The following is a 40,885-nucleotide window of genomic DNA, read 5'->3' on the forward strand; positions in this document are numbered from 1 at the left end:
CATTCACTTCAACATTATTAGGTAATTTTAATTATGTCTAAAAACTTAGTTCTCATCTTAAACTGCGGTAGTTCATCGCTAAAATTTGCAATTTTAGATCCAGTAACAGGTGACGAGAAATTATCTGGCTTAGCGGAAAATTTCCACTTAGCAGATGCTCGTATCAAATGGAAATTAAATGGTGAAAAAGGTGCAGCAGATTTAGGTGCAGGTGCAGCACATAGCGAAGCGTTAAATTATATTGTTTCAAATATTTTAAGTGCAGAATTAAAAGATAGTATTGGTGCTATTGGTCACCGTATCGTTCACGGTGGTGAAAAATATACTTCTTCTATTGTTATCACGCCAGAAGTTATTGAAGGAATCAAAGAAGCGGCAGCATTTGCACCACTTCACAACCCTGCTCACTTAATTGGTATTGAAGAAGCATTTAAAGCATTCCCAGAATTAAAAGAGAAAAACGTAGCCGTATTTGATACAGCATTCCACCAAACAATGCCAGAACAAGCATACTTATATGCTCTACCTTACTCTCTTTATAAAGAACACGGTGTTCGCCGTTACGGTTTCCACGGGACAAGCCACTACTATGTAAGTCGTGAAGCAGCAAAAGTATTAGGCATTCCAGCTGAAAAGGCAAATATCATTACTTGTCACTTAGGTAATGGTGCTTCTGTTGCTGCAATCCGTAATGGTGAATGTATTGATACTTCAATGGGCTTTACACCACTCGAAGGTTTAGTAATGGGTACACGTTCAGGTGATTTAGACCCTGCTATCATCTTCTTTATGCACAATACTTTAGGAATGTCAGTAAAAGAAATCGAAGAAACTTTAGTGAAAAAATCTGGTTTATTAGGTTTAACAGAAGTTACTAGTGACTGTCGTTTTGCTGAAGATAATTATAATGACAAACCAGAAGCTAAACGTGCAATGGACGGTTTCTGCTATCGTTTAGCGAAATATATCGGTTCTTATATGGCAATTTTAGGTGATGACCGCTTAGATGCTATCGTATTCACTGGTGGAATTGGTGAAAATGCAGGTCCTGTGCGTGAATTAACTCTAAATTACTTGAAATTATTCGGTATTAAAGTAGATAGCGAGAAAAATACTGCAGCTCGTTTTGGTAAATCAGGTGAAATTACTACAACAGATTCTGCATTCCGTGCATTTGTTATTCCAACAAATGAAGAACTTGTTATTGCACAAGATACTGCGCGTTTAGCGTTATAATAACTAACCTGCCGTAAGGCAGGTTTTTATTTTCAGCTCAAGCGGTTGGATTTGATTAAAAATTTGCAAATTATTGATGAAAATTCCCCGCTTGTATCAACAAACTCAAACTAAAGTTAGGAAAAAATTATGTCAAGAACAATTATTTTAATCCCAACGACAACAGGGGTTGGCCTAACAAGCGTCAGCCTTGGTCTTGTTCACGCCCTTGAACAAAAAGGTGCTAAAGTCGGTTTTTTAAAACCAATTGCTCAACCAATTAGCGGTGAAGATACTTTAGATCGCTCTACAACCATTATTCGTGCGGCACAATCAACAGAAACTGGTGAGCCGTTTATGTTAAGTGCAGCAGAAACATTGATTGGTCAAAATCAATCTGATGTTTTACTCGAGAAAATTGTTGAACGTCATCAACAATTAAGCAAAAACTGTGAGATTGTTGTAGTTGAAGGGCTAATCCCAACACGCAAAAATTCCTATGCAAATAGTATCAACTATGATATTGCTCAGGCACTTGATGCGGAAATCGTATTAGTTGCTGCACCTGGTGCAGATAAACCTTCAGAGTTAAAAGAGCGTATTGAAGCGGCAGCATCTGAATTTGGTGGACGTCATAACCCTAACCTATTAGGTGTTATCATCAATAAGTTCAATGCTCCTGTTGATGAGTCTGGTCGTACTCGCCCTGATTTAACAGAAATCTTTGATTCATTCCAACACAGCGTAAATACTGAAAATGAAGTTGAAAAATTATTTAGTCAAAGCCCAATTAAATTATTAGCTTGTATTGCTTGGAACTCAGATTTAATTGCAACTCGTGCAATTGATTTAGCAAAACACTTGAATGCAGCAATTATCAATGAAGGTGAAATTCACTCTCGCCGTATTCGTAGCGTAACTTTCTGTGCAAGAAGCCTTCCACATATGGTTGATCACTTTAAAGCAGGTAGTTTATTAGTGACTTCTGCCGATCGTCCTGATGTATTAGTGGCAGCATCTCTCGCTGCGATGAACGGTGTTGAGTTAGGGGCAATTCTTTTAACGGGTGGTTATAAAATTGATTCACAAATTGCCAAACTTTGCCAACGAGCATTTGAAACTGGTTTACCTATTTTCCGTAGTGAAGGTAATACGTGGCAAACATCATTAAGCCTACAAAGTTTCAGCTTAGAAGTACCTGTTGATGATAAAGAGCGTATTGCGGCAATTAAAGAATATGTTTCATCACAAATTGATGGTGAGTTTGTAGATCGCATTTCAACAGCCTCTGTTCGAGCTCGTCGCCTCTCCCCTGCGGCTTTCCGTTATCAATTAACGGAGTTTGCTCGTGCAGCGAAAAAACGTATTGTATTACCAGAAGGCGATGAACCTCGTACAGTTAAAGCTGCCGCATTATGTGCTGAAAGAGGTATTGCAGAATGTATCTTATTAGCAAACCCTGATGAAGTACAACGTGTTGCAGAAGCTCAAGGTGTTCAATTAGGTAAAGGTATTACGATTATTGATCCTGTTACTGTTCGTGAAAACTACGTTGCTCGTTTAGTTGAACTACGCAAAAATAAAGGTATGACGGAAGTGGTTGCTCGTGAGCAATTAGAAGATAACGTTGTTCTTGGTACAATGATGCTAGAAGCTGACGAAGTTGATGGCTTAGTTTCTGGTGCAGTGCATACCACTGCGAATACAATTCGCCCACCTATGCAAATTATCAAGACTGCACCAGGTAGCTCAATTGTATCTTCTGTATTCTTTATGTTATTGCCAGATCAAGTACTTGTTTATGGTGACTGTGCAGTAAATCCAGATCCAAGTGCGGAACAATTAGCTGAAATTGCAATTCAATCTGCAGATTCTGCAAAATCATTTGGTATTGATCCTCGTGTTGCAATGATTTCTTATTCAACAGGAACATCAGGTTCAGGAGCGGATGTTGAGAAAGTGGCTGAAGCGACTCGTTTGGCAAAAGAAAAACGCCCAGATCTCATTATTGATGGTCCACTACAATACGATGCTGCGATTATGGAAGATGTTGCTCGTTCTAAAGCACCAAACTCCCCTGTTGCAGGTAAAGCCACGGTATTCGTATTCCCTGATTTAAATACAGGTAATACAACCTATAAAGCCGTTCAACGTTCTGCTGATTTAGTCTCGATTGGTCCAATGCTACAAGGTATGCGTAAACCTGTAAATGACCTTTCTCGTGGTGCGTTAGTAGATGATATTGTGTACACTATTGCATTAACAGCAATTCAAGCAACACAATAGAATAATATAAAAATTGTAGGGGCAAATAATTGCCCTATACCAAATCTACATCAATTTATTTAGGGGCTAATGTATTAGCCCCTACGTTTTTAAATCCTGAAAAACACTCATTTAGCTTTGTAGGGTTGAACCCTACCCCACTAATAATTTCTTTAAGTTTCTAAAAAATATAAAAGGATAAACAATGCTAACCAATTTAGAACTAGAACAAATTTTGGATACAAAACTCAATAGCAAAATGATTTCAGATTACGCCCCAAATGGCTTGCAGGTTGAGGGACGTAAAGAGATCAAAAAAATCATTACTGGGGTAACTGCCAGTTTGCCGTTAATCGAACAAGCGATAGCTAAAAAAGCCGATGCGATTTTAGTTCATCACGGCTATTTTTGGAAAAGTGAAAACCCTTGTATTCGTGGAATGAAAGGTAAACGTATCAAACAGTTATTAGTAAATGACATCAATCTTTTTGGCTACCATTTACCTTTAGATATTCATTCGGAATTGGGTAATAATGCTCAACTTGCTCAAAAAATTGGTGTGCAAAATTTACAAGGACTAGAAGATAAAGCTAATTCCATTCCTGTCTATGGCGAATTACCACAAGCTATTTCTGCAGAAGAACTAAAAATAAGACTTGAAAAAGCGTTACAACGCAACTTAGTTTTGTGTAATGAATTTGTTGATGAATTTCCACAAAAGCTAATTAAAACCGTTGGAATATGTACTGGAGGTGGTCAAGGTTATATTGATTTAGCGGCAGCAAAAGGCATTGATGCTTTTATTAGCGGTGAGATTTCTGAACAAACAACACATTCTGCTCGTGAACAAGGTATTTATTATTTCGCTTGTGGACATCATGCAACAGAGCGAGATGGTGTTAAAGCACTAGGCGAGTGGCTCACAAAAGAATATGGCTTAGATGTAGAATTTATTGATATTGATAATCCTGCTTAATGATTTTATATCCTCCCCTGTCTAAAATCAGGGATTCCTATTGCATCTTAATCTAAAATTAGATCGAGATCACTTCGGTGGGACTGCTGACAATAAGGACAGTACCCCGCCGATTTTAGGTCACCACAAGCGGACATTTTCTTGCTCAATTTTACAACCTTGAGGATCGAAAACTATCTTTTACGCATTTTTTCTTAAATTGGGGAAAATCTGTATGAAGCTGAAAAATAGCGAACGCCTTATATCCGTACTCTAAAAGACAGGGTTTTACGGCGGTAAGTGATAATTTTATCTAATTTACTGATATAATGTCATTTTTTATAAACTTTACTTAGGAAATAAAATGAAACAAAATCAGATTACCTTAGCAATGTTATTTGCTCTACCAGCACTGGCATCAGCTCAGCAAACTTCAAATGAATTACCTGCTGTTAATGTTTATTCTGCTTATGCAGCTCCAGTTAATCAGGATAAAACCGCCTCATCTGTTACTGTTTTAACTGAAAAAGATTTTGCACAGCGTAATGCAACCTATGTTAGCGATGTGTTGAAAACTGTGCAAAGTATGGCGATCAGTGCATCTGGTGGGCGTGGCACATTGACCAATTTTTACTTGCGTGGTGCAGATGCTAACCATACCGCAGTGGTTATTGATGGGGTGAAAATGAACCCAGTCACTGGTTACGGTTTTGATTTTGGCGGATTAAGCCTAAGCAATATCGAACGTATCGAAGTGTTACGCGGTGAACAATCTGCTCTTTGGGGTAGTGATGCAATGGGTGGTGTGGTTTATATCACAACTAAAAGCGGACTTTATAAAGATAAGCCATTTAATGTTGATTTTGATTTAGGCACAGGCTCGAAAGGCACTTATGATGCTTCTGCGACAGTATCGGGTTATCACAACGGTTTTTACTATGCTTTGAATGGCAATAGCCACCGTACTCGCGGTATTTCAGCTTATAGCTCAAACAAGTTCCGCTATACCGCTGAAAACGGCACGCAAATCGTATCGGGTGGAGCGATAGAAAAAGACAAATTCCATCGTGATAATGCCTCATTACGCTTTGGTTATGATGGCAAAGATCGTGGTATTGAATTCTTAGCTTCTCACGCAACACAAACCGCTCGTTATGACGGTAGCTTAGCAGGCGAAACTACTTTTGATGATCGTACCCGCACTCGTGAAACCTTATTCAAACTAAGTGGCTATATCGGTAGCGATCAAGAATTATTCAAACACAAAGCGAGCGTCAGCAATGTGAAAACCGATAGTGACACATTTAGCTCTTGGGCGAGTGCCTATGATGCGAATAAAACAAATGCAAACTATCAGCTCGATATTAATTTTGACCGTGATGGTGCAATCACGCAAGCATTTAGCCTTTTAACTGAATACCAAAAATCCAAATATCGTTCAACATCATATAGTAACGAGAAAACATTAAGTGAAACTAGTTTTGCTGGAGAATATCGCTTATTAAATGAAGATGATCACGCTCTTGCAATCAGTGGACGTTTTATTGAAAATTCACAATATAAAAACGCATTCACTGGGCGTATTTCAGGTGCATACCGTTTATCACCTAATTTCAAAACGCACGCAAGTTTCGGGACAGCAATCCAAAATCCAACAATGACCGAATACTACGGTTATAACGGATCTTATGTCGCAAATCCTGCTCTCAAACCTGAAAAAAGTTTAGGCGGTGATTTAGGTTTACTCATCGAATCTAACGATAAAAAACATAGCCTTGATGTGACTTACTTTGCACGTAATGTTAATAATTTAATCAGCAGCAAAGTATTATCATCTGATCCAGTAACCTATGTAACTGTTTCACAAGCGATTAACCTTGATGGTTTAAGTAAACTTAAAGGGGTAGAAATTGCTTATAGTGGCAAGCTAACGGATACACTGACTACTTTTGCCAACTACACTTACACTCGTGGTAAAGATAGCAAAGGTGTTGAATTAGTTCGCCGTCCTAAACATCTTGCTAACGTAGGCGTGGCATATCAAATTACCGAACAACTTGGTGCTAATGCAAACCTTTCTTATGTTGGCAAACGTATCGACAATCACTTCAATGAAGTGACCTATGCTTCATCTCGTGTGAAAATGCCTTCTTACACTCTTGCAAACCTTGGTGTGAATTATCAAGTTAGCCAAAACGTAAATATCTATGCCAACCTAAATAATGTTTTCAATAAAAAATATGAAAATATTATCGGCTACGGTCAAATGGGACGTAACGTTTACGTTGGTTTAAAAGGTAGTTTCTAATCATTACTGGGGCTAATATGATTAGCCCCTACATTTTATGAAAAAAACACTGACATTTTTCAGCACACTTTTCTTACCGTTTACAACGGCTTTGGCACAAGAACAGTTCGTTTCGCTTACCCTTTGTAGCGACCGCCTACTCATTGAATTAGCTCGCCCAGAACAAATTTCTGCGATGTCGCCTTATTCAAAAAATCCGCTGATGATGTTGGATAAAATCAATCAAGACAAACCGATACTTGAACCACAGCTTACACAATTATTACCCTATTTAGATAAAACTATTCTGATCAATGAACATTTTTATCCGCAACTTGTCGCCGATTTAAAAAAATTAGGGGTAAAGATTATTCCCTTAAATGATACCCCACAGACACCCGAACAGCTGTTTGAGTTGATATTACAATTCGGGCAATTAACAGAAAATCAATCTACCGCAGAACAATTAGTGCAAAGGCTTAAACAGCAAAATTTTTCGCTAAACCAACCGCTTAGCGATACATTAGTGTTATCCGATACAGGGGTAATAGATAGCACCCAACCGCATTATCAGACGCTATTGACGCTACTTGGCTTAACTCCGCTCAAGCTACAATTAACACCACAAAATTTTTCACTGGAAAAAATATTATTAAGCCAGCCAAATGTGTTGATCTCGCTCACAGATAAACAGGGTTATAATGAGCAAGCCGAGCTACTCAATCACCCTATATTGCAAAAAATCTTCCATAACCGACCGCTTGTCAGCATTCCATTAAAATATACCTACTGTTTCGATCACGGTATTTGGCAAGGGGCAGAAAAAGTTTATCAGCAGTGGCAGGGTAAGTAGAGAAATGACGACGAAAAAAGTGGACTGTCGACAATTTATCGACGGTTTAAATTAAAATCCTCCGATAGAAAACGCCATTTCTTTTGCAAAATTGTTTGAAGATATTTCAAAAGAAATCAAAATAGAGAAAAATGAGTAACATAAACAAATTAAACGCCACACTATTTTTACTTTTAATCGCTATTATCTTGTCAGCAAGTTATTATCAACTAGCGGATTTTTCTGCGTTATTCAATGCGGAAGGCGTTATTACTGATATGCGTTCCCTTGTTCTAACGGATATTCGCTTACCACGCCTAAGTTTAGCGATTTTGACAGGGGCAAGTCTTGCCCTTGCAGGTAATGCAATGCAAGGGATTTTTCAGAACCCACTTGCCAGCCCTGGTTTACTCGGAAGTGCAAATGGTGCGACAACTGCCAGTGTGTTTATGCTCTATTACTTCTCCGCCCCTTTTAGCCTATTACTGTTAGGCGGTATTGCTGGAGCATTACTCAGCTTTTTACTGGTTTATTTTATAGCCAAAAATCACGGTACCACAATGATGATTTTAAGCGGTTTAGCCATCAATATGTTGTTAAGCTCTGCCATTGCATTACTGCTGTCTAACGCTCAAAGCCCTTGGGCATTAGCCGAACTCTATCGCTGGCTACAAGGTTCGTTAGTGTGGGCAAAATTCGATACGCTGCTTATTTCTTTACCTTTTATCTTATTCGGGATTTTCTGCCTTTACCACCAACGTCGTTATGTTGATTTACTCACCTTTGGAGAAGAAACCGCAAGTACGATGGGCATAAACCCTAAACGAAGCTTTTTCATTACAACATTCGGTGTTGCTTTATTAGTGGGAGCAACCATTCCCCAAACTGGTACTATCGGCTTTATCGGCTTAATTGCCCCACATTTTGCACGCATTTTATTGAAAAAACGCCCTTCTCAACTCTATGTAACCAGTGCTTTAATTGGGGCATTATTGCTTGTGATTGCCGATCTCTGTATTCAATATATCCCGTTCTTTTCCCATATTTACATTGGTACACTCACAGCAATTATTGGTGCACCAGTGCTAATTTGGATTTTACTGACTCAACAGCGGAGAATATATGATTAAAGTTGAAAATCTCACACTCCCCTATGCACTACATAATGTGAATTGCCACATACCACAAGGCAAACTAATTGGCATAATGGGGGCAAATGGTGCAGGTAAATCTACGCTGTTGAAAAGTATCGCTGGGATCTTACCGCTTACAAGCGGTGAGATTTGGCTGAATAATTGCAAATTATCCGCAATGACCGCTCAAGAAAAAAGCCGATACATCGCCTATCTCGCCCAAAGCACTGCTATTCACTGGGATCTTTGCGTATATGATGTGATTGCACTTGGTTTGCCTTCTCCCTTAAAAACAGCGGAAGAACAGAAAAAAGTGCGGTCAATTTCGGCACAATTTTCACTGATTAACTTACTTGATAAGCCTTTCCAACAGCTTTCAGGTGGAGAGAAAACGCGTGTGCAATTAGCCCGTTGTTGCATTAAAAACAGCCCTTTACTACTTGCAGATGAGCCTATCGCTGCACTCGACCCCTACTACCAACTCGATATAATGGAACAGCTTAAAGCACTCACACCACAACACACTTGCGTGATTGTCATTCATCATCTCTCGCTGGCTTATCGTTTTTGTGATGAGATCATATTACTCAACGAGGGTAACATTATTGCTCAAGGCGAAACCCAAGCGGTATTAACCAGTGAAAATATTGCTAGGGCATTTAATATCAAAGCGGAAATTGATCGGAAAAGAAAAGAGATTAGTGGCTTAGTAAAACAATAAGTTGCTCCTAAACAAACTCTGTTGTCTCTATACTTGAGAATCAAGAAAAAGATAAGCGGTAAGATTTCAGCGTTGTTTTACAAAGAGTACTTACAAAAAGTTATGGAAATCCGACCGCTTATTATTCTATTTTATAATCTCAATTTATTATAACTTAAAACCATCAAAATCTTCTGCATTGATATTTGCATCAATTTGCCCAACAAGATAAGAGCTGACCTCAACTTCTTGCGGTGCGACTTGTACATTATCAGACACAAGCCAAGCGTTGATCCAAGGAATTGGATTGCTTTTCGTTGGAAATGGCGTACCTAAGCCGATCGCATTCATTCGAATATTGGCGATATATTCAACATATTGGCAAAGAATTGTTTCATTTAACCCCATCATTGAGCCATCTTTAAAGAGATATTTAGCCCACTCTTTTTCTTGTTGCACTACGTCCATAAAAAGTTGGAAAGATTGTTCACGACACTCTTGTGCTATCTGCATAAAATCATCGTCATCTTTGCCATACGCCATTAAATTTAGTATGTGCTGTGTGCCTGTTAAATGTAAGGCTTCATCTCGTGCAATAAACTTGATTATTTTTGCATTACCCTCCATCAATTTTCGTTCTGCAAATGCAAATGAACAAGCAAAAGAAACATAAAAACGTATCGCTTCTAAAGCATTGATAGACTGCATACAAAGATATAATTTTCGTTTCAGCTCATATAGCGTAACTTGCCTTGTTTGACCATCTATATTGAATTCGCTTTCGCCAAAAATTTGGTAGAGCTGAGCGTCTAAAACAAGTTCATCATAGTAGGTTGAAATATCCCTTGCTCTTTTTTGGATCTCTTCATTTTCAACAATATCATCAAAAATGATAGATGGGTCATTAACAATATTTCGGATAATGTGAGTATAAGATCGGGAGTGGATAGTTTCACTAAAAGACCAAGTTTCAATCCACGTTTCGAGTTCTGGAATGGAGCAAATTGGTAATAAAACTGCATTAGGCCCCCGCCCTTGAATTGAGTCTAGCAATGTTTGATATTTTAAATTACTGATAAAAATATGTTTTTCGTGATCTGGTAAACTTTGATAGTCGATGCGATCTTGGGAAACATCAATCTCTTCAGGTCGCCAGAAAAATGAGAGCTGTTTTTCAATCAATTTTTCAAAAATTTCATATTTTTGCTGATCATAACGTGCAACATTAACGTTTTGTCCAAAAAACATTGGTTCTTCAAGTTGGTTATTTTTATGCTGAGAAAAAGTGGTATATGCCATAGTGTGATCCTTATTGATATTGTTTTATTGATTGCCTATGCAAAAAATTGGGCAAACCTATCCGCTTGTATCTAAATACGACAAGCTCCGCTTTCACAATGTGTGATGTCATCTTGTGTATCATCTGCACCATCTCGGGTATTTTGATAATAAAGCGTCTTCAAGCCATATTTATAGGCAATCAATAGATCGTTAAGTAAGCTCTTCATTGGCACTTTTCCATCAGGAAAACGAGTAGGATCATAATTAGTATTTGTTGAAATAGCTTGATCGACAAACTTTTGCATTATGCCGACCAGTTGCAAATAACCGTTGTTATTTGGAATGTCCCACAATAGCTCATATTGGTTAGATAACTTTTCGTATTCAGGAACAACTTGGCGTAAGATGCCATCTTTTGATGCTTTGATACTGACATATCCTCGTGGCGGTTCAATACCATTAGTTGCATTAGAAATCTGCGATGACGTTTCTGATGGCATTAAAGCAGTCAATGTTGAATTTCGTAAACCATACTGCAGAATATCAGCTCTTAACTGTTCCCAATCATAATGTAGCGGTTCTGTGGTTAGGGTATCGATATCTGATTTATAAGTATCAATTGGCAAACCCCCTTGTGAATAAGTGGTTTGCTTAAAATATTCACAAGCCCCTTGCTCTTTTGCTAACTGATTTGAGGCTTTTAATAGATAGTATTGAATAGCTTCAAATGTACGATGGGTGAGATTATTTGCACTGCCATCGGAATATTTCACACCATTTTTAGCTAAATAGTAGGCAAAGTTAATCACTCCAATACCTAACGATCGTCTTTTAATTGAGCTTATTTCAGCTTCTTTTAACGGGTAATCTTGATAATCCAATAAGGCATCTAAGGCTCGTACGGCTAAATCGGCAAGTTCTTCTAGTTCATCTAAGTGCTTTAAAGTACCCAAATTAAATGCAGATAAGGTACAAAGTGCAATTTCTCCTTCATCAGCATTGTCATCATTAAGTGGTTTAGTTGGTAAAGCAATTTCTAAACATAAATTAGATTGCTTGATAGGTGCAAGGCTGGCTATAAAAGGGGAATGGGTATTACAGTGATCAACATTTTGGATATAAATTCGCCCTGTTGATGCACGTTCTTGCATCAATAAGGAAAATAGCTCTGTTGCTTTTACGGTTTGCTTACGAATAGTGGGATCTTGTTCATATTGAATATATAACTGTTCAAATAAGTTTTGATCAGAAAAAAAAGCATCATATAGTTTAGGCACATCAGACGGGCTGAATAGGGTAATATTTTCACCCTTAATTAAGCGTTGATACATTAGCTTGTTCAGTTGAACACCGTAATCCATATGGCGAACGCGATTATCTTCTACCCCACGATTATTTTTCAAAACTAGTAAGCTTTCCACTTCTAAATGCCAAATAGGGTAAAAAACAGTCGCAGCACCACCCCGAACCCCACCTTGAGAACAAGATTTTACCGCAGCTTGAAATAATTTATAAAATGGAATACAGCCCGTATGAAATGCTTCACCATTACGAATTGGACTGCCTAATGCTCGAATAGCACCCGCATTGATGCCGATGCCAGCTCGTTGAGAAACATATTTAACAATCGCAGATGCTGTGGCATTTATGGAATTTAAACTATCGCCACACTCAATCAATACGCAAGAGCTAAATTGTCTAGTTGGAGTGCGTACACCTGCCATAATTGGTGTTGGCAATGAAATCTTAAATGTTGAAATTACATTATAAAATCGTTGAATATAATCTAGGCGAGTTTCTTTCGGATAAGTACTGAATAAACAAGTTGCAATCAAAATATAGAGAAATTGGGGACTTTCGTAAATCTCTCCTGATACTCGATTTTGTATCAGATATTTTCCTTGTAATTGATTGACCGCTGCATAAGAAAAATTTAAATCACGATTATGATCAATAAAGGTATCTATTTTATCAAGCTCTTCACGACTATATTCTGTCAATAAACTGGAGTCATATTTTCCACAGCGTACCATTTTCTTGACTTGCTCGTATAAATGCGGTGGTTCAAATCTGGAATAGGCTTTTTTGCGTAAATGAAATATCGCCAAACGTGCGGCTAAATATTGATAATCGGGGGTTTCTTGAGAAATCAGATCGGCTGCAGCTTTTATAATAGTCTCGTGAATATCTGATGTTTTAATACCATCATAAAATTGAATATGTGATCGCAATTCAACTTGTGAAACAGATACATTCTCTAATCCTTCTGCTGCCCAAGTTATGACTCTGAGGATCTTATCTAAATTAATTGGTTCTAAACGTCCATCACGTTTAGTCACCATAAGCGTATCAGTCATCTGATGTCTCCTATGTAGATTATAAATTAACATTAGTCACTCATCAGGCACTATATGTAGTATTCCCCTGAGTAACGAGACACAAGATAATGTTGTTCAGTAAAGATTTCAAACGGAAAATTTTGTCAATTTAATTGACATTAGATAACCTATTAAAATTATAAGTATTTTTAAAAAGAAAAAGGCAGGAATTTTTCCTGCCTTGGCTCGAAAACGAAAATGTCGGGTAGCGAAAATATATTACTACATTTCCGCCCCCTAAGAACTGTACGAGCAAATTTCTCTGCATACAGCTCAAGCCTTTCTATTGACTATAAATAGTCGGCTTTACAACATCCAAATTCAAAGCGTGAATTTTAACGTGGCAATTTGGGTGTACTAAACAGCGATTACTTAACGCATTACTTCCTCCAAACATTCTGTACACAATATGATGGTCGTGCCAGCCTGTTTCTTTGGTTATTGGTAAACCACATAACGCACATTTTCCACGTTGGTCTTTATACAAAGCTTGCCATTGTCGTCTATGTGATTGTTCATCATACAAACGTTCTTGGCTAAGTTTTTCCCCATATAATTCCCATTCGGGTAAAAATGGATTGTATTCAGACTGAATTTTAACGTGTCGTTTGATTTTAACTGCACTACAATAGAATAAATCTATTGGGCTTGTTTCCCCTTTTTCATTGGTATATACAGTGCCAAATACCCAACTTCGAGTTGCCGTGGTGCAAAAGTATTTCTCTTTTATCCACTTTACTCCTTTATTGTGATGTCGCCGTTTACACCATTTCCATAAGGCTCGCCAAACTAATGCGTCCATTCGTCCAAATGCCTTACTCGCCACCTGACTTCGATGATAATTCGCCCAACCTCTTAACATCGGATTGAGTACCCTTATTAAGTCTTCTTGTTTCGCCATTTTCATTTTGGAAATCACTGTTTTGACTTTGCTATAAAATGCTTTAACATTCTTTTTGCTCGGTCGATTTAGTATTTTTCCTTTGAAACGTCTTACATTCCAACCTAGAAAATCAAACCCTTGCTCAATATGCACTACTCTTGTCTTTTCTTCTGATAAGGATAATCCCCTTTCTTTTAAAAAGCCTTTAATGAGTGGTATAACTTCTTGCTCAAGTAATTCTTTCGTTTTACCTGATACAATAAAATCATCTGCATATCTTACTAAATAGGTTTTACTCTCTCGAATTTTCCGACTGCCTTTTTTCCCAAAATGAGTTTCTAACAGTTTTTCCAATCCGTCTAGTGCCATATTAGCAAGTGTAGGCGATATAATTCCACCTTGAGGTGTGCCTTCTTCTGTCCGTTTTAATCGTCCAAATTCGACTACACCTGATTTTAGCCATTTTCGCAGTATCCTCTTATTCATCGGAATATGCTTTAACAGCCATTCGTGGCTTATGTGGTCAAAACAACCCGCTATATCTGCATCTAGTACCCATTCGACAGGTCGATTGGTTTTCTTCCCTTTATGCGAAAAAGTCTGATGTATGTGTGTTATTGCATCTGCCGTTGAACGGTTTAGCCTGAACCCATACGAACCTTTATCCGCTGTTGTTTCTGCCACTGGTTGTAGTGCCAAAAGATATAAGGCTTGCATTGCTCTATCTTTCATTGTTGGAATACCTAGTGGGCGTTTTTTCCCATTCGGTTTTGGTATGTACACTCGTCTTAATGGACTGGGTTTGTACCTCTTTTCCGTCAATGCTAGTGCAGATCGCCATTTTGTTGCAGGACTGTCCCACAACTCTTTATCAACACCACTTGTCCGTTTACCTTGATTTTCCGTCACTCTTTTTACTGCGATGAGTTTCGCATAGTGTGAGTGGGTCAGCATTCGTTGTAAGTTTTTAACCTTACGCCATTTGCCTTCCTGTGTTGCCTTCGCAATCCGAATTTGCATTCCTTTCACATACCGCTCAGCCTTATGCCATTCAACATAATGCCATTGAGAAATGTGCGAGGTCGCTGGATTGCAAGCTACCTTTTCAGTATAATGCTTACGCTCTTTCATACCTACCTCTGATATTACAAGGTAAGTTAAAAGGTCTCGGTAAGTGGGTAAATTCCTCAGTGTAAACTTGGTGGTGTACAAGAGGAACTACCGAATACCGATAGTTTTAACCGCTCTTGTAACCGATTGGGTTAAAGAGTACGGGCGTTAGGTGGTCGGGTATTCCCAACCTGACTGACTAATCAAGTTAATTAGTCTGCAAGCCTAACGCTCGCTTTCTTTAAATTGTTTACATTCGTTATTAGTTTGTTCCCTCCCCATAATGGCGAGAAAACTTTTTTAAATTGCCTTTATGGGGCAAACTAACACTAATAACCCTTAAAGGAAACGCTAATCATCTTACGATGAAAGACCAGTTAGAAGTCTGCACCCTTTCGGGTTAGGCTATATTTCACGCCCTATCCGTACTATTACAGCACAGCATTTGCTTTCTCTAACCTCCCTTACCTGCATTCCCAACAGTATTGCTTACGCTCTACTTGCCATTCCTTTTCCTCTTCCTGTTTCATACTTATAAATATGTTTCAGTATTGAGTATTGTGGACGAGGCAGAAATACAGGCTTACCAAGTTCCATTACTATCACACGAGTAGTGAAGATACAGTCTGTCCCCCGACAATGCTTTGATGGCGTATTCCCAACGTCAAGAGGAATATCCGACTGCTTACCATTTTGGTCTAAGCCCATAACAACCGTAGGCTATTTCTCATAACGGAGTTTAATCAACTGTTCACTTACGTTTATCTTTCTACCCAGTCTAGCCTCTCTCGAAATGTGTTGTTCATTCCTTCTCAACCTTTCTTCACAGAAAAATTGACCCTTTCGGGGAGTACATTGTCAGGAAGCTCCGCACCACACCGTTGCCAGTGTCGCACTATCCCTAGACTACTGTTAGCCATATAACAGGTTACCTCATTAAACGCCTTGTACTGCTTATATCTTCAATTTGTTTAATTGTAACAATGACAGTAATAGCTTACGCATACTTACTAAGTTAGCTTATACCTAACTGCAATAAATAAGCCCTTGCTTTATGCTTCATAAAATTTACTTTAGTTATTCCATTAACTTAGTTCACAACCAAGAACAACCAATTACTTTTTTCTCTTTCCTTTATCTGTTTATATCCCAATTATACAGATTTTGGTTAGATCAATAGTATGCTTTAATTTAAAGTGTTCCTTTGGTATAATTTTGAGGCGAACGATACCGCTTGCTCATTTCCGCAAGCAAATACACGGTTCAACCACTCGGTTGAAATGGGGTCTTCTAAGAAGATTACCCTTAGTAAAGATAAGTTTAAGTGAAGTATGCCCCTCCTCCCTAAGTCTTACCAAGACTTAGTTCTGTTCCGTTTTCTAGAGGCTGACGGAAACTTTGAGCTTTATTTATAGTAGGTCTGTAAATTATTCTCTAATCTGAGGTATGGGTAACCTAAGTCATTTGCATATTTAGGGATCATCATATGCTTATGCTCTTTACAACCTGTATTCAGGTTAAAACTTGGGAACATTTGTTCCAACAGCGGATCTTGCTTTCTTACTCTTCTTATCACTTAAACTACAAGTAATAAGTACATCTGAGTGAAGACCATACCTTACTGTTATTAGAGTTGGTTAATTTACTTTTACCAACTTAGAACAAGATTTTGAGCAACGCTCCGTTTCTTGCCTGTCTTCCCAACTGCCTCCAAGAGGCAGTTGAAAAGTTGGAAGAGGCTGGCGAAACCAGCTTTCCAAGCGATAACTCCTTGATATATAAGGAGTTTTTCGCCATAAGTACGACAACTTGTCGCACTAACGTTTTGAGTATTGTGGACGACGACGTGCTTTGTGTAAACCCACTTTTTTACGTTCAACGCGACGAGCGTCACGAGTAACGAAACCAGCTGCACGAAGTGCTGGGCGTAAAGTTTCATCGTATTCCATTAACGCACGAGTGATACCGTGACGGATTGCACCCGCTTGACCAGAAATACCACCACCTTTAACAGTGATGTATAGGTCTAATTTATCTGTTAACTCAACTAATTCTAACGGCTGACGAACTACCATACGAGCAGTTTCACGACCGAAGTAAACTTCTAAAGAACGTTGGTTAATAGTAATGTTACCACTGCCCGGTTTGATAAATACACGAGCTGAAGAGCTTTTGCGGCGACCTGTGCCGTAGTTTTGATTTGCTGCTGTCATTTTTATGCTCCGTGATTAGATATCTAAAACTTGAGGTTGTTGTGCAGCGTGATTGTGCTCAGCACCTGCATACACTTTTAATTTACGGAACATTGCACGACCTAATGGGCCTTTTGGCAACATACCTTTAACCGCAATTTCAATCACTGCTTCTGGACGACGAGCAATCATTTCTTTGAAAGTAGCATCTTTGATACCACCTACATAGCCAGTGTGCCAGTAGTAGATTTTGTCAGTTTCTTTTTTACCTGTTACTGCTACTTTTTCCGCATTGATAACGATGATGTAATCACCTGTATCTACGTGTGGAGTGTACTCTGCCTTGTGTTTACCACGAAGACGGCGTGCTAATTCAGTAGCTAAACGACCTAAAGTTTTACCTGTCGCATCTACTACATACCAGTCACGTTGAACTGTTTCTGGTTTTGCTACAAAAGTTTTCATTAATTAAATACCAATCTAAAATTGTTTAAACCCAATATCCTAAGATATTACCTAATACGGTAGAATCGGACCCCTTCGAGTCAATTCTGACCAAACTTGTGTGATGGGAATATCACACAAAAACAGGGTGGCGAAATTATACAGATCTTTTAAAGAAAAAGCGAAGTATTTTGTAAAAAAATCTCTAATTTGCGACTATTTTCAAAAATTCATAAATTACTTTAGAATTTAACTTCTCATTAAAACAAGAAAATGATAGAAATAGGTAATTTCAGTCAAAAAATAGGAGTACATTATGGAACAATGGTCAAATGAAATCTGGTTAGCCATCGTGGCTGCATTTATTGTGGGAGCAATCATAGGATATGTTGTGCTAAAAGCCACTAATGCAAATGCACAAAAACAACAAAAGTTAGAGAATGAGCTAAAAGTAGCAACGGCTAAACTAGATGCCCAAAAAGAACAACTAGAGCAACATTTTCAACAATCGGCTAATTTACTCGCTACTTTAGCAGAAGACTATAAAAAACTTTATACTCATTTAGCAAAAGGTTCTCAAAATCTACTTCCTGATGAAGCCACTCAAAAGATTGAATTTTTCAAGCAATCTCAATTAGCAGAAAAATCAACAAATGATGATGAACAACCAAAAGATTATTCCGAAGGTTCTTCTGGTATTCTGAGATCAAAAGTAGATTAACTAGCTATTACAAAATATTTTAACATTAATACTAAACAAAAAGAGCTTTCTGCATCAAGCAAAAAGCTCTTTTTGTTTATAGTAAACTTATTCCAAAAATATTTAACATCTAAAATTAATTGCTAATAGTTTCGAAAAAATAGTACTAACCCTTGTAAATCAAGGATTAAGCACGTTTAAAGTCTAAGTGTACTAATTTTGGTTTAGTTGGGTGGCGTTGGATCGCTTGTACTTTAACTTTCTCTTCTTTACCACCAACAACGATAGTTAATACTTCGTTGTAGAATGCATCTTGTACTTGTGCATTGTTTACTTTTTCGTGGTCTAAAACGATTGATACAGGCTCTGCATTTCCACCGTAGATGATTGCAGGAACTTGACCATTGTGACGCAGGCGGCGGCTCGCACCCTTACCTTGCGCTAAACGAACTTCAGCTTCAAATGTAAATGACATTATTAAATTCTCATAAAAAATGGAACATTATTGTTCCGTTGATAAAAAAATAGCAGGCGACCCAGCTATTCCCTAAAAGTTTACGGCAAAAGCCGAAGTGCAATTCTAATCAAAAAATAAGAAAAAACCAATAGTTTTTATGAGCAATTTTTTATATTTCACTTACTGATCACATTTTGTAAAAATATATGTTGTCTATGCTGAATATACAGCAATTTTACTCAAGTTATTGTAAGATATATACGTTTTTAAACTATAAATTCGTCATATTAGGAGTTATAAATGGGCAGTTATCAGCCAGATACACATCTTAGTCCTGAAAATATTCAAAATGTGAAAAATGCCATTTTGCATAAATTAGTCTTTGCGTTAGGTGTTGAGCCTCGTGAAGCAAGTAAACGCAACTGGCTTAATGCATCATTACGCGTTGTACGAGATCTTTCTACCGAAGCTTGGCTACAGACTCGCCGTAGCCAAGCAGCCAATACTAGTCGCCGAGTTTACTATCTCTCAATGGAATTTTTAATGGGAAGAACCTTTAGTAACGCAATGATTTCTGAAGGTGTCTATGAGTTAATTCGCGCCGCATTAGATGAGCTAGGTCAAAATCTAGAAGATATTATTAACGAAGAAGGCGACCCAGGTTTAGGTAATGGGGGGTTAGGACGTTTGGCTGCGTGCTATATGGATAGTTTAGCGGCAATGAAGATCCCTGCTATTGGCTATGGTATTCGCTATGAATATGGAATGTTCCGCCAAGAAATCAAAAATGGAGAACAAGTTGAATTACCCGATTACTGGCTAGACAAAGAATTTGCTTGGCCTTATGTTCGTTCAAGTAAACGTTTTCCTGTTCGCTTTGGCGGTCGTACTTGGCTAGAAGGGAAAAAAGTTCACTGGCAAGCAGAAGAAGAAATCATTGCTCAGGCTCACGATCAGCTTATTCCAGGTTTTGAAACAACAGCAACGAATAGCCTACGTTTATGGTCAGCTCACGCAGGAGATAAAGTATTTGGCTTAGCTGATTTTAATCGTGGGGACTATTTTGCCGCAATGAGCCAACAAAATAGCTCTGAAAATGTTTCACGCGTACTCTACCCTGACGACTCAACCTATAATGGACGCGAATTGCGTTTACGCCAAGAATATTTCCTTTGCTCTGCATCTATTCAAGATATTATTCGCCGCCACGAAATTGAATCTGGCTCTTGCATTAACCTCGCAGAAAAAGTGGCGATTCACTTAAATGATACTCACCCAACTCTTGCTATTCCTGAGTTAATGAGAATTTTGATTGATGAAAAAGGTTATAGCTGGGAACAAGCATGGAATACCACTCGTAAAACATTCTTCTATACTAACCATACCTTAATGAGCGAAGCTCTTGAAACTTGGCCTGTTGAAATGGTAGCTCGTATTCTACCTCGTCACTTACAAATTATATTTGACATCAATAGCCACTTCTTACAAGAAGTCAGAGAAAAATTCCCAAATGATGAAGAACTCATTCGCCGAGTTTCGATCATTGATGAGCAGGGTGATCGCCGTATTCGAATGGCTTGGTTAGCTGTTATTGCATCAAGTAAAGTCAATGGCGTTGCTAAAATCCATTCTGATTTAATGGTTGAATCCATTTTTGCTGACTTTGCAAAAATCTACCCAAATCGCTTCACTAACGTGACTAATGGTGTAACTCCACGTCGTTGGATCCAAATTGCCAACCCAGGACTTGCTACGATTTTAGACAAATATATCGGGCGTAAATGGCGTACTGATTTAATGGAATTAAATAAATTCAATGAATTTGTTGATAATACCGATGTACAAGCAGAGATTTCAGCCGTTAAGGTAGAAAATAAACGTAAACTTGCCGCTTATATCGAAGAAACCCAAGGGATTAAACTTAATCCAGAAGCAATTTTTGATGTACAAATTAAGCGTATTCATAAATATAAACGTCAGCAACTTAACGTATTACATATTATTGCTCACTACAACCGTATTTTGAAAAATCCAACAGCAAATTGGCAACCACGAGTATTTATTTTTGCAGGTAAAGCAGCAAGTGCCTACTATGCAGCAAAAAAAGTAATTCGTTTAATCAATGATGTTGCTAAAGTTATCAATAATGATGACCGTATTCACGATTTAATTAAAGTTGTCTTTATTCCGAATTACAGTGTCAGCCTTGCCCAACTTATTATTCCAGCAGCAGATCTCTCTGAACAAATCTCATTAGCAGGTACAGAAGCATCTGGTACATCAAATATGAAATTTGCCTTAAATGGTGCATTAACAATTGGTACTTTAGACGGAGCAAACGTAGAAATTTTAGATCGAGTTGGTAAAGAAAATATCTTTATTTTCGGAAACACCGTAGAGCAAGTGGAAGCATTACGCAGTAATGGCTACTCACCATATCGCTACTATGAACAAGATGCAGAGTTAAATGAAGCGATCTCACAAATTCTAAATGGCAAATTCTCACCAGAAGATCCATATCGCTACCAAGATTTAATTCTTAACTCAGGCGACTATTATCAAGCCTGTGCAGACTTCCGTAGCTATGTGGATACACAAGAAAAAGTAGCTGAATACTTTGCTAACAAAAAAGCGTGGACACGTTCTGCGATAATCAATATTTCTAATATGGGATACTTCTCATCAGATCGCTCGGTGCTTGATTACGCCAAAGATATTTGGAAAATTGAACCGATGAGTGAAACTCAGCTTGCTGAACAAGCAAAGGTTGCAGATATGATGAGTGATGCGAGTAAGTTATTGATTATTAAATAAAAAACTAGGTGATAATAGGTGTAATGGACAAAATGGTTGATCTATTACACCTATTTCTTATAAATTTACTATTTTGCTACTGGCAACCATTCCATACTAAATAGGAATTCCCACCAAGCAATACCAATCGTTGCGTGAATAAGTAAACTACCAAAGGCAATAACAGCACCAGCAATCCACCACGATTTAATATCATTATAACCCGCACCAAAAGTAATTGGGCCAGGGCCACCACCATAATGTGTAACAGAACCACCATATGAGTTAGAGAATAACAAACCTAATGTTAGTAATTCAGCTGGAGCTCCTGTTACTTTACCCACTGTTGCAAATACAGGTACCATTGCTGCAACATAAGCACCACCTGAAGCAAATAAATAACGTACCGCTACACTCACAGTTAAAATAGCAATAAGAGCTATTGTACCATGATCACCAAAATTCAATACTTTACCAAGTACATCAGCTAACCAAGTAAAAAAGCCAGCTTTGTCTAAGACACCAGACATACCAATAATACCACCGTACCAAATTAATGTATCCCAACCAGCTTTGTTTTTGCGAATATCATCCCAAGATACGATACTTAACACGATACAGAGTACCATTACAGCAAGTGCCACAGTAGTTGCATTAACATTTAAAGCATCTGCAAAGATCCAGCAGAATAATGCAATAACAAACAATACTGCTAATGCTTTTTCACGGAAAGACATTGGACCAAGCTCTTCTAATCCTTTACGAGCAATTTCTTTATTATCAACCTGTTTCATTTCAGGCGGTGCAATTAAATAACAGATAAATGGAATAATAAATAAGCACAATAGACCCGGAACAGATGCCGCTAGAAACCATTGGATCCAGTTTAAATTAAATCCTAAAATCGGCGCCATTAAAGACAGTGCTAACGCATTAGGAGCCATTGCGGTTAAGAAAATATAACTGGTTGTTTTTACCACCATATAAACATTAAGTAGCAAATAACGTCCTGCTTTTTTCGGGCTCGTTTCTGGATCAGACCCTAATGCAACCGCAACGCTATTGATGATCGGGAATACAATTCCTCCAGCACGAGCTGTATTAGAAGGCGTAGCTGGTGATAATAGTAAATCCAAGAACATTGTTACATAACCTAAACGTAAGGTTGTGTTACCCATTGCGGCAATTAAATGATAGGCAATTCGTTTACCTAACCCAGTAATGACAAAAGCCGAACTTAATGTAAATGCGGTAAAAATTAACCACGTCGTACCTGATTGATAGCCTGCTAATGTTTGACTAACTTTAACAAACTGCTCAGCCCCTTCGGTGTTACCGATAACTGCAGCAGATGCAGCTACGGCCGCAAGTAAAATAACGGGTTCACCATAAGGTTTTAGCACTAATCCCACAATAGTTGCTAAATATAACCCAAATAAACGCCACGCAATTAAAGAAAGCCCTTCAGGTGCTGGCAATAAGAAAACAATAATTGGTATGACTACCAAAACTGCTAATTTTTGGACTTTAGATAAAGCCATATAGTTACCTCATTAAAAGATGAAAAAAAATCGTTAATGCTAATAAATCTGCACTACCACCTGCACTTAAATTACGCTTAATGCAAGCGGTATCAAATTCAATTAGTTTTGCAATTCGTTTCTCTGTATCTTGCTCTTCAAGAATACGTTTTGCTTGTTGTTGTACAAAAGATAAACCGTCCATTCCACCACGATTTAGCACATTCGTATCAACATTGCTGGATAATAAATTCAGCAATACTGTTAATAGTTTTTCTCGCCATATTGAGTTATTTGGCTGTATATTTTGTAAGTGATATAAATTCTGTTTAACCAATGGGAAGCCTTGCTCTGCTTCGCCTCTTGCCCCAGTTACACCATAGGTACGATACAAACGAACGCCTGCTGTCATTGGCAAATATTCAGGATAATTTACTAGTTCTTGAGAAAGTCCTTTTGCCATTTTTTCTACAAATGACAAAATAGACACTACATTGATGGCTTGTTTAGTGGCATATAATCGTCCGATAGCACAACAGACTACTCCAAAGGAGAAGATAGCACCTTTATGGGTATTAACGCCTTCCGTTGCTAGTAACATTGCTTGTTCGGCTTGTAACCCAAGCGGTCGGATCTCCGCAAAAATTTGTAATGGATCAGTTTGCTGTGTTGTGATGCCATACAGCACAAAATCACGCCAAAATGCTTTTAATGCCTTGGCACTACGTTCAAAACTTTGTAAATCCATATCTCGATGAGCACCTGAATTAGCTCGATCGACCAGCCCAGGCTTAGGGGTTAAATAGACTTCTTCAAGTAATGCCTGATGAGCCAGTTCACTAATCTGCTCTGCAATAGAATAATCTATTGCTCGTGATTGAATTTGTGCAATAATTTCATCAACTGAATGTTTTCTTGCTCTTGCACAAACTTTAGCATCTTCTTCACACATCAAACATCGGCGTGGTGAAAACCCTAATTCTGTACGGCTAATTGAACGCCCTGATACATCAATAACGTCAAGATCCCATAAACGAGCAAGTGGTGAGCTATCTTCTAAGGTGATCATCACTTGTTTCAATTTCATCGGTTCAATTGGCAAGACAAAAATTGCTTCGTGTCCCGTATCAAGCCAACGTATATCTTCAATCACAGGGTGAATATTGAGTTGAGAAAAACAAGCGGATACATTCTCTAAACATTTTGTAAAAACATAATCAAGCAATGCATTTTTCTTCACTGCTCCAACTGCAAGAAGAGTGATTGATAATATAGGTTGTTGAAACTCTGCTAAGCGTTGTTGTTGTAAATAAACTCGTTGTTCACGAGCTTGCAACAATTCGGCTAACTCAACCAATTTTCCAGTGGTCGAAAATGATTTACAAAATGTGGGATAAAACATACCGCTTATTTCCAACGCTAACGTTTTTATTCTGCTATTTGATAAACAGTATCAATTACCGAACCATCGCGATAACGAACTACAGCGACAGGTTTATTTGTGAATTGAATGTCTTTCGGTTTACCTGTTAGGTTGTAAGCCTTTTCCATTAATTGTTCAATCGCAAATAATTCTATTCCTGCATTTGTTAGGGATTCAATTAGGTCTAAACGAGTAGGATTAACTGCTACACCGTGATCAGTAACAAGTACATCAATATTTTCACCTGGTGTAACACAAGTAATCACTTCTTCTACCACCGTTGGAATACGCCCTCGTACTAAAGGTGCGACGATAATTGATACTTGGGCAGATGCGGCTGTATCACAATGGCCACCTGATGCACCACGAATAACGCCATCTGAACCTGTCAGAACATTCACATTGAAATGTCTATCAATTTCCAACGCACTTAAAATTACGACATCTAAACGTTCAACGGAAGCACCTTTCGAACTGTAATTCGCATATTGATTTGCAGATACTTCAATATGATTTGGATTACGAGCCAGTGATTCAGCAGCATCCTTATCAAAACTCTGAACATCAATTAGTTTCTTAATTAACCCTGCTTCGTGCAGTGCCACCATAGATGAGGTAATTCCCCCTAACGCAAAATCTGCACAAATTTGTTTTTTACGCATTTTATCTTCAAGGAAACGAGTGACTGCAAGTGCTGCACCACCTGAACCTGTTTGTAGTGAAAAACCATCTTTAAAATAGCCTGATGCAAAAATCACATCTGCTGCTTTGCGTGCGATTAAGAGTTCTCTTGGGTTTGTTGTCATTCGAGTTGCACCGCCACCAATTTTTTTCGGATCACCAACTTCATCAACTTTCACAATCAGATCTACCTGATCTTGCGGAATACTCGCAGGGTGATGGGGATAAGCAACTAATTCTTCAGTTAATAACACGACTTTGTCAGCAAATTCTGCATCTACTTTAGCGTAGCCCAATGAACCACATTTGCTCTTGCCACTATAACCATTTGCATTACCAAACTCATCACAAGCAGGTACACCTAAAAATGCAACATCAATGTTTAGTTCCCTGCTTTTTACGAGATGTACACGTCCACCGTGAGAATGAATATTCACTGGTTCATCCATCAAGCCACGAGAGATTTCCTCAGCGAGTTGCCCACGCAATCCCGAAGAATAAATTTTACGCACAACACCATTTTTAATATGTTCAACTAAAGGGAAATGTGCATCAATTAACGAGCTTGATGCTAATACTAAATTTTTATATCCCATCTCAGCAATTTTATTCATCACTAGGTTTACAACCATATCACCATTACGGAATGCGTGGTGGAAAGAAACGGTCATACCGTCCTTTAAACCTGAACGAAGAATTGCCTCTTCAAGAGAGTTACAAAGTTTGCGATCTTTACGTGTTTTCTGTAAAGATTCGGCTTTAGGTACAGGGATATAAGCGGTGAGATTACTATTATTTTTTGCAAAATGTGCTGTACGTTGGTCTCTTGTTTTCATTCCATACTCCTACTCTTCTCGAATACCTGATTTAGCACGTTCTAACACTAATTTGGCACGATCAATAATCGGGGCATCAATCATTTTGCCATTTAGAGAAACAACGCCTAACCCCTGCTTTTTAGCTTCTTGAGCCGCTTCAATAATACGATTAGCTTGCTCTACTTCTTTTTGTGTTGGTGCAAATAAGTTGTGAAGTAATTCAATTTGACGTGGATTGATTAGCGATTTTCCATCAAAACCAAGTTGCTTAATCAGTGCTGCTTCGGCTAAAAAACCTTCTTCATTGTTTGCATTTGAATACACCGTATCAAAGGCTTGAATCCCAGCAGCACGAGCTGCTTGTAAAATTGAACAACGAGCAAAAAGTAATTCAATTCCATCGGGCGAACGTTCTGTTCTTAAATTACGCACATAATCTTCCGCACCGAGTGCAATACCAATAAGACGATCAGACGCCGATGCAATTTGGTTTGCTTGGGTAATTCCAAGCGGGGATTCAATAGCGGCTAATAATTTTGTACTTCTTAACTCACGCCCACAGGCTTTCTCAATTTCAGTTATGGCATTGTCCATATCAATAACATCTTGAGCAGTATCTGTTTTTGGCATACGCACAACATCAGCCCCAGCTCGAACCACAGCATTTAAATCAAGTAAACCATACTCAGATTCCAATGGATTGACACGCACAATGGTTTCTACTTCTTGATAAAGTGGATGTTGTAAAGCGTGTGCAACTAACAAACGAGCGGTATCCTTCTCTTTTAATGCCACAGAATCTTCTAAATCAAACATAATAGCGTCTGGTTTATAGATAAAGGTATTACTTACCATTGCTGCATTAGAGCCAGGTACAAACAACATACTACGTCTTAATTTCATAGTAATTTCTCCCAATCAATACTTTCATCAGTCGCACGCATTAATGCAGCTTTTATACGGGCTCTTAATACGCAATCTAATGCACCTTTATCTTCAATAATAATTTGAGCATTGGTAATATTTAATTGAGAAAGCACCGCTTGTACGGTTTGGTAAATGTCATCTCCAAACTGAGCTTTGACGCTGCTGTTAATCTCAATCTCTAAACTATCAGCTGGTGCGACTCGAATAAGTGCATCACTGGATTCGAGCGTACCTGCTACGGCAGGTTTTGTAATGTTCATACATATCCTCAATCATAAAAAATAAACTAAAGGGGGCTGTTGCCATACTGTTCTTGCAAAAAGCTAAAGGTTGTTGTGGGTACTAAATAGGCGATCATTTCCCACTCTTGTTCGGCAAGTAAACTTCTCACAGCAGAAGCTGAAATCGGCAAATCTTGATAATCTTTACGTGCTATTTCGATCACACTAATACTAGGAAAAGCCATTTCAGACTGCTCTAGCCATTGGTGCATTTGTCGGTTATATTCTCTAGTAACAGCACAGAATGGTTCTGAACCAACAAAACGATGTGTGATATTTAATGCAGGAGCAATATATTGACGAAATAATTTAAGATCGATTTCAACATATAACTCATCGGTTAGACCTTTATCTTTTAAGAAATAATTAGGAAAGGTTGCTCTTGAAATAATGTAATCAGAACCTTCGTGTAAAGTAATATTTGATAAATCAGCAATTCCCTGTTTAACAAGTTGGAAACGTGTCTGATAATTAAATAGTGAAGCATTTTCACCAACAATAAAAAGATGGAGATGATCGCACTGTGCAAGTGCCTGTTCAATGAGATAGCGATGCCCTAAAGTAAAAGGGTTTGCATTCATTACAATAGCTCCAATTTTTTCCCCTTCAACACGCATAGATTGCCATTTGTAACACTCTTTTTTTAAGCGAGTAGTACTATTCTCAAGTAGTACCATATGTGGGTAAGCTGTAACTAGTGTATGAAAACCACATACTTTAAATACATTTTCATATTCTGGTTTGGTGTAGATGAAAAGATCAGGGTAGCTCAATTCATAAGCTAGATGGATAAGCTCGGTAGCAAGTTTTAGTGCAATCCCCTCTCCACGATAACTTTCATCAATTGCAACACACTTAATAATACGAGGTGCAATTCCGCCACAAGCAATGAGTTCATCATTTTCATTATAAGCTAAAATAAAAGAGAGAATTTGCTCATCAAACGTGAGTTCATTTTTATGCAAAAATTGTTTAATTTCAGACAGATAAGAATTATCTTTATTTAAAATATCTACTCGTTGAAACAGCATAAATTGAAAATAATTTCATTATAAAAAATAATTGTATGCGAGCAATTCTAAAGCAATCTTTACAGAAATAATAAGAAGAAAAGTAAATCAGGTTGATCTTAATCAAAAGAAAAAAAGAAGAGATAAAAAAACAACAAAGTCGTTGTAAATGAAAGGTTTATAGTGTTATGAAGACGTTTAATTATTACATTTTAGATACAAATTTAATACAAAAAAGGGCAATCTGCCTGATTGCCCTTATAACTTCTAACTATTTATGTTTCTGCTTTTCAGCAAGCTCTTTTTCTAGTTCTGGTAATACTTCATCACGATACCAACGTGGGTGATGTTTTTTTGCCCAGCGTACTGTTACCCAGCCTTCAACCATTCCACGAATTGAGCCTTTTACCCAGAATGCCATATAGATATGCACCATAATGCCTGTAAAGAGTAAAAATGCACAAGCTGAATGGAATAATATTGCAATTCGGATAACTGGAATTGGGAAATTGTGAGCAAAATACTGACGCCACATAATTATCCCCGTAATCAATAAGGTAAACATTGCTAAAATCAATGTCCAGAATAGCATTTTCTGACCAAGATTATATTTACCATTATCTGACACTGCGTGTTCGTTACCTTTTAATACTTCGTGAATATTACGTAACCATACCCAGTCACTTTTTTCAGGAAAGTTATGGTGCCAATAAATTCTGACCATATTTAAAAAGGCAAGGAACATCACAATCCCTGTAAATGGGTGGATCATTCTTGCTAATTGTGGTGTTCCGAGAATTTGTACTAACCAAGATAGATCAGGGAAGAAAAAGGCTAAACCAGATAACCCTGTTAAAAAGAAACAGAGTACCAATAGCCAATGACTTAACCGAGCTGGTAATTTATGACGAACAATTTTTAGATCATCACTGATATGCACTTTACTCATTGTGACCTCCTTGATGCTCTTCATCGTGCTCATCTAATTCTTCAGTGTTTGGTCCAACAGCAATATAGTGAGCGGCAGCGCTGAGTGCTAAACCACCCATTGCAACAGCAGCAACTGGTTTTAATACATCTTTCCAAAGCGTAATGGTTGGATCGATCTTCGGATCTTTTGGTAAACCTGAATAGAGTTCTGGCTTATCTGCGTGATGTAATACATACATAACGTGCGTACCACCAACACCTTCAGGGTCATATAATCCTGCGTTTTCATAGCCACGAGATTTTAAGTCTTGAATACGTTTTTCCGCATAGACTTTCATCTCTTCTTTGCTACCAAAACGAATTGCACCTGTCGGGCAAGTTTTGACACAAGCTGGCTCTTGACCTACGTTTACACGATCAACGCAAAGCGTACATTTATATACACGATGATCTTCAGGGTTCATTCGTGGGATATTAAACGGACAGCCTGCAATACAGTAACCACAGCCGATACATTTATCCGATTGGAAATCCACAATACCATTTGCATATTGAATAATTGCACCTGGTGATGGGCAAGATTTTAAACAACCTGGTTCGGTACAATGCATACAACCATCTTTACGGATAAGCCATTCTAAGCGGTCGTTTTCTTCCACTTCGTTGAATTTCATCACCGTCCACGCTTTTGCGTTTAGGTCGATTGGGTTATCGTAAACACCAACACAAGCTTCTGGTTCTGCACGAATATCATTCCATTCTGAGCAGCCCACCTGACAGGCTTTACAACCGATACAGGTGGTTACATCGATCAGTTTTGCCACTTCAACTTGATGATCACGAGCTCGTGGCGGTGGTGTTAGCCCTGATGTTGCAGAGGCTTTAATAATGTTTTGAGATTGTACTACACCCATTTTATGCCTCCACTTTCTCAATATTGACTAACATACATTTCGATTCTGGCGTATTGGTATTCGCATCACCTGTACGAACCGTTAGGTTATTGGCAAAGAAACCTTTTTTCGCCCCCGTTGTTGCCGCAAAGCCCCAGTGAATTGGAATACCGATTGTATGAATTGGTTTTCCATCGGAGACTAACGCACGAATACGCTTAGTTACCACTGCAACAGCTTTGATATAACCACGTTTTGAGCTGACTTTAACTACATCACCGTGTTTAATACCTTTCTCTGCTGCCAATGCTTCACCAATTTCAACAAATTGTTCTGGTTGTGCAATCACATTCAACAATACATTTTTCGTCCAATAGTGGAAATGTTCTGTTAAGCGGTAAGTTGTTCCTACATAAGGGAAATCTTTAGATGTACCTAAATCTTCCTTATCGCTTGGTAAAATACGAGCAACAGGGCTTGAAACCACATTCGGATGTAATGGGTTTGTTCCAATTGGTGTTTCCATTGGTTCATAATGCTCAGGGAACGGACCATCAGTCATACGTTCACGCACAAATAAACCACTTACTCCTTCAGGTTGCATAATAAATGGCATTGTTGGGCTATTTGGTGGAGCTGTACCGAAGTCTGCTACATCAACATAGTTCCAGTTTTTACCATTCCATTTTACTAATTGACGTTTAGGGTTAAACGGATTTCCTGCTAAGTCTGCACTTGCACGGTTATATACAATACGGCGGTTTAATGGCCAAGCAAATGCCCAACCTAAGGTGTTACCTAAGTTAGATGGGTCGGAATTATCACGATTTGCCATCTGGTTACCTTTTGGCGTCCACTGCCCTGTATAAATCCAGCAAGCACCTGAAGTTGTACCATCATCACGCATTTGAGCAAAACTTGAAAGTAACTCACCTTTCTTCACAATCACATTACCATTTGCATCAAGAACATCTTCAAGGGCATAACCATTGTTCTCTTTTGCCACTTCTTCCGCTTTTGGCTCAAGTGGATTTGCATAATCCCAACTCATTGCTTCCAACGGTTCAATTGGTGCTTTTCCACCTTCTTTATGGTAGAGATGAATAAGCTCTGCACGCAATTCAGATAAAATCTCACCATCCGTTTTCGCTTCACCTGGTGGCTCTGCACCTTTCCAGTGCCACTGTAACCAGCGACCAGAGTTCGCAATTGAGCCATCTTCTTCTACGAAACAAGTTGTTGGTAAACGGAAAACTTCAGTTTGAATTTCTTCCGTTTTAACATTGTTATACTCGCCATAGTTTTTCCAGAACTCAGAGGTATCCGTTACAAGCGGGTCGAAAATCACTAAATATTTCAAATTGCTCAAGGCTTTAATAATTTTCTGTGAGTTCGGGTAAGATGCAATAGGATTCATACCTTGGCAGAAGAAACCATTGACTTTACCTTGATGCATATCTTCAATATAGCGGAACTGGTCAGTACCACCTTTTGGTAGTTTCGGTAAATAATGGTAGCCAAATTCATTCTCTTTCGTTCCTTTACTACCGTAGAATGATTTCAACATACTCACCATAAATTTTGGTGTATTTTGCCAATAGTTCACCTGATCTTTCATCATCGTTTTTGGTGTAATACGTTTTAAGAAAGATTCAAGCGTTGCATCAGCTTCAGTTGGTAATGGCAAATAAGCAGGCAAACGATTTGGGAATAAACCTAAATCGGTAATACCTTGTACGTTTGAGTGCCCGCGTAACGCATTCACACCACCACCAGCAACACCAATGTTCCCTAATAGCAACTGAATAATTGCCATTGAGCGAATATTTTGCGAGCCTACGGTATGTTGTGTCCAGCCTAACGCATATAAAAATGTTGCAGCTTTATCTGGAGCGGCTGTTTTGGCAATTTCTTCACAGAAAATATTAAAATCTTTCTGTGGAGTACCTGTAATACGCTCTACCATTTCAGGTGTATAACGTTCAACGTGTTCACGCAACATATTTAATACGCAACGTGGATGTTGAAGTGTTAAATCACGTTTTGGCTGCCCTTCTTCATCAAATTGATACGCCCAAGTAGATCTATCATATTGACGAGTTTCAGCGTTATAGCCAGAGAATAAACCGTCTTCAAATTTAAAATCTTCATTTACTAAGAATGAGGCATTAGTGTAGTGTTTTACATACTCGTGCTGAATCTTATCGTTTTTTAATAAATAACGAATAACACCTGATAAGAATGCAATATCCGTACCTGAACGAATTGGCATATAGGTATCAGCAACAGCTGCCGTACGGTTAAAACGTGGATCAACCACAATTAACTTCGCTGCATTTTGTTTTTTAGCTTCAATCGCCCAACGGAACCCGACAGGGTGAGCTTCCGCAGCGTTACCGCCCATTACAATAACTAAATCGGCATTTTTAATATCAACCCAGTGATTGGTCATCGCACCGCGACCAAATGTTGGAGCAAGACTTGCTACCGTTGGTCCGTGTCAGATACTCGCTTGGTTATCTGTAAAAACAATACCGAGAGAACGTACAAATTTTTGGGTTAAAATCCCCGTTTCATTACTACACGCAGAGCCTGCTAAGAAACCAGCTGTCATCCAACGGTTTACTTCAACACCTTGATCATTATGAGTTACAAAGTTCTCATCACGGTCTGCTTTCATATGCTTAGCAATACGTTCAATTGCTTCGTGCCAAGAAATGCGTTTCCATTCATTTGTTCCTGCTTCACGCACTTCAGGATACATTAAACGGCGATCACTATTTACATAATCTAATGCTCCTGCCCCTTTTGGACATAATGCCCCACGACTGACTGGGTGATCTGGGTCACCTTCAATATGAATTAATTTACCTTTGCTGTTCATTGCGCCATCGCCTAAGCTATATAGCAACATTCCACAGCCCACTGCACAATAAGTACAGGTATTGCGTGTTTCTCTCGTACGCAACAATTTGTATTCACGCGGTGCTGCTAATGCGGTTGCTGGGGCAAAACCCAACATCGCAGCAGACGTACCCGCCATACCACCTGCACAGATCTTAAAGAACTTTCTTCTACTGACCTGCATTATTCACTCCTAAAAAACCACATTTGTGGCAATTAACGACTTAAATAAAAATTAGCTTATATGCTTTGCTTATTGCTGTTATTATTGAATAAATAAAGCCAAGAACAAATAAATTTATTGATTAAATTAACAACAAATTTGATATAAACTAAAATTTGCACAATGATACATTTTTTTAACAAAATAAACTATGCTAGAAACTGATTTTTTAGAAAATAACGTGAAATTGATCACAAAAATAAATACAAATAGGCTTCTTATTGAGAATAATTCTCTTTTATCTGCTAAAAAGGAGGATTATTTAATTAAAGAAGTGCCTGTTGCTCTCGTTTATAATGGTATTTCACATACAGTAATGATGTGTACACCAAATAATTTAGCTGATTTTGCATTAGGGTTTTCACTTGCCGAAAATATTCTGAATCATAAAGGTGAATTATATTCACTCGATATTATCGAAAATAATAATGGCATAGAAATTCAAATGGAAATATCTAGCCGCCAATTTTCTGCATTAAAAGAAAAAAGACGTACAATGGCAGGAAGAACAGGCTGTGGTATTTGTGGTGTTGAACAGCTAGAACAAGTACAACAAAATTGTAAATTTTTCCCAAAATCTCACCGCTTACATTCCATTGATCCTATTATTTTTGATCACTGTTTAGCTCAATTAGAACAGCATCAGATTTTAGCAAAACAAACAGGAGCAAGCCACGCAGCTGCTTTTTTTACTCCAAATGGAGAGTTATTAGCTATCCGAGAAGATGTTGGCAGGCACGTTGCTTTAGATAAATTATTAGGTTGGTATGCTAAAGCCGATCAACCATTGGGATTTGTATTTGTGACAAGCCGAGCGAGTTTTGAAATGGTACAAAAATGCTTAGCTTGTGGGATTGAAATGCTCTGTGCAATATCTGCTACAACAGAAATGGCATATAAAATAGCACAAGAAAATAATTTTACGTTATTAGCCTTTACCCGAAAAGGAAAAGCGACAATTTATTCTGGACAAGAGCGATTAATATTATAAATAAAAAAAAATACCGATTATTTAGAAATATAATCGGTATTTTTATTATGATATTTTAGAATCTATATGAAAGACCTGCAAAATATACAATAGGATCTAATTTGATTTTTACTTCGTGATTTAACCCTAATGCACTAAAGTTAGCTTTAGTTTTAATACGGGTGTACCATAATGCAGTATTTAAATAAAGTTTATCCGCTAATTTAATATCAATACCCGCATTAACAACTGGGCCAAATGAATGTTTTTTAACTTGTAAATTTGTAACTGCAGGATTAAGCGATTTAGCACTAAAGAAACGGGTATAATTTAAACCTGCACCAATATAAGGTCTTGCTCCTGCATCTTTATCTAAGAAATAATACTGTGCATATAAACTTGGTGGTAAGTGTTTTACTTTAACCACATTTGGAATAGGCAGTCCATCTGGTAATACGCCAGCGACAGGCTGAACAGATGCATCTATTTTATGTGAAAACGGTGTTGCACCCAGTAATTCAATACCAATATTATCTGTGAGCATATAGGTTGCTGTTAAACCTAACTGTGCATTATTGCGAACATCTAAAGTAATATCGACTGGTGTTGTTGTTTTTGAGCTTGAATTTGCATCAACAAAAACACCACCAATACGAAAGATTGCACTACCTGCCTCGTGTGCCATTGCTGAGCTTGCTAATAAAACTGAACCTAATATAACCGCTAATGCTGATTTTTTCATTTTGAACCTCTTTTTATTATTGTGGAAAAATAAGTAACAAAAATGTTACTAAACACATATTATTGTAAAAAAGGGTAAATAAAATGTTTTTGATAAATATCAAAGAATAGCGATGAATTATTACAAGATAAATGTTCTTAAATTATTTTATTTTTTGAAATTTGATCTAACACAATTTATCTATTTGAACTCACTATTTTCTGCCATAAATTTCCTGTTTCAGGAGTAGCACTAATCACAAAAGATTGCTGTTGATATTCAAAGGCTAATTGATATGCGTGTAAATAAACCCGATCTGCTCTTTCACCAGAATAAAGTTCATCACCTAAAATTGGACTACCTAAACTTTTCATTGCTACTCGCAGTTGATGTGTTTTTCCTGTTTTAGGTTGCAATACAAAATGTCTTAAATTAGGCTCAAGCGAATAAGATTGAAATAGCGTAACGGCTGGATTTTCTTTGGTATGGCATAATTTCCACGCACCATTACGGCTCTTTTGCATATCACCAACTACCCTACCTTGTTTCTTTTTTGGCTTTTGATTAGATAATGCCCAATATGTTTTTTGGATTTTATGATTGACAAATAAGTCATAAAAATAAGCGGCTGTTTCTTTGTTCAATGCCAAAATTAACAATCCTGATGTTACTTTATCTAAACGATGAACCAACCAAACTTGCTCAACACCTAGTTGTTTTGCAATTTGTTCGATTAATCCAACCGCTTGTTCATCTTTATGAACACTCATACCAGCAGGTTTATTGATAATGACAAAATCAGAATGATGATAACAGACAGTAAAATACATTGATTTTTGCTATACTCTAAAAATAGATGCAAATAGCATAACGGATAATTCAGATTAAAGGAAAGAAAAATGGCATTACATCTCTATTTAATTCGTCACGGTCGCACCGAATGGAATGAAAAAGGTTTATTACAAGGGACTGGAGACTCTCCTTTGGTTGAAGAAGGTATTTTAGGTGCAAAAAAAACGGGGAAGGCTCTAGCAAACATTCCTTTCTCTGCGTGTTATTCAAGTTTAATGAAACGAGCCCAAGATACGGCGGATTACATCATTGGTGAGCGTAATATCCCTCATTTCCATCATAAAGGAATCAATGAAATTCATTTTGGTAAATGGGAAGGGAAACGTTCGGTAGATTTAGCAGAACACCCCGAATATATTTTATTAAGGACAGCTCCTAAGCAATACCAAGCGATTGAAAGCCAAGGAGAAACGATTGAACAGCTTTACCAACGCGTTACACTCGCATTACAACAAATTATCGAACGACATCAAGATGGCGAAAATATTTTAATTGTATCACACGGGATGACCTTAACTTTACTTACTGCTATCTTAAAAGGTATTCACTGGCACGATTTCCGTAATCCTGAATTACACACCTTTGTAGCTAATACTGCAATCAATGTATTAAAAGTGGAAAATGGACAATATGAATTGATTAAGTTTAATGATGTGGCACATTTGGGCTGAATCTACAGAGAAGAAATATATGATAGCATAGGAAATACCTATTCCTATGCATTTCTAATTTCTAACCACGATGTACCGCTAGTGGTGAAAAAGTTTGTGCTGTTGGCATTACTTCAATACGATTGATATTAACGTGTGGCGGTTGTTGGTTTAGCCATAACACGATATTCGCAATATCTTCGGGGGAAACATACTGCACATTTTCATAGAGTTTAGCTGCTTTTTCATCATCACCTTTAAAACGTACATTAGAAAATTCTGTTCCACCACATAGCCCTGGTTCAACATTACTCACTCTAATTGCTGTCCCCGCTAAATCGGCACGCAAATTAAGGCTGAATTGTTTAACAAATGCTTTTGTTCCGCCATATACATTACCACCTGGATAAGGATAATTACCTGCTATCGATCCTAAATTGATAATATGGCCACTATTACGAGCTACCATTTCAGGTAAAATTAAGCGAGTTACGCTCACTAATCCTTTGATATTCGTATCAATCATTTGATACCAATCGCTCAACTCTGCTTGGTGAGCAGGTTCAAGACCTAGTGCTAAACCAGCATTATTGACGAGCAAATCTACGTTTTTCCATTTATCTGGGCGGTTATTTAATGCTTGCTCAGTCTGCTGAAGGTCGCTTACATCAAACACTAAAGGTAAAAAATGCTCCCCAAGCTCTGCCTGTAATGCGGATAAACGCTCTGCTCGTCTGCCTGTACCAATAACTTTATAACCTGCTGAAATCAATGTCTTGCAGATAGCTAAGCCAAATCCAGCTGTTGCCCCTGTAACTAATGCGGTTTTCATTTTTTTCTCCTTCTGATGATACTATATTTTATATTAGATAAAGCAGTGCTGACAGTAAAATGAAAAAGTTTCACACAGTGATGAAATTTATTAACAATCAATGCTCATCAATCACAAATTCAAACCAATCAATCACATCTTTCTCGTGAATACCATTTTTGATTAAAATATTTGCTCGGTTTACGGAATTTGGATCGTTTGAAATAAGCGGATGCCAATCAAACAAAGGCTTACCTTCATAAAGTAAACGATAAGCACAAGTTTGGGGCAACCAGCCAAACTGGGGAAGATTTTTTTTGGTAAGTTTAGTGCAGTCTTGTTCAAGGGTAAAACGTTCAGAATAATTGTTACACTTCCCTGTGTCTAGATTTAACAGATTACAAGCGACTGAAGTGTAATATAACCGTTCTCGCTTTCCCCGACCTTGAATATACTTGCGATAACAGCACTTACCACAACCATCGCAAAGAGCTTCCCATTCAGCATCATTCATCTCCATTAAGGATTTGTTCTGCCAAAAAAGCGGTTCGATTTGTGAATTTTTTTGCAACATTAACGAATCATACCTCCTGATTAAGTTGTTGCTGCAATGATTTTAATGCGATTGCTCGATGAGAAATCTGTTTTTTCTCAGCAGTTTCTAATTCTGCAAAAGTACAATTTTTTGGAGGATAGTAAAATAAAGGATCATAACCAAAGCCATTTGTACCTTTTTCTTCACGCAAAATTTGCCCAAAACATTCGCCAAGTGCAATTTTAGGCGTTGGATCGGTTTCGTGTTGTAAAAAAACAATGCAACTCACAAATTTTGCACCACGTTTTTCATCGGTGATACTCGCCATTTCAGCGAGTAGTTTTTGGCGGTTTGCCACATCATCACCATCAACGCCTGCATAACGAGCAGAATATAACCCCGGTTCGCCCCCAAGAGCATCAACCGCCAATCCTGAATCATCAGCAATCGCAGGTAAACCTGTTAGTTTTGCGGCATAACGTGCTTTAATGAGTGCATTTTCTACAAAAGTTAGCCCTGTTTCTTCTGGGCTTTCTATACCAAATTCACTTTGTGCAATAACTTCAAAGCCAAATTGCCCTAATACATCTGCCATCTCTTTAACCTTACCTTGATTGCTTGTAGCAAGGACGATTTTTGTTTTGTTCATATAAATTCCTTCGTTTTAAATAGAGGTAAATTGTAAAATTTTACCCGAAAATGACCGCTTATCTAAATACATCTACTCATACAAACTTGGATCGCTCTCATTCGGGCGAGTTTTGAAACGGCGATGAAGCCACATATACTGGCTCTGAGCTTTTAAAATTTCTTTTTCGACTAATTGATTCATTTTCGTTGCGGTATCAATATCATTTTCACATTGACTAAAATCAACCGCAGGGCTAATTTTTACCGTATAACCTGAAAAATCAGCATTTCTCATTGGCGTAAATGGCACAACTACGCTATTTGGAGCTGAACGCAACAACATTCGAGAACCCGCCGTTGTACAAGTTTCTTGAACGGCAAAGAAGGGGACAAAAACACTATTTTTACGGCCATAATCGTGATCTGGCGCATACCAAATTGTTTCTCCCGTTTTTAAGGCTTTTATCATTCCGCGTAGATCTTTACGGTCTAACATCGCTTTATTCGAACGTACTCTACCTCGAAATTGAATCCAATCTAATAATGGATTGTCATTCGGACGGTAAACGCCAATCCCTTGATGGTGCAGCCCTACAATCCTAGCGCCTAATTCAAGGGTCAGAAAATGCACGCCAACTAATACTATTCCAGCATCTTCAGGCTGTTCTTTAAGATATTCTAATCCTTCAATCTTTGACCATTTTAAAATTCGCTTATCCGACCAAAACCACGCCATTCCTGTTTCAATAATCGCCATTCCGATTGAATCTTGATTCTCTCGTAAAATATGTTTAATTTGAGATTCAGAATAATCAGGGAAACAGAGTGCTAAGTTTCGTTTAGCAATTGCCATTCTACGCTGACCAAATTTAAGTTTGACAAAAATCTTACCTAGCGATTTGCCTAATATCACCAAGCAAGGATAAGGTAAACATAAGATAAGTCTAAATATGCCTAATGCAAGCCACAATCCCCAATATTTAGGCTTGAGAAAGTCAGATTGGAATGGAGGTAAGTTTTTTTCTGTCATTCTTTTTTCTCAATAGAGTAATAGTTTTTCTTTCTGAAAGTTAGACTGAATTATAGTCGAAAAGCCCCTAAAAGTGTTAAGTAGATCAAATTTTTGTATTTTTGTTGGGTTTAGCAGTTGAAATTTGAGTAGGAAAGGCATAATTTGAATACATCATCAATGACCAATGATGGTCAAAACCAAAAGAGGAAAATGCTATGACAATCAATATTTCAAGCAAACAAATGGAAGTTACCCCTGCAATCCGTAGTCACATTGAGGAGCGTTTGGCAAAATTAAATAAATGGCAAACTCAGCTTATAAACCCACATTTTATTATTCATAAACTGCCGAATGGCTATGAAGTTGAAGCCTCTATTGGTACACCTGTTGGTGATCTTTTTGCAAAATCACAAGATGCTGATCTTTACAAAGCTATCAACGATGTTGAAACTAAGTTAGAAACACAATTAAATAAACAGAAACATAAAGGTGAAGCTCGCCGAGCTGATGAAAGCCTGAAAAAGTTAAATGAAACAAATTGATAATGCTTTATAGTGAATTAGACTTGAGCTGGCAGCTTGTCAATAAGAACAGTTGCCAATTGGTGTAATGGACAAAATGGTTGCTGATTTACCCATTACACGTTCAAATGGACAAAGTGGTTGCTAATAATATTTTTCTTATGTTGTTAGCAACTCTTTTTATTTAAAAAATCCTTTATAAACATAACCTTACGTTTTTTGCTTAATCCGCTGTGATTATTTAATTTTCGTTTTAGTTCACTGAATAATCCTTCTAACCTATTTGTCGTTTTTTCTATATTTAACTCAGGGTACTTTTCGAAGGTAAATAAATATTTTTCATAATATCTAAGGCTAGATAAAGCACTTCTTAATCCTTTATGCTTATAAGGAAAATAACCTTTCTCATTGCATTTATCTGACCGTTCATTTAAATAGTCTTGGTGAGTTAAATACCATAGGTGTAAATGGCGATAAAATTTATTTTTTGTGCTTTCTTTGAGAGTTTTAACAAGTATTTTGAGTGCTTTTCCTGCCACTGATGTATGCTTTTTTCTGAGCTTTCTCATCACCATTGCAACGAGATGAAAATGGCACATCTGTGTCGGGGTATCGAATAAGTCCCTAAGTAATCCACGGCGACCATCGCAGGTAATTGACTGAATAATATAGCCTTTTTCTCTTAATTTATTTAATGCAACGTGGTAATGCTCATCTCGTTCGGTCTTAACCAGTTGGTGATAAACGACCTTTTCGCTCACGCTATCCATTATCACCAAAATACCAAATTCCCGACCAAAGAATGTGGTGGTATCCATAATAATATTTAAATGTGTTGAAATAGGCGTTTTTAATGCGGTTTTAGGGGCTTTATCAATATATCGCTGAATAGTTTTAACGGAGCATTTATATTTAATAGCGAGTTCTTTGTAGGTCTGTTTTCCTTGC

General features: G+C 37.8%; 35 protein-coding genes. 12 read left to right on the plus strand and 23 right to left on the minus strand.

Annotated features, from left to right (window positions below; genetic code table 11):
• Positions 1-33: 33 nt before the first annotated feature.
• From ACWIW0_RS02330 to ACWIW0_RS02360, 7 genes are all read left to right on the plus strand, one after another.
• Positions 34-1,236, plus strand: coding sequence for an acetate kinase (locus ACWIW0_RS02330; protein ID WP_454452045.1), 1,203 nt, complete (start codon positions 34-36; stop codon positions 1,234-1,236).
• 129 nt (positions 1,237-1,365) lie between these two features.
• A complete protein-coding gene (gene pta / locus ACWIW0_RS02335) occupies positions 1,366-3,501 on the plus strand; it encodes a phosphate acetyltransferase (RefSeq protein ID WP_157393702.1) in 2,136 nt (711 codons plus the stop codon).
• Between the two features lie 184 nt (positions 3,502-3,685).
• Positions 3,686-4,456, plus strand: a complete 771-nt coding sequence (locus ACWIW0_RS02340) for a Nif3-like dinuclear metal center hexameric protein (RefSeq protein WP_454452046.1) — start codon at positions 3,686-3,688, stop codon at positions 4,454-4,456.
• Positions 4,457-4,799: 343 nt separating this feature from the next.
• Complete coding sequence (locus tag ACWIW0_RS02345) at positions 4,800-6,743, plus strand: TonB-dependent receptor domain-containing protein (RefSeq protein ID WP_454452047.1); 1,944 nt, start codon at positions 4,800-4,802, stop codon at positions 6,741-6,743.
• 37 nt (positions 6,744-6,780) lie between these two features.
• A complete protein-coding gene (locus ACWIW0_RS02350; protein WP_454452048.1) occupies positions 6,781-7,575 on the plus strand; it encodes a helical backbone metal receptor in 795 nt (264 codons plus the stop codon).
• A 131-nt stretch (positions 7,576-7,706) separates the two neighbouring features.
• On the plus strand, positions 7,707-8,684 hold the full coding sequence (locus ACWIW0_RS02355) for a FecCD family ABC transporter permease (protein WP_454452049.1): 978 nt from the start codon (positions 7,707-7,709) through the stop codon (positions 8,682-8,684).
• Entirely contained in the window at positions 8,677-9,408 is a 732-nt protein-coding gene (locus ACWIW0_RS02360; protein ID WP_454452050.1) for an ABC transporter ATP-binding protein, read from the plus strand. Before ACWIW0_RS02355 ends, ACWIW0_RS02360 begins: the two co-directional genes overlap by 8 nt.
• 147 nt (positions 9,409-9,555) lie before the next feature.
• Here ACWIW0_RS02360 and nrdB read toward each other — a convergent pair whose 3' ends face one another.
• The 6 genes from nrdB to rplM form a co-directional block, all read right to left on the minus strand.
• A complete protein-coding gene (gene nrdB, locus ACWIW0_RS02365; RefSeq protein WP_454452051.1) occupies positions 9,556-10,686 on the minus strand; it encodes a class Ia ribonucleoside-diphosphate reductase subunit beta in 1,131 nt (376 codons plus the stop codon).
• A gap of 71 nt (positions 10,687-10,757) precedes the next feature.
• Positions 10,758-13,025 carry a class 1a ribonucleoside-diphosphate reductase subunit alpha gene (gene nrdA / locus ACWIW0_RS02370; RefSeq protein WP_454452052.1) on the minus strand — a complete coding sequence of 756 codons (2,268 nt, stop codon included), beginning with the start codon at positions 13,023-13,025 and terminating at the stop codon, positions 10,758-10,760.
• A gap of 304 nt (positions 13,026-13,329) precedes the next feature.
• Positions 13,330-15,060, minus strand: coding sequence for a group II intron reverse transcriptase/maturase (gene ltrA, locus ACWIW0_RS02375; RefSeq protein ID WP_454452053.1), 1,731 nt, complete (start codon positions 15,058-15,060; stop codon positions 13,330-13,332).
• Positions 15,061-15,528: 468 nt separating this feature from the next.
• Positions 15,529-15,747, minus strand: coding sequence for a hypothetical protein (locus tag ACWIW0_RS02380; RefSeq protein WP_218192474.1), 219 nt, complete (start codon positions 15,745-15,747; stop codon positions 15,529-15,531).
• Between the two features lie 1,109 nt (positions 15,748-16,856).
• The gene (gene rpsI / locus ACWIW0_RS02385; protein WP_157394675.1) at positions 16,857-17,252 is read right to left on the minus strand and encodes a 30S ribosomal protein S9; all 396 of its coding nucleotides are present in this window, start codon (positions 17,250-17,252) and stop codon (positions 16,857-16,859) included.
• A gap of 15 nt (positions 17,253-17,267) precedes the next feature.
• The gene (rplM, locus tag ACWIW0_RS02390) at positions 17,268-17,696 is read right to left on the minus strand and encodes a 50S ribosomal protein L13 (protein WP_157394674.1); all 429 of its coding nucleotides are present in this window, start codon (positions 17,694-17,696) and stop codon (positions 17,268-17,270) included.
• A gap of 295 nt (positions 17,697-17,991) precedes the next feature.
• Between rplM and ACWIW0_RS02395 the strand changes: the two genes are divergently transcribed.
• Positions 17,992-18,396 carry a YhcB family protein gene (locus ACWIW0_RS02395; protein ID WP_454452054.1) on the plus strand — a complete coding sequence of 135 codons (405 nt, stop codon included), beginning with the start codon at positions 17,992-17,994 and terminating at the stop codon, positions 18,394-18,396.
• A gap of 166 nt (positions 18,397-18,562) precedes the next feature.
• On the opposite strand, the gene rplY is transcribed toward ACWIW0_RS02395, so the two are convergent.
• A complete protein-coding gene (rplY, locus tag ACWIW0_RS02400; RefSeq protein WP_157393794.1) occupies positions 18,563-18,850 on the minus strand; it encodes a 50S ribosomal protein L25 in 288 nt (95 codons plus the stop codon).
• Between the two features lie 282 nt (positions 18,851-19,132).
• Here rplY and ACWIW0_RS02405 point away from each other — a divergent pair, with 282 nt between their 5' ends.
• The gene (locus tag ACWIW0_RS02405; RefSeq protein ID WP_454446513.1) at positions 19,133-21,646 is read left to right on the plus strand and encodes a glycogen/starch/alpha-glucan phosphorylase; all 2,514 of its coding nucleotides are present in this window, start codon (positions 19,133-19,135) and stop codon (positions 21,644-21,646) included.
• A gap of 68 nt (positions 21,647-21,714) precedes the next feature.
• On the opposite strand, the gene ACWIW0_RS02410 is transcribed toward ACWIW0_RS02405, so the two are convergent.
• The 9 genes from ACWIW0_RS02410 to fdnG all read right to left on the minus strand — a co-directional run bounded on the left by ACWIW0_RS02410 (position 21,715) and on the right by fdnG (position 33,196).
• Positions 21,715-23,166: an anion permease gene (locus tag ACWIW0_RS02410; protein ID WP_454452055.1), complete on the minus strand. Its 1,452-nt coding sequence runs from the start codon at positions 23,164-23,166 to the stop codon at positions 21,715-21,717.
• 4 nt (positions 23,167-23,170) lie between these two features.
• A complete protein-coding gene (gene citG / locus ACWIW0_RS02415; protein WP_454452056.1) occupies positions 23,171-24,547 on the minus strand; it encodes a triphosphoribosyl-dephospho-CoA synthase CitG in 1,377 nt (458 codons plus the stop codon).
• A gap of 26 nt (positions 24,548-24,573) precedes the next feature.
• A complete protein-coding gene (citF, locus tag ACWIW0_RS02420; protein WP_454452057.1) occupies positions 24,574-26,085 on the minus strand; it encodes a citrate lyase subunit alpha in 1,512 nt (503 codons plus the stop codon).
• Between the two features lie 9 nt (positions 26,086-26,094).
• The gene (citE, locus tag ACWIW0_RS02425) at positions 26,095-26,970 is read right to left on the minus strand and encodes a citrate (pro-3S)-lyase subunit beta (protein WP_454452058.1); all 876 of its coding nucleotides are present in this window, start codon (positions 26,968-26,970) and stop codon (positions 26,095-26,097) included.
• Positions 26,967-27,254: a citrate lyase acyl carrier protein gene (gene citD / locus ACWIW0_RS02430; RefSeq protein WP_454452059.1), complete on the minus strand. Its 288-nt coding sequence runs from the start codon at positions 27,252-27,254 to the stop codon at positions 26,967-26,969. Before citD ends, citE begins: the two co-directional genes overlap by 4 nt.
• Positions 27,255-27,280: 26 nt before the next feature.
• Positions 27,281-28,306, minus strand: a complete 1,026-nt coding sequence (gene citC, locus ACWIW0_RS02435; RefSeq protein WP_454452060.1) for a [citrate (pro-3S)-lyase] ligase — start codon at positions 28,304-28,306, stop codon at positions 27,281-27,283.
• A gap of 250 nt (positions 28,307-28,556) precedes the next feature.
• Positions 28,557-29,234: a formate dehydrogenase subunit gamma gene (locus ACWIW0_RS02440; protein ID WP_454452061.1), complete on the minus strand. Its 678-nt coding sequence runs from the start codon at positions 29,232-29,234 to the stop codon at positions 28,557-28,559.
• Positions 29,227-30,129, minus strand: coding sequence for a formate dehydrogenase subunit beta (gene fdxH / locus ACWIW0_RS02445; protein ID WP_454452062.1), 903 nt, complete (start codon positions 30,127-30,129; stop codon positions 29,227-29,229). The genes ACWIW0_RS02440 and fdxH overlap by 8 nt, the downstream gene beginning before the upstream one ends.
• 1 nt (position 30,130) lies before the next feature.
• Positions 30,131-33,196, minus strand: a complete 3,066-nt coding sequence (gene fdnG / locus ACWIW0_RS02450; RefSeq protein ID WP_454452063.1) for a formate dehydrogenase-N subunit alpha — start codon at positions 33,194-33,196, stop codon at positions 30,131-30,133.
• 220 nt (positions 33,197-33,416) lie between these two features.
• Between fdnG and fdhD the strand changes: the two genes are divergently transcribed.
• Positions 33,417-34,226: a formate dehydrogenase accessory sulfurtransferase FdhD gene (gene fdhD, locus ACWIW0_RS02455; RefSeq protein ID WP_454452074.1), complete on the plus strand. Its 810-nt coding sequence runs from the start codon at positions 33,417-33,419 to the stop codon at positions 34,224-34,226.
• Positions 34,227-34,281: 55 nt separating this feature from the next.
• On the opposite strand, the gene ACWIW0_RS02460 is transcribed toward fdhD, so the two are convergent.
• Positions 34,282-34,947 carry an OmpW/AlkL family protein gene (locus tag ACWIW0_RS02460; RefSeq protein WP_454452064.1) on the minus strand — a complete coding sequence of 222 codons (666 nt, stop codon included), beginning with the start codon at positions 34,945-34,947 and terminating at the stop codon, positions 34,282-34,284.
• 176 nt (positions 34,948-35,123) lie between these two features.
• The gene (locus tag ACWIW0_RS02465) at positions 35,124-35,756 is read right to left on the minus strand and encodes a TIGR01621 family pseudouridine synthase (RefSeq protein ID WP_454452065.1); all 633 of its coding nucleotides are present in this window, start codon (positions 35,754-35,756) and stop codon (positions 35,124-35,126) included.
• Positions 35,757-35,825: 69 nt separating this feature from the next.
• On the opposite strand from ACWIW0_RS02465, the gene ACWIW0_RS02470 reads away from it, so the two are divergent.
• A complete protein-coding gene (locus ACWIW0_RS02470) occupies positions 35,826-36,449 on the plus strand; it encodes a histidine phosphatase family protein (protein WP_454452066.1) in 624 nt (207 codons plus the stop codon).
• Between the two features lie 61 nt (positions 36,450-36,510).
• On the opposite strand, the gene ACWIW0_RS02475 is transcribed toward ACWIW0_RS02470, so the two are convergent.
• The 4 genes from ACWIW0_RS02475 to ACWIW0_RS02490 all read right to left on the minus strand — a co-directional run bounded on the left by ACWIW0_RS02475 (position 36,511) and on the right by ACWIW0_RS02490 (position 39,434).
• Positions 36,511-37,260, minus strand: coding sequence for an SDR family oxidoreductase (locus ACWIW0_RS02475; RefSeq protein WP_454452067.1), 750 nt, complete (start codon positions 37,258-37,260; stop codon positions 36,511-36,513).
• A 97-nt stretch (positions 37,261-37,357) separates the two neighbouring features.
• Positions 37,358-37,813, minus strand: coding sequence for a YcgN family cysteine cluster protein (locus tag ACWIW0_RS02480; RefSeq protein ID WP_454452068.1), 456 nt, complete (start codon positions 37,811-37,813; stop codon positions 37,358-37,360).
• Positions 37,814-37,820: 7 nt separating this feature from the next.
• Positions 37,821-38,423: an RdgB/HAM1 family non-canonical purine NTP pyrophosphatase gene (gene rdgB, locus ACWIW0_RS02485; protein WP_454452069.1), complete on the minus strand. Its 603-nt coding sequence runs from the start codon at positions 38,421-38,423 to the stop codon at positions 37,821-37,823.
• A 72-nt stretch (positions 38,424-38,495) separates the two neighbouring features.
• Complete coding sequence (locus ACWIW0_RS02490) at positions 38,496-39,434, minus strand: Kdo(2)-lipid IV(A) acyltransferase (protein ID WP_454452070.1); 939 nt, start codon at positions 39,432-39,434, stop codon at positions 38,496-38,498.
• A gap of 197 nt (positions 39,435-39,631) precedes the next feature.
• Between ACWIW0_RS02490 and hpf the strand changes: the two genes are divergently transcribed.
• On the plus strand, positions 39,632-39,958 hold the full coding sequence (gene hpf, locus ACWIW0_RS02495) for a ribosome hibernation-promoting factor, HPF/YfiA family (RefSeq protein WP_454452071.1): 327 nt from the start codon (positions 39,632-39,634) through the stop codon (positions 39,956-39,958).
• 146 nt (positions 39,959-40,104) lie between these two features.
• On the opposite strand, the gene ACWIW0_RS02500 is transcribed toward hpf, so the two are convergent.
• Positions 40,105-40,885: IS256 family transposase, variant Zn-binding type (locus tag ACWIW0_RS02500; protein ID WP_454452072.1), on the minus strand; the 781-nt coding region annotated here is incomplete at its 5' end.

Source organism: Ursidibacter sp. B-7004-1, from assembly GCF_053654055.1.

Coding starts and splice junctions, on each gene's coding strand:
- ACWIW0_RS02330 (WP_454452045.1), top strand. CDS start 34: ATGTCTAAAAACTTAGTTCTCATCTTAAACTGCGGTAGTTCATCGCTA.
- pta (WP_157393702.1), top strand. CDS start 1,366: ATGTCAAGAACAATTATTTTAATCCCAACGACAACAGGGGTTGGCCTA.
- ACWIW0_RS02340 (WP_454452046.1), top strand. CDS start 3,686: ATGCTAACCAATTTAGAACTAGAACAAATTTTGGATACAAAACTCAAT.
- ACWIW0_RS02345 (WP_454452047.1), top strand. CDS start 4,800: ATGAAACAAAATCAGATTACCTTAGCAATGTTATTTGCTCTACCAGCA.
- ACWIW0_RS02350 (WP_454452048.1), top strand. CDS start 6,781: ATGAAAAAAACACTGACATTTTTCAGCACACTTTTCTTACCGTTTACA.
- ACWIW0_RS02355 (WP_454452049.1), top strand. CDS start 7,707: ATGAGTAACATAAACAAATTAAACGCCACACTATTTTTACTTTTAATC.
- ACWIW0_RS02360 (WP_454452050.1), top strand. CDS start 8,677: ATGATTAAAGTTGAAAATCTCACACTCCCCTATGCACTACATAATGTG.
- nrdB (WP_454452051.1), bottom strand. CDS start 10,686: ATGGCATATACCACTTTTTCTCAGCATAAAAATAACCAACTTGAAGAA.
- nrdA (WP_454452052.1), bottom strand. CDS start 13,025: ATGACTGATACGCTTATGGTGACTAAACGTGATGGACGTTTAGAACCA.
- ltrA (WP_454452053.1), bottom strand. CDS start 15,060: ATGAAAGAGCGTAAGCATTATACTGAAAAGGTAGCTTGCAATCCAGCG.
- ACWIW0_RS02380 (WP_218192474.1), bottom strand. CDS start 15,747: ATGGGCTTAGACCAAAATGGTAAGCAGTCGGATATTCCTCTTGACGTT.
- rpsI (WP_157394675.1), bottom strand. CDS start 17,252: ATGACAGCAGCAAATCAAAACTACGGCACAGGTCGCCGCAAAAGCTCT.
- rplM (WP_157394674.1), bottom strand. CDS start 17,696: ATGAAAACTTTTGTAGCAAAACCAGAAACAGTTCAACGTGACTGGTAT.
- ACWIW0_RS02395 (WP_454452054.1), top strand. CDS start 17,992: ATGGAACAATGGTCAAATGAAATCTGGTTAGCCATCGTGGCTGCATTT.
- rplY (WP_157393794.1), bottom strand. CDS start 18,850: ATGTCATTTACATTTGAAGCTGAAGTTCGTTTAGCGCAAGGTAAGGGT.
- ACWIW0_RS02405 (WP_454446513.1), top strand. CDS start 19,133: ATGGGCAGTTATCAGCCAGATACACATCTTAGTCCTGAAAATATTCAA.
- ACWIW0_RS02410 (WP_454452055.1), bottom strand. CDS start 23,166: ATGGCTTTATCTAAAGTCCAAAAATTAGCAGTTTTGGTAGTCATACCA.
- citG (WP_454452056.1), bottom strand. CDS start 24,547: ATGTTTTATCCCACATTTTGTAAATCATTTTCGACCACTGGAAAATTG.
- citF (WP_454452057.1), bottom strand. CDS start 26,085: ATGAAAACAAGAGACCAACGTACAGCACATTTTGCAAAAAATAATAGT.
- citE (WP_454452058.1), bottom strand. CDS start 26,970: ATGAAATTAAGACGTAGTATGTTGTTTGTACCTGGCTCTAATGCAGCA.
- citD (WP_454452059.1), bottom strand. CDS start 27,254: ATGAACATTACAAAACCTGCCGTAGCAGGTACGCTCGAATCCAGTGAT.
- citC (WP_454452060.1), bottom strand. CDS start 28,306: ATGCTGTTTCAACGAGTAGATATTTTAAATAAAGATAATTCTTATCTG.
- ACWIW0_RS02440 (WP_454452061.1), bottom strand. CDS start 29,234: ATGAGTAAAGTGCATATCAGTGATGATCTAAAAATTGTTCGTCATAAA.
- fdxH (WP_454452062.1), bottom strand. CDS start 30,129: ATGGGTGTAGTACAATCTCAAAACATTATTAAAGCCTCTGCAACATCA.
- ACWIW0_RS02460 (WP_454452064.1), bottom strand. CDS start 34,947: ATGAAAAAATCAGCATTAGCGGTTATATTAGGTTCAGTTTTATTAGCA.
- ACWIW0_RS02465 (WP_454452065.1), bottom strand. CDS start 35,756: ATGTATTTTACTGTCTGTTATCATCATTCTGATTTTGTCATTATCAAT.
- ACWIW0_RS02470 (WP_454452066.1), top strand. CDS start 35,826: ATGGCATTACATCTCTATTTAATTCGTCACGGTCGCACCGAATGGAAT.
- ACWIW0_RS02475 (WP_454452067.1), bottom strand. CDS start 37,260: ATGAAAACCGCATTAGTTACAGGGGCAACAGCTGGATTTGGCTTAGCT.
- ACWIW0_RS02480 (WP_454452068.1), bottom strand. CDS start 37,813: ATGTTGCAAAAAAATTCACAAATCGAACCGCTTTTTTGGCAGAACAAA.
- rdgB (WP_454452069.1), bottom strand. CDS start 38,423: ATGAACAAAACAAAAATCGTCCTTGCTACAAGCAATCAAGGTAAGGTT.
- ACWIW0_RS02490 (WP_454452070.1), bottom strand. CDS start 39,434: ATGACAGAAAAAAACTTACCTCCATTCCAATCTGACTTTCTCAAGCCT.
- hpf (WP_454452071.1), top strand. CDS start 39,632: ATGACAATCAATATTTCAAGCAAACAAATGGAAGTTACCCCTGCAATC.